The following is a 56,635-nucleotide window of genomic DNA, read 5'->3' as shown; positions in this document are numbered from 1 at the left end:
ATCTCCGCCATCATGATGCTGTTGGAAATTCCCAGCAGCGCATAACGCGACTCACCCTCCAGATGATCCACCAACTGGTGGACCATCACATCGACCGAGGCTAGCGTCTCGACGAGATACACCGCCAATGTTTCGGCCGTGGCTTCCGGGTCTACGGAGAACAGGGTGCTGCGGGTTCGTGGGGTGGCTTTGATGTCGGCGTTCGATGGGAAGTGGAAGTCGAGGGCGCGCTCGGCGGCTTCGTTGAGTTTTTTTGAATCGGGTTCGTACGGCGAGGCTGGATCGGTGCCTGGTGGATTAGGTGTGACTTTGAACATAGATGCTTCCCTTTTGTAGTAGGGGCCGCAACCATCTCGCGACTAAACGAGGGGGTGGCAGCCGTGCGCAAGTTAGTCGACCGGTAAGGAAAAGCAAAAATCCGGCGCGTCCGAAGACGCCTTGCGCACAGCTGCCATAAGTACAGGCGAATACCTGCTGACGATGCTCGTGCGACCGCTTTAACTTAGCCGGGCGACTAAACCCGATCACTGATGGGCAGTGACAGGAATCAAGTTACCGAGCGGCCGTTAGGCGCACAAGCCGGCGGATTCTGGCGCAGCCGTAGGCAACGGCGCAAGGATTTGTAGCTTTCAGGAAGTATCTTTGAGGGTGTTTAAACAAGCGCTGTTTCGCGCTTAAACAGATGAGTGGGATAAGGGCCGCATCAGCAGACTCTGTGGCGAGGGAGCTTGCTCTCGCTGGGTCGCGCAGCGGCCCCAACACCTGCAACCACGTACTGTCAGGATGACCGCGTCGGATGGTCTGGCGCCTGCTACGCAGCCGAACAGGAGCAAGCTCCCTCGCCACAGGGTTTTTGTGAACTTCACACTTTAAGGTGTCACCACCACAGGGTTGGATCGTTCCCCACGCGGGGAACGATCAATGCGGGCCCGGCTCCGTCAGCACCTTCCTGAACGTCTCCACCAACGGCCGCAGATTGATCCGGTGCCACGCCGCCCACAGCGGTCTGGTGTAGCCAATCCACGGCACTTCCCGCAGCACCACGCCCGGCGGTGCGTTGCGGCTCAAGCCTTTCTGAATCATCGCGATGCCCAGTCCCGAGGACACCAGCGCCAATGCAGTGAAGGGGCCGGTGGCTTCCATGCGGATGTCCGGGGTGAAGCCTGCGCGGATGCAGGCACTGACAAAGTCTGCACGGCTAGTGAGGTGCTGCACGCCGATCCACTCCTGATCGGCGAGGTCGGCCGGGGTCAGTGTGGCTTGGTGGGCGAGGGGATGGTCCTCCGGCAGGGCCAGCAGCATCGGGTCGTCCAGCACTTGAAAACCCAGCAGGTCCGGATCGTCGGCGACGGGCGGTTCGCTGACCAGCGCGATATCGAGACTACGCTGTCGCAGGCCTTCGAGTTGTTCGGCGGAGCTCTGGTTGTACAGCGCAACGTGCACGTTCGGCCGATCGACGCGCAGCACCCGCAGGGCATTGGGCAGCACGCCGGCGTGCATGGCGTTTTCAATGTAGCCGATGCACAAGCCGCCTTCTTCGCCGCGACCGAGGCGTTTGCCCAAAGATTCGAGGCGGCTGGCGTGGGTTAGCAGGGCGCGGGTTTCGGCGAGGAAGGTCTGGCCGTCGCGGGTCAGGCGGATGCGTTGCTGGCTGCGCTCGAACAGGGTCAGGCCCAGGCGTTCTTCGAGCTGGGCGATCTGCCGGCTCAGGGGCGACTGGGAAATGTGCAAACGTTCGGCGGCGCGACCGACGTGTTCTTCTTCGGCGACGGCGACAAAGTAGCGCAATTGACGGATGTCGATCATGTCAGACCTCTTGGGACTCAAGTGCTGCGCATTATGTCTTGGACGGTCCGATCGTCGCAATCTAGGATCTGCTCAACGGTGTAGGAGCCGGCTGCTGGCGATGCGGTTCGTCAAGCTGTCGACTGTTTCGCCGCCATCGCCAGCAAGCCGGCTCCTACAGGGTTTATCAGACATTTGAGAGGTATTTTCCATGAGCTTGAAAGACAAACTGCCCGGCGCGCTGGGTTTCGGTACTGCCCCATTGGGCAACATGTTCCGCGCCATCCCTGAGGACGAGGCGCAGGCCACCGTCCACGCTGCCTGGGATGCCGGCGTACGTTACTTCGACACCGCGCCGTTTTACGGTTCGGGCCTGTCGGAGATTCGCCTGGGCGCCGCGTTGGCTAAATACAACCGCGATGACTACGTGCTGAGCAGCAAAGTCGGCCGGGTCATCCTGGATGAAGTCGAAGACGTCGCCGCCCGCGACCTGGGTGAAAAAAGCGGGGTGTTCGAACACGGTCGCCCGAACAAGATCGTCAACGATTACAGCGCCGACGCGACGATGCGTTCGATCGAAGACAGCCTCAAGCGTCTGCAAACCGATCGCCTGGACATCGTCTGGGTGCATGACATCGCGCAGGATTTCTACGGCGACCAGTGGCTGGAATACTTCAATCAGGCCCGCACCGGTGCGTTCAAAGTGCTGACCCGTTTGCGCGAAGAAGGCGTGATCAAGGGCTGGGGCCTGGGCGTGAACAAGGTCGAGCCTTGCGAACTGACCCTTGATCTGACCGAAGCCCAGCCGGACGGTTTTCTGCTGGCGGGTCGCTACACGCTTCTCGACCACGACCGTGCCTTGCAGCGTTTGATGGGCGCAGCCCTGGCGCAGAACGTCGAGATCGTGGTCGGCGGTCCTTACAGCTCGGGCATTCTGGCCGGTGGCACGCACTTCGAGTACCAGAAGGCCAGCCCGGCGATCGTCAACAAAGTCGAGCAGATCAAACGCATCGCTGCCGCCCACGGTGTCGACATCAAGGCCGCTGCGTTGCAGTTCTCGCTCGCCAACCCGGCCGTGGCCGCGGTGATTCCTGGCTCCAGCCGTCCGGACCGTATTGCTGAAGATGTGGCCGCACTGTCGGCCGTCATTCCTGCTGGTTTCTGGCAAGCGATGCGCGACGCGAAACTGGTGAGCGAACGCGCTCCATTGCCAATCTGAGGAGTTTGAGCATGAAGATCGATCTGACTGGAAAATTGGCGATTGTCAGCGGCAGCACCGCCGGCATTGGCCTGGGCATCAGCAAGGCGCTGGCCGAATCCGGCGCCACGGTGGTGGTGATCGGCCGCGAAACAGCCAAGGTCGAACAGGCGCTGGCGAGCATTCGCCAGAGCGTGCCGGGCGCGCAACTGCGCGGCCTGACCGCCGACCTCGGCACGGCCGAAGGTGCCGAGCAGCTGTTCGTCGCTGAACCGCGCGCCGACATCCTGGTGAACAACCTCGGGATCTTCAACGACGTGGATTTCTTCGACACGCCGGACAGCGAGTGGACGCGCTTCTATGAGGTCAATGTGATCTCCGGCGTGCGCCTGTCCCGGCATTACGTGCCGGACATGGTCAAGCAGGGCTGGGGCCGGGTGATTTTCCTGTCCTCGGAATCCGGCATCGCCATCCCGGCGGACATGCTCAATTACGGCGTGACCAAAAGTGCCAACCTTGCGGTGTCCCACGGTCTGGCCAAACGGCTGGCGGGCACGGGCGTGACGGTCAACGCAATCCTGCCGGGCCCGACATTGACCGATGGCCTGGAACAGATGCTCAAGGACGCCACCGCCGCATCGGGGCGCAGTGTCAAGGAGGAGGCCGATGCGTTCGTGCGCAAGGCGCGGCCGACGTCGATCATCCAGCGGGTGGCGGATGTCGAGGAAGTCGCCAACCTGGTGGCCTACATCGCCTCACCGCTGTCCTCGGCCACGACGGGCGCGGCCTTGCGGGTCGACGGCGGCGTTGTCGACAGCATGGCGATCTGAATTTCATTGATTGAGCGAGAACATTACATGGCAACTGCATCAGCGTTTATCGACATTCCGGCTTCGGCCGAAGAGGTTTGGCAATTGATTGGCGGCTTCGACACGCTGCCGGACTGGCTGCCGTTTATCCCGAAAAGCGAACTGAGTGAAGGCGGGCGGGTACGTAGCCTGCAAACGGCGGATGGGGCGGTGGTGGTTGAGCGGTTGGAGGCGTTTGATAACGCCGGGAAGACTTACAGTTACTCGATTTTGCAGGCACCGTTTCCGGCGACCGAGTATCTGGCGACGATCAAGGTTGAGGCCCAGGGGCAGGGAGCTCGGGTGACGTGGTCGGGTCGGTTTCTACCGGTCGGGGTGAGTGATCAAGAGGTTGAGGAGTTGTTTACCGGGATTTATCAGGGCGGCCTCGAGGCCCTGCGGGCGAACTACCCAACCTAGAAGTACAACGCAACCTTTGTAGCAGCTGCCGAGCCTGCGAGGCTGCGTTCGGCGACGCAGTCGTCGTAAACCCTGCGAACGCGATTTTCCTGATACACCGCAGTGGTTGATTTCACGACGACTGCGTCGCCGAACGCAGCCTCGCAGGCTCGGCAGCTGCTACACAATGGTGTGGGGTTTCAGGTCTGGGGTATAAGATCCTGCCCGCAATCAAGCACCAACCGCGCCCCGCCGAGTTCACTGGTGCCCACTTCAAGCGCAAACCCATGCAGGCTGACAATCGCCGCAACGATCGACAACCCCAAGCCGAACCCGCTTTTCTGACTCCCGCCCTCAGCACGGTAAAAGCGCTGGATTAGCGGCCCTGCGGGCGAACTACCCAACCTAGAAGTACAACGCAACCTTTGTAGCAGCTGCCGAGCCTGCGAGGCTGCGTTCGGCGACGCAGTCGTCGTAAACCCTGCGAACGCGGTTTTCCTGGCACACCGCAGGGGGGATTTCACGACGACTGCGTCGCCGAACGCAGCCTCGCAGGCTCGGCAGCTGCTACACAATGGTGTGGGGCTTCAGGTTTGGGGTATCAAGTCTTGGCCGCAATCGAGTACCAACCGCGCGCCCCCCAGTTCACTGGTGCCCACGTCAAGCGCAAACCCATGCAGGCTGACAATCGCCGCGACGATCGACAACCCCAACCCGAACCCGCTTTTCTGATTCCCACCCTCGGCACGGTAAAAACGCTGGAACACCGCTTCGCGTTCGCTTTCTGGAATACCGGGCCCAGAGTCGAGCACTTCGATTCGCGTGCGCCCACCGTCATTACTCCCCCGCAAAATCACCTCGCCACCTGGCGGTGTAAATTTGATCGAGTTGCTCAGCAGGTTCGCCACGGCTTCAAACAGCAGCGCCCGATCACCGTTCAACATTGGCAACGACGTCGGCAATTGCAGCGTGAACACCAGTTCACCTTCCTCCGCCAGCGGCAGGTAAAAATCATGCAGCTCTTGCAGCAACGGCACCGGATCCAGCTGCACAAAACCGGAACGTCGTTGGCGATCCTCCAGTTCGGAAATCCGCAGTAACCCGCGAAACCGCGCCATCAAGGTATCCGCTTCACCGAGTACGGAGTCCAACTGCACGGCCAGCGTCGAACCGTCGTCCGCCTGCTGCTGGATCCGGTACAGCTGCGCCCGCAAGCGGGTCAGCGGTGTGCGCAGGTCATGGGCGATGTTGTCGCACACACCCTTGACCTCGTTCATCAGGCGTTCGATGCGTTCAAGCATGGCGTTGACGATGGCCGCGAGCATGTCCAGCTCATCGCGGCGGTTTGACAGCGGCAAACGCCGGGTCAGGTCACCGGCAACGATGGCTTCGGCGCTGGCCTGAATCGCACGAATCCGCCGTAACGGACGCCGCCGCAACAGATGCCAACCGGCGATGCCCGGCAGGATGGTCAGCGTCACGCCCCAGAACAACGCGTGCAGAATGATTCGGGTCACGGCAAACAACGAACCGTTATCGCGCACCAGCACCAGCCAACGGCCGTCTTTTGTCTGGGTCGCGACCGCGTCGCAACTGTCGGTGGGCAGGCTGGGGTCGTCAGACTCGGCGCAGTCGCCGAGCATGTGGATCTTGCCATCCAGCGGCAGGCCTTTGGGCATGTGCCGCAGTGCTCCGCTGAGGTAGCGGTGCTGCGAATCGAACAGGCCATAAGCGTCGATGCCGCGAATGTCGAAGGTCATGCTGACGGCGAGGGCGTCGGCCAACTGTTCACCTTGAAAGTGCGAAAACAGATGCTGACGTTGCATCAGCGAATGCTTGGCCAGGTTGTCCAGATAAGCTGAAACCTCGTAGTACATGACCCCCATCAGGATCCCGCTCCAGATCACAAACAGCGAACTGTAGAGCGCGAGCAAGCGGCTGCTGGAAGAGCGCCAGCCGTTAGAGGGGTTCAGCAATGACATAACCCGAGCCTCGCACGGTGCGAATCAGTGGGACTTTGCCAGGCGGGTCGATCTTTTTGCGCAGCCGGCCGATGTGCACGTCGATGAGGTTGGTGCCGGGGTCGAAGTGATAACCCCAGACCTCTTCGAAAATCATCATCCGCGACAGGATCTGCCCGGTGTTGCGCATCAGGAATTCCAGCAATTTGTATTCGGTGGGCAATAGCGTCAGCAACTGATCGTCGCGGCTGGCTTCGTGGCTGATCAGGTTCAGCTCAAGATCAGCGACCCGCAACGTGGTCGCCTGGGCGGTCACGGTGTTCTGACGGCGCAACAGCACCTCGACCCGAGCGGCCATTTCATCGGTGGCAAACGGCTTGGTCAGGTAATCATCGCCGCCAGCCCGCAAGCCGCGCACTCGCTCATCGACGTCGGAGAGGGCGCTGATCATCAGGATCGGCGTGGCCACGCCCATGGTGCGCAGGGTGGTGACGATCGCCAAGCCATCAAGCTCCGGCAGCATGCGGTCGAGGGTGATCAGGTCGTAATTGCCGCTGACTGCACGCTCCAGGCCTTCACGGCCATTGTTGACCCAATCGACGTCGAGGCCGTGGCTACTGAGTTCGGCGACGATTTCCCGGGCGGTCACGGCGTCGTCTTCGATGGTCAAGATGCGGGGCATAGGGCGTGCCTGATAGTCAGTTCATGGCGGAGTGTGGGGGCATATTGCCAAGAATTACTGGCGGCTTAATAAATTAACTTTCATGTTGCTTGGAGAACGTGTGTAGAGCATTGATATCATACGGCCACAATTCAGACAGGAAGCTGCTCAGTGCGCACTTTGATCCGCCACGGCGGGATGCCGATTGTTCTCTTATTGCTGTGCATTGCCAGCGCATCCGCTTGGGCCGGCAATACACCGTGTTCGGGAAAAAAGGGTGGGATTGATCGCTGCGATGGCGATCTGTTCCTGTGTAATGACGGCTCGATCAGCGCCTCGAAGAAAAGCTGTTCGGCGATGTACGGCGGTCAGGGCACGGCCCGATCGCAAACGCTGTTGCAGGGCGCCGAGGGTTGCACCTGCGGCACCGGATCATTCTGCACGGGCCCCCGAGGCGGGGTGTATTGCCTTACGCCAAGTGGCAACAAGAGTTACAAGCGCAAGTAGTTCGTACGCAATGCATAAAACCCGCTGCAATGGCCGGTTCCTTGCAAATTGCATGGACAGAGGAAGTTCAAAATTTATAAGTGATTGAAATCAAATGATTTATTAAAAGTTGGCGACTGGCACGGTGACTGCACTCACTCCTTTGAAAAGTTGTAACACCATCTTTCCTGCCTGGAGCGATACAACAATGAATAGATCCTCTGATGGTTTCTATCCTGCCGCAGAAGAATCAAGCACGCTCTCGGGTGTGTCCTGGGGGGCGATCTTCGCCGGTGCCGCTGCGGCGGCGGCCTTGTCGCTGATTCTGGTGCTGCTGGGTTTTGGTTTGGGTTTCTCGGCTGTTTCACCATGGGCCAATGAAGGCGTGAGTGCCAAGGGCCTGGGGATTTCAACGATTGTCTGGCTGGCCGTTACGCAAATCTTGGCGTCCGGACTCGGGGGCTACATCGCCGGTCGCCTGCGGGTGAAGTGGGCCAACATGCACGGTGATGAAGTCTATTTCCGTGACACGGCCCATGGCTTCCTGGCCTGGTGCGTGGCAACGCTGGTGACTGCGACGCTGGTCGTCGGTTCGGTCAGCAGCATTGTCAGCGGCGGTGTGCAGGCCGGGGCGAGTGTTGTCGGTGGCGCTGCGAGTGCTGCGACTCAAGCCGCTGGCACGGCTGCTGGTAATGCCAACAGCGACCAATATGGCTACTTCGTCGACACTCTGTTCCGCGATGATCGCCCGGCGGCCGTCAGTGATGACGCTGCCCGCAGCACTGTGACTCGCATCTTCGTTCGCTCCCTGAGCAACGACGGTCAACTGGCTGCCGAGGACCGGACTTACCTGGCGCAAATGGTTGCTCAACGTACCAACCTGACCCAGGCGGATGCGGAGCGCCGTGTCGATGAAGTCTACGCCCGTACCCAAAAAGCCGTGGCCGACGCCAAACTGGCTGCGCAACAAGCCGCTGACACTGCCGCCAAAGTCGCCGCCTGGACGTCGCTGTGGATGTTCATTGCGCTGCTGATCGGTGCGTTTTTCGCCAGTCTCGCCGCAACCTTCGGCGGTCGTCGTCGGGATGCCGTGGTGTATGTGGAGTCCGACGATTATGTGACCACCACTTCGCTGCCTGTTCGCTAACCCAGGAGAATTACCATGCGCTCATTACTGCTGTTCTTTCTTGGCGTGCCAATCCCGATCATCATCCTGATCGCCCTGTTCATGAATTGATTAGCTGAGGCACATGCCTCTGCCGCTTCCGCCTCTGGTGGAAGCGGCGTTTTGCTTTCTGGCATCCAAAGAAGCGAAGATGAACCCTTGTGGGAGCGGGCCTGTGGTGAGGGGATTTATCCCCGTTGGGCTGCGAAGCGGCCCCGAATTCAAAACCGCGATGTATCAGATACACCGCAAGCAATGATTTACGACTGCTTCGCAGCCGAACGGGGATAAATCCCCTCACCACAGGCTCGCTCCCACACTTATTCCGCATTTGGCTTAAGAAGGGGAGAAGTACGTTGGACAAAAAGGAAATCAAACGGCAACTGGTGGCGATGCTCGACGCCGGGCGCTCCAAAACCGAGACGTTCAAGGCGTTTTCCGGTAGGGCGGTCAAGGATCGGGTGCTGGCCTACTGGATCGGTGCCCGGCCGGATCCGGCACTGCGGGAAAAACACTCACTCAAGGTCAACATTCTGATCGCGCTGACCTGCGTCCAGGCATTGCTGGGTGCGGTCACAGGGTTTTTTCTGGGCTCGATGATCGGCCCCGGTGCCGTGGTGTTCTTCACACTGTTTGCGGCGTTGGTACCGCTGGCCTTTGCCTGGGGTTTCTACAAGACCGCGGCACAGGCTTACACCCTCTACGTGATTCTGACCGTCAGCCAGATCTCGCGGATGTTCCAGGGCTATGAAGAAGACCCGGTGATGACCGTGTTCGGCGTTGCAATCACCTTGGGCATGGTGTTTTTTGCCGCCTGGGTAAAAACCCTGTTGTTCCCTGACCTGGGCTTCATTGGCTCGAAAAAGGTCAAGGGCGCGTACGTGTTCTCCAACTGATCGACGGGTTGGGGTTCGGTGTCTTTCACTGGCCTGGATCAATATTCGCTTACGCAATATCCCCTACCGTAAAAGATCCAAGCCCCTTCTTTGGCTTCGACTACATTGCTTTGACGCGCACTTGTTGCGCTGTCGAAGTACCGGTGCAGGCCGTCTCGTTTTTTGCGTATCAGTTGGCCTGCAAGGTGTAGTGCAGCAAGGAGCTGTGGAACCTCACCTGAACTCATCATGGATGAACATCGCAATGCCTCGTTTAGACAGAACGTTTGATATCCAGCCACTGCGGTGCGCGGATATGACTGTGCACATCAACGGCCAAGCGGTCAGTGCCGCCATCGGCGAAACCGTGCTCTCGGTCATTCAATCCCTTGGCCTGCGCCAAGTGGCCCGTAACGATCACGACCAAATCAGCGGCGCCTATTGCGGCATGGGCGTGTGCCAATGCTGCCTGGTGAAAATCAACGGCCGGCACAAACGTCGTGCCTGCCAGACTGTGGTACGTGACGGCATGAAGGTCGAAACCCAAGTCAACCGCGTCGTTGAGCAGGAGGGCGTATGAGCCTGCTTCCTGTGATTGTCGGCGGTGGGCCGGCGGGGATGGCTGCGGCCATTGAACTGGCCCGACACGGCGTACGTTGCACGTTGCTTGAAGAGGCTTCGCGACTGGGTGGCGTGGTCTATCGCGGACCACTGCGTGACGGTGTGCAACTCGACTATCTGGGGCCGCGATATTCGGAAGTGCTGGCCAAGTTGCATGGCGAGTTTGACGAACACTCGGCGCTGATCGACGTGCGCCTGAACCACCGCGTGATCGGTGCTGAAGGCACGCGCGCGTTGGTGGTGCTGGACGCCGACGAACATTTGCAGGAAATCGAGTATCCGCAACTGGTGCTCGCGGCCGGTTGCCATGAACGTAGCGTGCCGTTTCCCGGCTGGACCTTGCCCGGCGTGATCCTGCTGGGTGGCCTGCAATTGCAGATCAAGAGCGGAGTGGTCAAGCCTCAGGGCCCCGTGATGATTGCTGGCACCGGGCCTTTATTGCCGCTGGTGGCCTGTCAGCTGCACGCGTCCGGCGTGACCGTCGCGGGTGTTTATGAGGCGTGTGCGTTCGGCAAAATCGCTCGGGAAAGCCTGTCACTGCTGAACAAGCCGCAGCTGTTCCTCGATGGCTTGAGCATGCTCGCGTTCCTCAAACTGCATGGCATCCCGATGCATTACGGCTGGGGCGTGGTGGCGGCGCAGGGCGAGGGTGAACTGAGTTCCGTGACCGTGGCGCCGTACTCCAGCACCTGGGTGCCGGACCTGAGCCGTGCCGAGCAGATATCAGCGCAAACCCTGGCGGTCGGCTACGGTTTCATCCCGCGCTCCCAACTCAGCCAGCAAATGGGCCTGAATCATGGGTACAGCGACGACGGTTACCTGCGGGCCAGCGCCAATATCTGGCAGCAAAGCAGCGAGCCTCATGTGCACGTGGCTGGCGACATAGGCGGGATTCGCGGTGGCGAAGCGGCGATGCTTGCGGGCCGGATCGCGGCCACGTCGATCCTGTTGCAACGGGACGTGCTGGACGCGGAACTGGCCCTGGTACGGCGCAACCGCTATCTGTCGAAACTCAAAGCCATCGTGCGCTTTCGCGCGGCGGTCGACCGCTACACCGAACGCGGTGCCGGGCAAACCGCGCTGCCGGCCGCCGACACGGTGATCTGCCGCTGCGAGCACGCGACCCGTGCCGACATCGACCGGGCGCTGGAGCAGGGCGTGCAAGACCTGGCCAGCCTGAAAATGCGCACCCGCGTGAGCATGGGCGATTGTCAGGGGCGCATGTGCGTCGGCTATTGCACCGACCGCTTGCGACAAGTCACGGGGCGGCAGGACGTGGGCTGGTTGCGGCCGCGCTTCCCGATCGATCCGATTCCCTTTTCTGCGTTCCACCCCGTCGGCATGGAGGCCACAAATCATGAGTAAGTTCTATGACGTGGTCATCGCCGGTGGCGGTGTGATCGGCGCGTCCTGTGCCTATCAGCTGTCCAAACGCAAAAACCTCAAGGTCGCGTTGATTGACTGCAAGCGTCCGGGCAACGCAACCCGTGCTTCAGCCGGTGGCCTGTGGGCGATCGGCGAGTCGGTTGGGCTGGGCTGCGGGGTGATTTTCTTTCGCATGATGTCGGCCAACCGCAAGCGCGAGGCCCAGGGTTCGGCGGTGGTGGTGGATTCCAGCACGCCGCACATCCTGCCGCAGTCGTTCTTCGATTTTGCCTTGCAGTCCAACGCCCTTTACCCGGCGCTGCACCAGGAGTTGAAAGACAACCACGGGATGGATTTCAAGTTCGAAAAGACCGGTCTGAAATTCGTGATCTACGACGAAGAAGACCACCTCTACGCTGAGCACATTGTCGCCTGCATTCCGCACTTGGCGGATCAGGTGCGCTGGCTCGACCAGGCGGCGCTGCGCGAGGCCGAGCCGAGTGTCAGCCATGAAGCGAGCGGGGCGCTGGAGTTTCTCTGCGACCATCAGGTCAGCCCGTTTCGACTGGCCGACGCCTACACCGAAGGCGCGCGGCAGAACGGTGTCGACATGTACTTCAACACCAACGTCACAGGGGTTTTGCACCATGGATCCCGCGTCAGCGGCGTGCAGACGGCCGAGGCCGGGGTGTTTCACTGCAACACGCTGATCAACGCGGCGGGTGCCTGGGCGGCGGATTTGAGTGAGCAGGCCACCGGGATCCGGATTCCGGTGAAACCTGTCAAAGGTCAGATTCTGCTGACCGAGCGCCTGCCGAAAATCCTCAACGGTTGCCTGACCACCAGCGATTGTTATGTGGCGCAGAAGGACAATGGCGAGATCCTGATTGGTAGCACGACGGAGGACAAAGGCTTCGACGTGACCACCACCTACCCGGAAATTGCCGGGTTGGTGCAGGGTGCGGTGCGCTGTATTCCTGAGTTGGCGGATGTGAACCTGAAACGGACCTGGGCCGGGCTGCGGCCGGGGTCGCCGGATGAGTTGCCGATTCTCGGGCCAATGAGCGGGGTGGAGGGTTACCTCAATGCTTGTGGGCATTTCCGCACGGGGATTTTGACGTCGGCGATTACCGGGGTGTTGCTGGATAAGCTGGTGAATGGGGAGGCGTTGCCGCTGGATATCACACCGTTTTTGGCTGATCGGTTTGCGGTGGAGGAGGTTGGGTTGAAAAAAATGGCCTGACATCACACCGGGTTATCGTTCTTCGCGGGCAAGCCTCGCTCCTACAGGGCACTGGACCTGTAGGAGCGAGGCTTGCCCGCGAAGGCGTCATAACTGACACCACAAGCCTCAAACCTTACCGGCCTCCTGCTCCTCCATCTGATCCGCTTCAAACAACCGCGCCAATTCCCCCCGGGCTTCCTGGGCGGTCTGCAAGACCTTCGCCGCATCGTCATAAACCGCATGCTGAGCCTCCAGCACCTGTTCATCGTGATGCTTGAAGCGCTTGATCCGCGCATCGGCCTGCGCCTGGGTAAGCCCCAGCCCGACCAGGGTGCGGCGGCTCATTTCCAGGCTCGAATAATAGGTCTCGCGAATCGCCTCGGCGCCGAGGTCCACCAACCGGTGCACATGCTGACGGTTACGTGCCCGGGCGATGATTTTGATGTGCGGATAGAGCTTGTGCACCACCTCGGCGGTCTTGATGTTGGTGTCCGGGTCATCGGTGGCGATGACAAAGTATTCCGCCTGCTCGACCTTGGCCGCGCTGAGGATCTCCGGGCGCATCGGGTCGCCGTAGAACACCGGCACGCCGCCGAAGCTGCGGGACAGCTCGATGGTTTCCACGGAGGTGTCCAGCGCCACGAACTTGATGTTCTGCGCCCGCAGAATCCGCGCAACGATCTGTCCCATTCGGCCCATGCCGGCAATCACCACCCGCGGCGCGTCGGTATCGATTTCGCGGAATTTCTCCGGCACTACCACAGGCTGCACCTTCGGCGAATACAGGCGTGCGCACAGCAGCAGCAACAGCGGCGTGACGGCCATGGACAAGGTGATGGTCAGCACCAGCAAGTCGTACAGACGCGGCTCGAACAAACCCTGGTCACGACCAATCTTGAACACCACAAACGCGAACTCACCGCCGGCCGCCAGCACGATGCCGAGGCGAATGGCGCTGACTTTGCCCAACCCGCCGGCCAATCGGCCGACCACAAACAGCAGCGGCAGTTTGATTGCGATCAGCAGCAGGGTCAGCCCCAACACCGCGATCGGCGCGCTGACCAGCAGGCTCAGGTTAGCGCCCATGCCGACACTGATGAAAAACAGCCCCAGCAACAGGCCCTTGAACGGTTCGATCTGCGCTTCCAGTTCATGACGATACTCAGAGTCCGCCAGCAGCAGCCCGGCGAGGAACGCACCGAGCGCCATCGACACACCGACCAGGTCCATCAGCCACGCCGTGCCGATCACCACCAGCAACGCGGTGGCGGTGGACACCTCGCGCAAACCGGTCTTGGCCACCACGCGAAACACCGGACGCAGCAGATACCGTCCGCCGATCACCACGACCGCGATGCTGCCCAATACCCGCAAGCCGTGATTCAAATCATCGGCCGCCGTGGTGGTGTGATCGCCGCCCGCCAGCAACGGCACCATGGCGATCAACGGGATCGCGGCGATGTCCTGGAACAGCAGAATCGCAAACGCCAAGCGTCCATGGGGGCTGGTGAGTTCCTTGCGCTCCGCCAGGCTTTGCAGGCCAAACGCGGTGGACGACAGCGCCAGGCCTAGGCCGAGCACGATGGCGCTGTTCAGCGACTGGCCGAAGACAAACAGCGCCAGCACGCCGATCACCGAGCCGGTCAGCAGCACCTGCGCCAGACCGACGCCAAACACCGATTTGCGCATCACCCACAAACGACGCGGCGACAATTCCAGGCCAATGATGAACAGCAGCAACACCACGCCGAGTTCGGAGATATGGCTGACGCTTTGCGGATTGCCGATCAAGCCCAGCACAGACGGGCCGATGATCACGCCGGCAAACAGGTAACCCAACACCGCCCCTAATTGCAGACGTTTGGCCAAGGGCACGGTGAGCACCGCCGCGAACAGAAAAACGACAGCGGCTTGCAACAGGTTGCCTTCATGGGGCATGGCTTACTCCAGAACTCGGTACGGCGGAGTGCCAAGGATAAAGGGTGAGGCTTCAGGCGTCAGCCTTGAACATGAATTGATGTTGGCTGTTATGCCCCCTTCGCGAGCAAGCCCGCTCCTACAGGGGGGTGATCGACACTAATCCAATGTGGGAGTGAGCCTGCTCGCGATGGCGTCCGAATGGGCAACCCGTCACTCAGATAAACGCCTCGATATGCGCCATCCCCCGAGCCACATATTCGTCCTTCTCACCCACCGGCGCGAAATTGTGCAACACCTCCCGCGCCGCTTCAGTGCTCTTGAGCCGAGCCAGCAACCACACCGCCAAATACTGCGCCGCCAGACACCCCCCCGCCGTAGCGATATTGCCATTGGCATAGAACGCCTGATTCACGACATTGACGCCAGCCGCCTGCACCCAAGGCTTGCTGATGTTGTCGGTACACGCCGGTGCATCACCGAGCAGCCCGAGCCTGGCCAGCAGAAAGGTGCCAGAACATTGCGCCGCCAGTAACTGCCGGGCTGGGTCGAAGCGCAGCTGATCCATGATCGCCGGGTCGGCGGCCACTTCACGGGTCTTCCTGCCACTGCCCACCAACACTGCGTCAGCCTGACAGGCTTGCGCCAGATCGATGTGCGAGTCGATGGTCAAACCGTTCATCGACGTGACGCGTGGTGTCGGTGAGGCGATGCGCACGTGCCAATCCTTGTCACCCAGCAGGGAAATCCGGCTGAGCATGCCGAACGCAATCAGGGAATCGAGTTCGTTGAAGCCGTCGAAGGTCAGAATGGCGATGTGCATGGCTAATCCTGCTGGTTTTTGCCAAGCGTACGCCCAGCGAATGCCCGGTTCCCCGTACAGTCCGCGGCAGAATCATCGCAACAGTAAGGAATGATTCCATACGGGCGCAGTCGGAGTTCAGGTGCCATGAATTTACTGGAGGTTCATCGATGAACAACAAGACCCTTATCGCCAGCCTTGCCCTTGTCGCAGGCCTCGCCGGTATCAGCCCCATCGTTCAGGCGGATGATCCACCTGCAAAAACCGTCCAGCCCGGAGTCACCAACGCCCGCCAACTGGTGGTCGGCGACCGCGCCCCGGACATTTACCAGCGCAGCGAAAAAGCGATCGGCAACTGGAAAACGAAAGGCCTGAAAGCGCCGAAGGAACAGGCGCAGTGGGTGCAGATAAATGACAAGTACATGATGGTGATGGTGACCAACGGGACGATTGTGGACATCACGCCGATAGAGCGTTGAGCCGCCAGGGCGCTATTCACTGTGAACGCGCACCGGGCTTTCAGTGCCCAACCGATACTGATTATTCCCGCTGCGTTTCGCCTCATACATCGCCAGGTCCGCAATGTGAATCAACCGGTCCATGCTCGGCGCATGGTCCGGGAACACCGCCACGCCCAGGCTGGTGCCGATGTGGCGCTGGTCGTTGCCGATGGTGATTGGCGGTGACAGCTCGACGAAGATTTTCTGGCAGATGGTGCGCGCCTCGTCTTGCAGGCTGACGCCTTGGGGCAGCCCCTGAAGAATCACCACGAATTCGTCGCCGCCGATCCGGGCGACGGTGTCGGTTGAGCGCAGGATTTTCTTCAACCGCGTCGCAGTAGTGATCAGCACCCGGTCGCCGGCCGCGTGACCGTAGTGGTCGTTGATCGCCTTGAACCCGTTGAGGTCGACAAACACCAACGCCACCCGCGTGGCGCTGACGCGCGCCTGTTCCAGCGCTTCGCACAGGCGCTCTTCAAGCACCAGGCGATTGGGCAGGCCGGTCAGCGGGTCGTAATGGGCCAGGTGTTGCAGGTAACTGGCCGAGGCTTTTTCTTCGGTGATGTCACGCACGACGCCCATCATCTTGACGGTGGCGTCATGGTCGTTCTTGACCACGTTGCCGGTTTCCCGCAGCCAGCGAATACTGCCGTCGGGCCAGACCACGCGGTATTCCTCGTCATGGTTTTCACCGGTTTCCAGACAGCGCAGTTCCCCGGCCCGGACTTTGACCCGATCGTCCGGGTGCACGCAGGCGCAAAATAGCGCGTAGGAGGGCGTCACCTCGCCGATCTTGAAGCCGAACATTCCATAGATCGCGTCCGACCAGTAGAGCTTGTCGGTGTCGACATCCCAGTCCCAGGTGCCGATGCGGGCAAAGTACTGGCTGCGTTTGAAACGCTCGGCGTCGCCGTCCTGGCGGATGTGCAGACCTTCGGACAGACTGGCGATCAATGCGCGATGCACGGTCAGCTGCTTTTGCAGCGAGCGCTCGCGGCAAATCAGCACGACGATCAGGACAAGCATCACTGAGCCGATGGCTGCGCTGGTCCAGACGTCATTCATTGAAAAATTGCCATCGTGTCGTTTTGATCCGTGAGCCTTGGTGTTGGTTATCTTAGTTGAGGTTAATGCTGAAAACCGTTCCGAATGGGTTGCCAATGGTGCACATTTCTGGGAAAACGGCGCCCATTACGCCCTGTTGGGTGAGTGAACAATAGAGTGAACGTGATGAATGATGAATTGCAGGTAATCGATCTTGAAGTGGGCGACGGCAAAGCCGCCGTCAAAGGCGCGCTGATCACCACCCAATATCGCGGCTGGCTCGAGGATGGCACCGAATTCGATTCTTCCTACAGCCGTGGCAAACCTTTCCAGTGCGTGATTGGCACGGGGAGGGTGATCAAGGGTTGGGATCAGGGGATTATCGGCATGCAGGTTGGCGGCAAGCGCAAGTTGTTGGTGCCGGCGCATTTGGCCTACGGCGAGCGGACCATGGGTGCGATCACGCCAAATTCGAACCTGATTTTTGAGATTGAGTTGCTGGAAGTGCTGACGCGGGATGATTGATAAACGCGTGGGCTGAAATGGCAGGTGTAGCGAGGGGGCAAGCCCCTCGCCGCGGTTAAACAGTTTTCCCCACTACTCCCGCATCCCTATGAAGAGGTCCAGGTCAGTCGGTAACTGCACATTAAGCGCTTTAGCGGTTTGTTGTATTTGCTCGGCGGTCAGTAAACAGTCCCCGTACGCGCTTTCCTCAAGGTTTTTCCAGCCGAGTACACGCAATATTGCGTCTTCAAATTCGGGTAGAACGGTCAATTCGTACTTTAAGAAGTCACCCTCAAGATCACCTTTTGAAAATCCACTGATCCAAAAAACATAATGGGCCTCCTGATTTGTTCCCGGATAGTCCTGCGGCGTGTTGCGGGCGGGGTGCCCGTCGCCTGACGATGGGTTTTGAATCGGAGGTATGTTTGTTTTGCTAGCCATGAGCGTCCTTGTTTCAACTTTTGAAAGCGATGCGGACGCTATCTCAACGGGCATTAAATGGATGTAGGCATTTTCTGAATGTTGAGTTGTTGTTGCAAATGGTGCTGCTCGCTACGTCCGTGGCGCTGAAACGGGCAGGCCAGAGGCTTTCCGGATTTTTGTGGTGAGGGAGGAGCCTCCCTCACCACTGATACCCGCTAGCCTTTCGGGTCGATGTTATCTAGCGCCCGGTCTACTGCGAGCTCACCCAGCATGACGACTTGCGCAATCCCAAACGCCTTGTTGCGATGCGGACCTTCCAGAAGGTTGGCGAAGTCACTGAGCATGACGCTCGCGGAGGCCATGGATTCGCAGGCATTGGCCAGCAGGCTGTGCTTAATCATTTGCTTAGGTACCTAAGTCGATGCTGATACCACCTCGCGACTAAACAAAGGGGGTGGCAGCTGTAGGCAGGTTAGTCGACCGGGACACCAAAGCTTTAACCGGCGCACCCGAAGGTGCCCTGCGCACAGCTGCCATTGAGCGCAGATATGGGAATACCTGGCTGAACGGAGCGCATGCTGCTTTGGAAATCACCGGGCGACTAAACCCGATCACTGATAGGCAGTGACGAGAACCAAGTTACCGACGAGCCCCAAGGCGCACAAGCCGGCGGATTCTGGCGCAGTTGTAGGCAATGGCGCAAGGTGATGTAGCCTCCTGCGACAGTTACAAATGATGCAGTGATTTAACCGCTACCAACCCCCCGCAATGACTGAGGATCAGACCTGAAACGTCTCCCTGTACGCATACAACCCCGGCGTTCCACCCGTCATCACAAACAGCACATTGTCACCGCGCTGGAAGCGTCCTTGCCTGAGATCACTCAGCAACCCGGCAAACGCTTTCCCTGAATACACCGGATCAATCAGCAAGCCTTCAGCGCGAGCCATCAGGCGCACCGCGTCCAGCATGGCGGGCGTCGGCAGGCCGTAACCGTCACCCAGCTGACTGCCATCAATGACAATCTCTGAAGCCTGAACGACCACGCCGCTGCCCAGCAATGCCAGCGCGTCCTGCGTCAATTGCACGGTTCTGTTCGCTGACGTGTCCCGATCAGACAAGACCGAATACGACTTCACGATCGACGTCCCCCGACCCAGCAATTCAAAGCCTGCGGCGAGCCCGGCGTGGGTGCCAGCGCTGCCATTGGGCACGACAACCTGCTTGAAGCTCAGGCCGAGCTCGGTTTCCTGCTGCGCGATCTCCGCTGCACAGCGTGCATAACCGAGACTGCCCAGCGGCGTTGAACCCCCGGTCGGTATCACCAACACTTTGCGCCCGGCATCCCGAAGTTGCGCGGCCCGTTTTTCGGCCTCGGCGAGTAAGTCGCTGCCACCGGCCAGCCCCCGTATTTCCGCGCCGAACAACTGGTCGAGCAGGACGTTTCCGTTAAGTTCGTAATCCACTTCGGATTTGGGCACCGACCGGGTCAGGATCAATTCGCAGGCAATGCCCAGACGGGCACACACGGCGGCCGTCAGACGCGCATGGTTCGACTGAAGGCCGCCGATGGTAATGACCGTGTCGACCCCGGCCGCGAGCGCCGCGCCGAGATGGAATTCGAGTTTGCGCAGTTTGTTGCCGCCACCGCCGATCAACATGTGATCATCGCGCTTGAGGAACAGGCCGATGCCTTGTGCCTTCAAACCCAGCAGCTGTTCCAGGCGTTCGGCCCGCTGAATCGGCGTGGGACCTTGCAGCAGGTCTGCCCGCGCAAAAGAACTCAGTGACGTGTCCAGTAGGGTTTGCATCAATGGCGCCTCGTTATGCAGTTTATTAAAGTGACTCTAGGGGCAAAGTTCCGGGTGATAAACGCATCGCCGGTTATTACTCCTTTAACCTGATGTATCGAATGCAAGGCAGGGTGATGAGCAAACTCAGGCAAATGGAAGTCTTCGTCGCGGTCGTCGAGGCGGGCAGCTTCGCCGATGCGGCCAATGAAGTCGGCATGTCGGCGGTCATGGTGGGGCGGCATATCCAGGGCCTGGAGAAAACCCTCAATACCCAGCTGATTCAGCGCACCACCCGGCGGCAATCCATCACGGGCGAGGGGCGATTGTTTTACGAAGAAGCCAAACTGGCGCTGGAGCAAGTGAAGTACGCGTTCAGCCGGGTGGAAGCGTCCAGCCCGGAGCCCAGCGGCCTGCTGCGAATCACCGCGCCGATGAGTCTCGGCGTTTCTCTGGTCGGGCCTCTGGTGGCCGAGTTCATGCAGCGTTATCCGCAGATTCAGGTCGAGCTGATTCTGAGCAATGAAGTGGTGGACTTGTACGAAACTTCCTTCGATCTGGCGTTCAGGATTTCCGAACTGATCGGCGTCAATCTGCTGGCCACGCCGTTGCCGCCGTATCGAATGGTGATCTGCGCCTCACCGCTGTATCTGGAAAAATGGCAGGAGCCCCAATGTCCCGAAGACCTGCACCGTCACAGAATTCTCACCCACACGTCCTGGAACAACCGGTTTGCCTGGCCGCTCAGAAACGGCGCCAGCGAAGTGCCCTGGCCTGAAAACGCGGTGTTGAAGAGCAATGACGGCCAAGTGCTGTTGCAGGCGGCCGTGGCCGGAGAGGGGATTTTGATGCAGCCTGACTTTCTGGTGTCGACGGCGTTGGCCAAAGGTGAACTGGTCCAGATTATGGACGCCTATGTGCCGCCGCCCAAACCGGTGCAGATGGTGTATCCGCGCTCCAGGAAGTCGCTGCCCAAGTTGCAAGCCTTTGTCGACTTTGTAGCGGGTCGATTGGGGGTGACAGGGTAGTGGTGCGTTGTTTGTTATGCCGCTATCGTCGGAACGCCGCCCGGAGCCGGCTCACTCCCACATTTGTCCGCATTTCTCCTGTAGGAACGCGGTTGAATGTGGGGGCGGGCTTGCTCGCGAAGAACGATGACGCGGTTTTATGGCGAATCGCTAAAGACCGGAATACGCCCGTTGAGTGAAGGCCGGTACTTCCAGGCCAATTGATCCAGCGCAGGTTGATGCAGCAGAATTTCGCTCAACGTGGCACTGGCAATCCTCACCGCCAGCATCTGCCCCGGACATTGATGCCGCCCCGCACCAAACGTAAAACTGCGCCGATGCGGGCGATCCAGAATAAAGGCCTCGGGACTGTCATTGAGTTGTGGGTCCCGATTGGCTGAAGCCAGCAGCACCAGGATCACATCGCCTGAATTCAGGTTTACACCCTCGATTTCGCAGGGTGTCGCGACAAACCGGCGGGTGTTCTGCACAGACGGGTCGAAGCGCTGAATTTCAGCGATCAAGTGGTCAACGCGCGTCGAATCACGCAGTAATGACGGGTTTCGAATCAACGTCACTATCGCGTTTCCGATCATCCCGGCGGTGGCTTCATACGTCTGGGAGAACAGCCCGATCAGATTGGCAATCAGCGTTTCAGTGTCGCCGGCGAAGCGTGAGCGAATCCCGGCGAGCAGCGCGCTTCTGTTGTCCGGATCCTCCAGTACTTCAACGAAGTAACCCCTCAACTGTTCCGCCGCAGCATGGGCAACCTTCAGTTGTGCCTGATCACTCAGCGGCGACAGGCACGCGATGAAATCCGCCGTCAGCTCGCTGATCGCCCGACGCTGAGCCGGCGAGAACCCCAGCAACGCCGCCACCACACAAACCGGCCCGCGAAACATGGCGTTGTACAACCCATCGGCATCCGGCGTGATCAACCGCGCGGCCACCAGCGCATGGACCTCGTGCGCATCAATCAGCGCCAGACCCGGCTGAATCGCCGATCTCGGGCAACGCTGACGGTCGCCTTCATTCATCCGCATCAATTGCCCAAATACCTGGCCGGCCAACCCACCGGCAATCGCTTTGGGCACCGGCTCAGCGGCGGGCCGAACATGGCAATCCGGATGCGCCAGTACCGCCGCAACCGCTTGGGCGCTGCTCGCCACCCACAGTTTCAGCCCTTGGTGAAACACCAGCCCACCCTCGGCGCGCAGCCGGGCGTAATAGGGATAAGGATCGGCATGAGTCGCAGCGATGATCGGGTCCATGGGTCACAGCCTTGTTCGTGGTGGGAAAAGTGTTGCTACTATCTCCAGTTCGAAAGGGCCTTGATTCGTCCGGGAGCGAAATATGAACGTTGAACAACACGACATCGGCGTCTCTCAAGTGGCCGCGGCCATTGCGGAACCGGCCCGGACGAAAATCCTCTGTTCGCTGATGGATGGCCACGCCCGCACCAGCACCGAGCTCGCGGCGATTGCCGAAGTCAGCGCCTCCACCGCCAGCGCGCACTTGGCCAAACTCAAGGACCTGGCGCTGCTGCGTTTGCACGTGCAGGGCCGCCATCGCTATTACAGCCTCGCGGACAAGCGCGTGGCCCAGGCGCTGGAAGCGCTGATGGTGATTGGCCAGAACAGCGCGCCGACCTTCAGTTCGCGTACACCGGATCGCCTGCAATTCGCCCGTACCTGTTACGACCACATGGCCGGGACGCTGGCAGTGCTGCTGCATGACCGGATGCTGGAAAAAGGCTGGTTGCTGGAAACCGATGAACAGGTTTATCGCCTGAGCGGCAGCGGCGAGGTGTTGATGGAAGGATTGGGCATCGAAGTCACCGACCTGAGCACCTTGCGCCGCCGTTTTGCTTGCCCGTGCCTGGACTGGAGCATGCGTCGGCCGCACTTGGGTGGTTCGCTGGGGGCGGCATTGCTGCAAGCGGCGATCAAGCGTAAATGGGTGACGCAGGATCTGGACAGCCGGGCGCTGGCGTTGACGGCGCTGGGACGCAGGGAGCTTGGCGCGCGGTTCGACCTGACGCTGCCAGACGTACATCCCGTCCGGAAACAGCGCCAACCTCTACCAGTGCATGATGTGATTTGACCCGACCAAGGGTTCGTTGATGGCTTGTGCCTTGAGGGTCGACCCTATACTGTATATCCACACAGTAAAAGGCGTGCCCCATGGAACTCATCGACAAGCTCAGCATTCTCGCCGACGCCGCCAAGTACGACGCGTCCTGCGCCAGCAGTGGTGCGCCGAAGCGTAGTTCCGAGGGCAAAAGCGGCCTGGGCTCGACCGACGGCATGGGCATTTGCCACAGCTACACGCCGGACGGGCGCTGCGTTTCGTTGCTGAAGGTGCTGCTGACCAATTTCTGTCTGTATGACTGCCAGTATTGCGTCAATCGACGCTCCAGCGACGTACCACGCGCACGCTTCACGCCGGAAGAAGTGGTGACGCTGACCATGGATTTCTACCGGCGCAATTGCGTCAGTGGGCTGTTTCTCAGTTCCGGGATCATTCGGTCGGCGGACTACACCATGGAGCAACTGATCCGCGTGGCCAAATTGCTGCGCGAAGACCACGAGTTCCGCGGTTACATCCACCTCAAGACTATTCCCGAAGCCGATCCGGCGCTGATCGAGGAAGCGGGGCGCTATGCCGATCGCTTGAGCGTGAATATTGAACTGCCCACCGACGCCAGCCTGCAAACCCTGGCCCCGGAGAAACAGCTGGGCTCGATCAAGCAAGCAATGCAAACCATCTACACCGGCGTACAAACCGTACTCAACGAACCCCGCGCGCCGAAATTTGCCCCGGCCGGGCAGAGCACGCAGATGATCGTGGGCGCCGATGACACCGATGACAGCACCATTCTCCACAGTGCCCAGGCGCTGTATGGCAACTACAGTTTGCGCCGGGTCTATTACTCGGCGTTCAGCCCGATCCCCAACAGCCCGAAAAGCGTGCCTTTGGCCGCGCCACCGCTGATGCGTGAGCACCGCTTGTATCAAGCGGACTTCCTGTTGCGCAGTTACGGCTTTACCGCTGGCGAGCTGTTCAAAGGGCCCGGGCACCTGGCGCTCGACATCGACCCGAAGCTGGCGTGGGCACTGGAGAATCGCGAGGTGTTCCCGCTGGACCTCAATTGTGCCGATGCCTCGTTGATCGCGCGCATTCCAGGGATCGGCCTACGCACCACCGAGCGGCTGGTGGAGCTGCGCCGTCAGCGACGCATTCGCTACGAAGACCTGGCGCGAATGCGCTGTGTGCTGGCCAAGGCCAAGCCGTTCTTCATCACCAGCGATTACCACCCGCAGCAGGCCGAGGTCACCAGTCATTTGCTGTATCAGCAACTGCGCGACCGGCCGCAGCCGCAGCAAATGGGGTTATGGGGATGATCAGTCTGGATTGCGACGACCTGTTCGACACCTGGCGCCAGCAGGCTCGCTGGTTGCTCAGTCACGAGGTGGACCCGAGCCGCGTGAGTTGGGCCAGTGAAGGCGTGCCCGATCTGTTCGCCAGTGACGATGCACCACCCCAAACCCAAGGGCCGTTTCAGGCACGGATACCGCGAACGTTGCTGGACACCCTTGAGCGCGCCGCCCGTTACCGGGGTGATCAACGCTGGAGCCTGTTGTACGAAGTGCTGTGGCGGGTCAGTCATGGTGACCACACCGCGATGCTTGCGGGTGACAAGCTAGGCAGTGAATTTCATAGACGAATCAAACAGGTACAGCGTGAAGCTCATCACTTACATGCATTTGTACGCTTTGTCGCGATGCCTGAAGGCGAGGGGCCGCAGTACGTCGCCTGGCACGAACCGGCCCACGACATCCTGCACAGTGCCAGTGAACATTTTGTCGGGCGCATGGGCCGGCATCGCTGGTTGATCGCGACGCCGAGGGATGGGGTTTACTACGACGGCGAGCAGTTGATCCACCAACGCCAGTGCCCGGTTGAATGGCAGCAACTGGCACAAAACGTCGACGACCCGCACAGCGACATGTGGTTGACCTACTACAGCCACATTTTCAATCCGGCACGACTGAACCCGAAAGTCATGCAGGGGCATCTACCGGCCCGGTTCTGGAAAAACCTGCCTGAAGGCGCGCTGATTCCTGGACTGATCACCCAGGCTCGCACGGGTAAGCAACAGGATGGCCAGGCGAGCGGAATCAAGGGCAGGGGCGGTAAACGCATTGCGCTGGGAGACGCCGGGCATCGCTCATAAAAAAGCCCCCCATCGCCAATGCGATGGAGGGCTTCGATGCCGCCGGGGTCAGATCAAACCTTAACGATCCAGCCCGCGGGTGCTTCGATGTCGCCCGTCTGTACACCGGTCAGCTCTTTGTAGAGCTTCTGGGTGACCGGGCCGACTTCGGTTTCGCTGTGGAACACGTGCAGGTGGTCGTTGTAGCTGATGCCGCCGATCGGAGTGATCACGGCAGCAGTACCGCAAGCGCCGGCTTCCTTGAAGTCGGACAGCTTGTCGATGAACACGTCACCTTCAACCACTTCCAGGCCCAGACGCGATTTGGCCAGCTCGATCAACGACAGACGGGTGATGCCCGGCAGTACCGACGGCGAGTTCGGCGTGACGAACTTGTTGTCGTGGGTGATCCCGAAGAAGTTGGCCGAGCCGACTTCTTCGATTTTGGTGTGGGTCATCGGGTCCAGGTAGATGCAGTCGGCGTAATGCGCCTTCTTGGCCTGGGAACCTGGCATCAGGCTGGCCGCGTAGTTGCCACCGACTTTGGCTGCACCGGTGCCTTGTGGGGCCGCGCGATCGTAGCTGGAGATCAGGAAGTTGTGCGGGGTCAGGCCACCCTTGAAGTAGGCGCCGACCGGAATGGCGAAGATCGAGAAGATGAACTCGGGCGCGGTACGCACGCCGATGTTGTCACCCACGCCGATCACGAACGGACGCAGGTACAGCGCGCCGCCGGTGCCGTAAGGCGGGATGAAACGCTCGTTGGCACGAACCACTTCTTTGCAGGCTTCGATGAACTGCTCGGTTTCCACGAACGGCATCAGCAGGCGTGCGCAGCTGCGTTGCATGCGCAGGGCGTTCTGATCCGGACGGAACAGGTTGATCGAACCGTCCTTGCAACGATAGGCCTTCATGCCTTCGAAGCATTGCTGGCCATAGTGAAGGGCAGTGGAGCCTTCGCTGATGTGCAGCACGTTGTCTTCGGTCAGGGTGCCTTTGTCCCACTCGCCATTACGCCAGTACGAGAGAAAGCGCTTGTCTGTCTTGATGTAGTCAAAACCCAACTTGTCCCAATTGATGCTTTCGTTACCCATGACACCCTCTATCACTTAACAACCGCCGAAACGGTTCAAGGCTTCTGACGTTTTTCTGGATGGGGACAACAATACTTCATTCCGGGCCCAATTCGCAGCCCGCAATTCGATCTCTGCGACCATCGACGCAACCCGATGTAGCAGCTGTCGAGCACCGCGAGGCAGCGTTCGGCGGCGTAGCCGTCGTATTCCGGCTGTCTCGGTATGCCTGTAAGCATGCGCTGGCAGGTTTTGCGACGACTTCGTCGCCGGACGCTGCCTCGCGGTGCTCGTCAGCTGCTACAGGGTTTTGCGTGTGGTTTTAGAGGTGCAGCGCGTGGCCCAACGCACGCAAAGCCGCTTCCTGCACCGCCTCGCCGAGCGTCGGATGCGCATGGATGGTGCCGGCAATGTCTTCCAGCCGCGCACCCATTTCCAGGCTCTGGCCGAACGCGGTCGACAACTCCGACACGCCAACGCCCACCGCTTGCCAGCCGACAATCACATGATTGTCACGCCGTGCCACGACACGCACGAAGCCGCTTTTGGATTCCAGTGTCATCGCCCGACCATTGGCCGCGAACGGGAAGCTGGAAACGATGCAGTCCAGACCCGCCGCCTTGACGTCGTCCGGGGTCTTGCCGACGACCACCAGTTCCGGGTCGGTAAAGCACACAGCAGCGATGGCGGTGGGGTTGAACTCGCGGGACTTGCCGCTGATCAGTTCGGCAACCATCTCGCCCTGAGCCATGGCCCGGTGCGCGAGCATCGGTTCGCCGCTCAGGTCGCCGATGGCATACACGTTGCGCATGCTGGTCTGGCAGCGGTTGTCGATCTTGATCGCCGAACCGTTCATGTCCAGATTCAGTGCTTCAAGGTTCCAACCCTGGGTGTTCGGCTTGCGACCGACAGCTACCAGCACCTGATCCGTTTCCAGGTTCAGGGTATCGCCACCCGGCTCAAGAACTTGCAGTGTATTACTAGCAGAATCAAAGCCTTGCACGCTGTGCTTCACGTAAAGCTTCACGCCAAGTTTTTTCAGTTCGTCGTGTACCGGCTGGGTCAGTTCGGCATCGTAGGCCGGCAAAATGCGCTCCTGCGCCTCGACCACGCTCACGTCAGCGCCCAGTTTGCGATAGGCAATCCCCAGCTCCAGACCGATGTAACCGCCACCGACCACGACCAGCCGTTTCGGCACGGACGTCGGCGCCAGGGCTTCGGTGGAAGAGATGATCGGCCCGCCAATCGGCAGCATCGGCAGGTTCACGCTTTTCGAACCGGTCGCCAGCACCAGGTGCTCGCACTGGATTCGCGTATCGCCCACATCAACGGTTTTGCCGTCGATCACTTTGGCCCAGCCTTGAATGACCTGGACTTTGTTCTTTTTCAACAGGGCCGCGACGCCGGTGGTCAGGCGATCGACGATGCCATCCTTCCATTCGACGCTCTTGCTGATGTCGAGGGTTGGTGCCGAAACGCTGATGCCCAGCGCCGAATGCTGGCTGTGATGCTGCGTCTGGTGGAACTGTTCAGCGACGTGAATCAACGCCTTCGACGGAATGCAGCCGATGTTCAGGCACGTACCGCCCAGTGATTCGCCTTCCACCAGAATGGTCGAGATGCCCAGCTGGCCGGCACGAATCGCCGTCACATAACCGCCAGGGCCGCCGCCGATGATCAGCAGCGTGGTGTTCAAGGTTTGCATGCATGCTCCTCTAAAATCAGTCGACGAACAGGGTGGCGGGTTGTTCGAGCAGACCACGAACGGCCTGGATGAATTGCGCCGCGTCCATGCCATCGACCACACGGTGATCGAAGGAGCTGGAGAGGTTCATCATCTTGCGAATCACGATCTGGCCTTTGACGACCATTGGGCGTTCAACGATTTTGTTGACGCCGACGATCGCCACTTCCGGCAGGTTCAGCACCGGGGTGCTGACGATACCGCCCAGCGCGCCAAGGCTGGTCAGGGTGATGCTAGAGCCGGACAGTTCATCGCGGGCAGCCTTGCCATTACGCGCGGCAGTGGCCAAACGGGAGATTTCCTGAGCGTTGTCCCACAGGCTGCGGGCTTCGGCGTGGCGCACCACCGGCACCATCAAGCCGATGTCGGCTTGCGTGGCGATGCCCACATGGACGGCGCCAAGGCGGGTGATGACCTGGGCTTCGTCGTCGTAACGGGCATTGATCTGCGGGAAGTCGCGCAGGGCGACGACCAGCGCGCGGACCAAAAATGGCAGCAAAGTCAGCTTGCCACGGGTCGCACCGTGTTTTTCGTTCAAGTGCGCGCGCAGCTCTTCCACGGCGGTCACGTCGATTTCTTCGACATAACTGAAGTGAGCGGCGCGTTGCGTGGCGTCCTGCATGCGCTGGGCAATCTTGCGGCGCATACCGATAACCGGGATCTGTTCTTCGTCGTTACGCTGGGTGTACGCACTGCCGACGCTCGATGCATTCGACTGACCCTGGGCCAGATAAGCGTCGAGGTCTTCGTGCAGCACGCGACCGGCAGGGCCGGTGCCACGGACCAGGCGCAACTGGATGCCGAGGTCCAGCGCATGTTTGCGCACGGCCGGGGAGGCCAGCGGACGTTCGTCGGCTTCGCGAGCGACCATCGGGCCTTGGCAAACGGCGGCTTTTGGCGCTGCAGCAGCGACCGGCTTGCTAGCCACCACGGCTTCAGCTTTCGGCGCCGCAACCGGTGCTTCTTTAACAGGTACAGGCTGAGCCGACTCTTTAACGTTGCCCGCGCCTTCGACTTCAATGCTGATCAGGATGCTGCCAACCGCCATGACTTCGCCCGGCTGTCCACCCAGCGCAATCACCTTGCCATGCACCGGCGAAGGGATGTCGACCATCGCCTTGTCGGTCATCACATCGGCCAGCACCTGATCTTCGACGACCATGTCGCCGACCTTGACGTGCCACACCGACAATTCAACTTCTGCAATGCCTTCACCAATGTCTGGCATTTTAATAACGTGCGTGCCCATTCAGACCTCCATAACCCGTTTCAAAGCCGCGCCCACACGGGACGGACCAGGGAAATACGCCCACTCTTGCGCGTGCGGGTAGGGAGTGTCCCAACCGGTGACGCGTTCGATCGGCGCTTCCAGGTGGTGGAAGCAATGCTCTTGCACCAGGGCGACCAGTTCGGCGCCGAAGCCACAAGTACGGGTCGCTTCGTGAACGATCACGCAGCGGCCGGTTTTCTTCACCGACTTGACGATGGTGTCCAGGTCCAGCGGCCACAGGCTGCGCAGGTCGATGACTTCTGCGTCGATCCCGGTTTCTTCTGCGGCAACTAGCGAGACGTAAACGGTGGTGCCGTAGGTCAGGATGGTCACTTCTTTGCCCGGACGGGCAATGGCGGCAACGTCCAGCGGCACGGTGTAGTAACCGTCCGGCACTTGTGCAGCCGGGTGTTTCGACCACGGGGTTACCGGGCGGTCGTGATGGCCGTCGAACGGACCGTTGTACAGGCGTTTTGGCTCGAGGAAGATCACCGGGTCATCGTTTTCGATGGATGCGATCAGCAAGCCTTTGGCATCGTAAGGGTTGGACGGCATGACCGTGCGCAAGCCGCAAACCTGAGTGAACATCGCCTCGATGCTCTGGCTATGGGTCTGGCCGCCGTAGATGCCGCCGCCGCAAGGCATGCGCAGGGTCATCGGCGCGGTGAACTCGCCGGCCGAGCGATAACGCAGGCGCGCGGCTTCGGAAATGATCTGGTCCGACGCCGGGTACACGTAATCGGCGAACTGAATCTCGGCCACCGGGCGCAGACCGTAGGCACCCATGCCCACGGCGACGCCGACGATGCCGCTTTCGGAGATCGGCGCATCGAACACCCGGGAGGTGCCGTATTTGTTCTGCAGGCCTTCGGTGCAGCGGAACACGCCGCCGAAGTAGCCAACGTCCTGGCCGAAGACCACGACGTTGTCGTCACGCTCAAGCATCACATCCATGGCCGAGCGCAGGGCCTGGATCATGGTCATGGTGGTGGTGGTCATGGCGGTTTCCGACTGAATATTGTTGTTGTGATCGTTCATGTCAGATCCCCAACTCTTGACGCTGGCGCTTCAAGTGCTCCGGCATCTCTTTATAGACGTCTTCGAACATGGTCGCGGCGCTTGGAATCTGGCCACCGGCGAGGGTGCCGTACTGCTCGGCTTCTTTTTGCGCGGCAATCACTTCGGCCTCCAGTTCGGCGCTGACGGCGACGTGTTCTTCTTCAGACCACTGACCGATTTTGATCAGGTGCTGCTTCAATCGGGCAATCGGGTCGCCCAACGGGAAGTAGCTCCAATCGTCGGCAGGACGGTACTTGGACGGATCATCGGACGTGGAGTGCGGGCCAGCGCGGTAGGTGACCCATTCGATCATGGTCGGACCGAGGTTGCGGCGGGCGCGTTCGGCGGCCCAGGCTGAAGCCGCGTAGACCGCGACGAAATCGTTGCCATCGACCCGAAGGGAGGCAATGCCACAACCGACGCCACGACCGGCGAACGTGGTGGCTTCACCACCGGCAATCGCCTGGAACGTCGAAATCGCCCACTGGTTGTTGACCACGTTGAGGATCACGGGCGCACGGTAAACGTGGGCGAAGGTGAGGGCAGTGTGGAAGTCGGATTCAGCGGTGGCGCCGTCGCCGATCCACGCCGAGGCGATTTTGGTGTCGCCCTTGATCGCCGACGCCATGCCCCAGCCCACACCCTGTACGAACTGGGTGGCGAGGTTGCCGGAAATAGTGAAGAAGCCGAAGTCTTTGACCGAGTACATGATTGGCAGCTGACGGCCCTTGAGCGGATCGCGCTCGTTGGACAGCAGTTGGCAGATCAGGTCCACCAGCGGCACGTCTCGCGCCATCAGGATGCTTTGCTGGCGGTACGTCGGGAAGCACATGTCATCGACGTTCAGCGCCAGGGCCTGGCCGCTGCCGATGGCTTCTTCGCCAAGGCTCTGCATGTAGAACGACATTTTTTTCTGACGCTGGGCGACCACCATGCGGTTGTCATAGATCCGCGTCTTGAGCATGGCGCGCATGCCTTTACGCAGGATCTCGGCGGGTACGCCTTCAGCCCATGGACCGAGGGCATTGCCCTGGTCGTCGAGCACGCGAATCAGGCCCTTGGCCAGATCAGCGGTGTCGGCCGGTTCAACGTCGATTGGGGGTTTGCGCACCGTACCAGCGTCGGTCAGACGCAGGTAGGAAAAGTCGGTTTTGCAGCCAGGACGGCCCGATGGTTCGGGAACGTGCAGTTGCAGCGGTTCGTACGCTTGGTTCATGGCTTCTACGCTCGATCTTGTGAATTTCTTGTAGTGAGCTGACCGTCATTCCACGTGTTATGGAAATCTTGTCCTACAAACATCATAGGCCCGGCGCAGAAGAATATTTATCTCTGTTTCGTTGCGTTGGAGATCATTTGAGGATAAAAAATCTGCATAAACATAAAAAACAGGTGGTTTTGTCTCATGCGCAAACTGGACCGTACCGATATCGGCATTTTGAACAGCCTTCAGGAGAACGCCCGCATCACCAACGCTGACCTCGCACGCTCGGTCAACCTGTCGCCGACGCCGTGCTTCAATCGGGTCAAGGCGATGGAGGAACTGGGGCTGATTCGCGAGCAAGTGACGCTGCTGGATGCTGACCTGCTGGGGCTGCACGTGAATGTGTTCATTCATGTGAGCCTGGAGAAACAGGTGGAGGAGGCGTTGCAGCATTTCGAGGAAGCGATTTCGGATCGCCCGGAAGTGATGGAGTGCTACTTGATGGCGGGCGACCCGGACTATCTGATCCGAGTGCTGGTGCCGACCATTCAGTCGCTGGAGCGCTTCATGATGGACTTCCTTACCAAGGTCCCCGGCGTGGCCAACATCCGCTCAAGCTTTGCGCTTAAGCAAGTGCGCTACAAGACGGCGCTGCCGTTGCCCGCGAATGGCTTAACACTAGGCAGCTAGTCCGTTCATCTGACTGCACTTTGCCATAATGCTGGCTTAGTGCTTTATTCATAAGACGCAAAAGAGAGTCAGTCGTCCTCCTCTGCAAACGCCGAATCACAGGCAAGTGTCGGTCACCGGCACGGAGGGCGGGCATATGGCTGGCTGCGTAAGCAATAGAAGTGTTCGCCCCGCGTCAGCGCAATGCTGGCGGCTTTTGCCCCGCTGGGTTGCGAGTTGTGTTCTGGGGAGTTTTCTCATTCTGGGTTTTAGTGGGCCGCCGCTGCTTGCTGCAGACGAACACCGGGTTCAGATAGATGTCGCCATCCCCAAAGATGAGTTTTTTGATCAGGCGACACCTCGCCTCAATGATGCACTTCAAGGTTCGGCTCAAATCAACACCCTGGATGTCGCCTCTGCCAGCGAAGCTATTCAGCGAGTTCAGAAGGGCGAAATCGATGTGGCCATTGTGCCGGTCGCTGTTTTGGCGGATTTCATCCCGGGATTTGGTATTTACGATTTACCATTTTCTTTCACCGATAAAAAACCCAACGCATTTTTTACCGGTTGGCAACTTAAACCAGAGCTGTCCAGCCAACTCAACGCGAAAGGATTAAGTGCGCTGGGGGGGGTTTGGTATGGCGGAACACGGGTGATCGCCAGCCAACTTCCTAGACGCTCACCTAACGATTTTGAAGGGAGCACCGTCGCTTATTCAACGAATAGTTATAAGTCGATAGATCTTTCGAACGTAGGCGCCAAAACGGTAAAGATGGCGGATGGTGAGATTGATTCGAAGTTGAAACTAGGCCAAATCGACGCGGCTGAGGTCACGTGGGACGAGGCATCGAAACTTAAACCGCCCTTTGTAACGCAAAGCAATCATCGCTTCGACGGATTGGTCGCGATTTACAAGGATGACAAGTTCACAGCGTTGACACCGCAGGAGCAAACAAATATTTCTCAGGCCATCAGTGACACGGAAAGTTATGTCACTGCCAATGTCACCGCACGGGAAACCAGAGCGAAAAACGTCATACGGTATTCTCGCGATACCGCTTCGTTGAACATCGATGAGGCCATGCGTGCGCAATGGCGTATTGCACTGAATAAGGGGCAGGAAAAGACCATCTCTAGCATCGGTCCGCAACTTGTCAGAGAAGCCAAAGCCAAAGCGCAATCATCTGAGGACTTGAAACGTGCCTCTTTGAGTTGGAATGCCTGGTTTGAATCAGATGGCGATGTGGCCTCTACGCTGGCGCTTGAAACGCCATACGATTTCGTTCTGGACTTGGGACGGGGCGATTACCCCTCTGCGCTAGCCGACGCCATCAGTAAGCAACTTCAAGAAAAAATCGATGACAGCAAAGGTGACATTCAGTTGCTGATCAAACCGGTTTTGATGGGAGGGCTACTCGAACCGTTGGAAGGTTCAGATTTTACCGCCGCCCGGATGATCATCAGTCGCAAACGCCTGGTACCCGATGCCGGCGATACGGATTACCGCCAGCAGGTTCAGAATAAACAGATCACCCTCAGTGCGATGGCGGAAAAACTCTCAGTGAGTAAACCTCTTCGATGGTCCTTGATGGCACGCAGCACTGGGTGTGCTCGAGTTGTGGTTTCGATCTGGGATGTAGCCGGTGTCAAGCCGCTGGACTATCTGGTTGTCAGTGTTCCTGTTACCGCGAAAGGTGAGGCAAGTTCGGAAAGCTGTGGCGCAGGCGTTTTCGGAGGACAACTAGTCGCCGGGTTGTCTGGGTTGCTTGAATTAGGGGATGCGCATGCGGGGAACGCGCCAGCGGATTCGGCGCTTCATTTGTTTGAGGCTGATTCGAGTGTCGGGAACCCAAGGACGGTGGCTGTTTATGTAGATCGGAAGGAGTTTGAGGCCGCTGAAAAAAACGGAAGTAACCCGCCAGTCTATGCATGGGAGCTTAAAGGCAATCTTTCGCTGTTCCTGGGGCAGCAAAGCATGCTGCCGGGCTCAATCATCGAGGCACGTGACAGGATAGGTGAGCCTCAACCTTATGCGGATGTTGTCACGCGCATGACCAATGCGCTGTTTATCGGGCGCTCTGATCGGGACAAAGAAGAGGCTGGTAAGGCGAAAAAGGCGATGCAGCAGCTATCCGCCCAGGCGTCATCACCCATCGTGCTGGTTCGCTATTTTGATAAGGTTGGGAGGATTCAATACCTGCCGCTGGCGATGCTGGGAGCCAATGCCCCAAATGCGTTGTTCAGTCACCGTGTCACTGTCGTTCAACCACTTCAGGATGCTCAAAAAGCAGCACCTGATGCATGCGTGAACAGTTGGGATTTCGCGATTCCAACCGATCTCGATGGTGCTAGCCCGGAAATGCTCAAGCTGTTGAGCCAGGAGGATTGGCGCATTCAGGGATCAAATCTCAACTGGTATCAGGACAACACCGCTCTGGTGAAATACATCAGCCCTCCTGGCGGCGCCGCGCAAACGACCAGTAACGCACTGGTGCTGCTTGCTCATCACGGAGAGGGCGATATCACCTTTTCTTCCAAAGGCCTTCCCAGCCGGGTTCTGGATACGGATGTCAACCGTCGATTCATGCCAGGAAGCGTGGCCGTTTTAGCAGCTTGTTCCACCGTAGGGGCCTCTACGGCAAGTCGTCAGTTTGTGAAACTACTGGTGGATAACGGAATGAGCGCCATCGTGGCTTCTCCCTTCCAGGTTAATACGGATTTTGGGGTTCGTCTTGCGGTTAGTTTTGTCACGGTCGCTCAAGACCTAAGAACCACTGGTGAACCGGCACGCTTCGTTGATGTGTTCAATCGCGCGCTACAGAAAACTATTGATGCTTACGGTGAGGAGTCGGGCTACGCCGACATGGCGCTGGAGTTTCAAATTATTGGCAACCATGAACTGCGCATGTGCGCCGGCCCGTCCTATTCGCAACAAGGAGTGCAATGATGAGCTATCTACGCGGAGCTGCCATTCTGGCCTTTTCCAGTTTTTTGCTGTTGACGGTCACCGACGCTCAGGCGCGATATAGTGTTTTTATCAGCGACTTACATTTCGGGTTGGGGAAGAATGCCGATCAGAAGTGGCACCCTTATGAGGATTTCAGGTGGACGCATGCACTTGAGGGGTTTCTGAAAGCTATATCCAGAGAAGGGAATGACGAAGTGGATTTGGTTATCGTCGGCGACTTCCTGGAGCTTTGGCAGTTGCCTGATGATATTCACTGTGACGGTAGTGGTGCGGGTGCCGGTTGTTCGGTCCCCGAACTGGTTGACTTGACGCGACGCATAACATTGGCACATGCCGCCGACCTCGAAGCGTTGAAGGCGTTTTCGAAACTAGGCAGCAATAAAATTCATGTTGTGCCCGGCAATCATGACGCAGCCCTTTTGGTGCCGGAAGTCTGGGCGCCGCTGGCCACAAGTCTGGATGCTCCGAGCGGTCGCGTCATTTTGGTAACCGAAGGGATCTGGAGATCCGATGACAAGCGTATTGTCGCGGAACACGGGCAACAGATCGGCAAGGATGTGAACGCATTTGACCAATGGCCCAAAGTCACCACTGTGGGTGGCAATGGCAAAGAACTGATGATCCGCCCCTGGGGAGAACGTTTCGTTCAGAAACTGTTTAATGAGCAGGAAAAACAATATCCGGTGATTGACAACCTCAATCCTGAAACCGCCGGTGCCCGGTATCGCATGGGTGATCGGGGATTGTGGGGAAGTGCGGCCGATGTGGGGCGTTTCATAGCTTTTAATATTTTCGAAACGACCCCAGCACAAAAAATGTCGCTTCTGGCAACGGATGAAAAACCAGAAAAACCCTTCAGTATCAAAGCCGCTAAAAAATCAGGGTATCGCCTATTTACCAATGGGCTTCCAGAGACAGATGAGTTCAGGGAGTTAATTGAGGCAAACGATGCGTCGGGACAGGCACTGCGAAAAGAATTGGATGAAATGGTACAAAAGATGCCAGACGAAGAGCTGGAGATGCTTTGCAAGAATACGATGCTGGTTAACAAAGTAAATCTCTGTCACGGCGAACTGAATGCGTTGGTTGCAGGATTATTGGTCCCCAAGAAAACTATTTTCAAGAATCACCTAAACCAGCGTCGTCAACAGTTAGGGGACTTCAGGCTGTTTGTCTATGGGCACACCCATCGCGGGGAAAAGAATTGGGATGTCGCCGTGCAGAATGACAAAACCATCACCGTGGTAAACACGGGCGCATTCCAGCGTCTGGTCGATGACAGAGCCTTCCAGGCAATAGCAGACGCTAAACACATCACAACTGTTCAGGCTCTGCGTCAATTGAATCCAGAGGATTTGAAGCCGTGTTACTCCGCTGTAGTTGTGCCACCGGGTGATCCGCGTAAAACCGCCAAACTACAACTTTGGCAGATGTCGGAGTCAGGCAGTGGCGGTTTCACTATTCCTGGCGTCAAAGAATGTTTATGACAAGCGATGTCCCGGTAACGGTCTTAGCTCGCGGAGCTACAACTTGTTGATCGGGATTTTCAGGTAGGTCACGCCATTATCTTCCGCCGGCGGCAAATTCCCCGCCCGCACATTCACCTGAATCGCCGGCAGCAACAGCGTCGGCATACCCAACCCGGCATCACGCTGGGTGCGCATGGCGACGAATGCTGCTTCATCGATACCGTCATGGATATGGATATTGCTTTTACGCTGCTCGCCCACCGTGGTCATGCATCGGGATTCGCGGCCTTCGGGTGGGTAGTCGTGGCAGACGTAGAGCCGAACGCTGGCGGGGAAGGCCAGCAGTTTGTGAATCGAGGCGAACATCTGGTTGGCGTTGCCGCCGGGGAAGTCGCAACGGGCAGTGCCCACGTCCGGCATGAACAAGGTATCGCCCGCCAGGATCACATCACCGTCGATCAAGTAAGCCATGTCCGCCGGGGTGTGGCCGGGCACATGCAGGGCCGTGGCCTTGAGGTTGCCGATCTTGAACGACTCGTCCGGCGCGAACAGATGGCCGAATTGCGAACCGTCGCTGCGAAACTCCGGCTCAAGGTTGAACAGGGTCTTGAACACGCCCTGAACCTTGCTGATCGACTGGCCGATGGCGATTTTGCCCCCCAGCTCCCGACGCAGATACGGTGCGGCGGACAGGTGATCGGCATGGGCGTGGGTTTCCAGCAGCCATTGCACGTGCAGCTGTCGGTCGCGAACGAAGGCGATGATTTTATCCGCCTGGGTGGTGGCGGTGCGTCCGGCGGCGGGGTCGTAGTCGAGCACCGGGTCGACGATGGCGCATTGACCGCCATTGCCTTCGTAGATCACGTAGCTGTAGGTCGACGAGGCAGGGTCTAGAAAAGCTTCAATCAAGGCAGGCATGGTGGCCGTTTTCTTTCAGGACAAGCCATGAGGGTAGTTTCATTTTCCCTGCGCTGACCAGCCCTGCGTTAATTCATGAAGGAAAAAATCCTCACGGGCTCTATCCTGTCACTCATCGATACCGGGCGTTCCCGGCTTTTTTTCGCGGATCACGAGCGTTTTATGTTGTTGGCGAGTTTTTTTGGTGTGGTGATGGGCCTGGTCCTTGGATTGACCGGGGCCGGTGGCGGCATTCTTGCGGTGCCGGCCCTGGTGCTGGGGCTGGGTTTGACCATGACCCAGGCCGCGCCGGTGGCATTGTTCGCGGTGGGCAGTGCGGCGGCGGTCGGGGTCATTGATGGTTTGCGCCATGGCCTGGTGCGCTATCGCGCGGCGTTGCTGATCGCACTGCTGGGGGCGATTTTTTCACCGGTCGGGATCTACTTCGCCCATCAGTTGCCGGAAAAAATCCTGATGATCCTGTTCAGTCTGCTGATGGTCATGGTGGCCTGGCGGATGTTGCGTCGTGAACGCCAGGAAGAAGGGCCGAGCGACCACGGCCATGCCAACTGGGGCCAGAAAAACTGCATGCTCGATCAGCAGACCGGACGTTTTTCCTGGACCGCCAAGTGCACTGCGACCCTCGCGGCACTCGGCGCGGTGACCGGCGTGGTGTCGGGTTTGCTCGGCGTCGGCGGCGGCTTTCTGATCGTGCCTGCGTTCAAGCAACTGACCGATGTGCAGATGCGCGGCATCGTCGCCACATCGTTGATGGTGATCAGCCTGATCTCGGCCATCGGGGTGATCGGCGCGTTTCATGCCGGGGTCAGGATTGACGCATTGGGCGTTGCGTTCATTGTCGCCAGCATCGTCGGCATGATCGTTGGCCGACACCTGTGCGCACGCGTTCCGGCCCGTGCCCTGCAAGTCGGCTTCGCCAGCGTCTGTGTGATGGTCGCCGCTTACATGCTGTTCAGGGCGGGCGTCTAGGAAGTACCGGTTCCTGTGGCCGCCAGTCTGCCGGGCAGGCGTACATCCTAAGTTCCGGGTCTTGGCGCGACCCGGTCTTACACCGAATTTGCCGCGCATCACCCGCCAACCCAAAGCACTTCAAAACCGCCCCCAAGGCAGCGTATGCCGCCGCCGGTCACCTTTCGATAATCGCCTCCGACATCCAGTCCCCCGCTGCGGAGCGCGTCATGCACAACAATAAGAATTTCAAGCATCGTTACTTGCCTGCCTTCATCGCCAGCCTGTCGACCCTCGGTTTGAGCTCAATGGCCGAGGCCGAGATCGTGCTGTACGACAAGGACCAGACCACGTTCTCAACCGACGGCTACATCAACGCCTTCTACGTGAACAGCGATGTCGACCGTGCCGGCGATCAATACGACCGGCGTCAGGCGCGGGTGAAAATGGGCTATCTGCCCAACTACCTGGGTTTCAACATGGGCAAACAGATCGATGACCTCAAGCTCGGTGCCAGGGCCTCCTTCTGGGTGACCATCAACGACAGCCAGACCAACGGCACCGACACCGCCATCGACGTGCGACAGTTCTACGGCACCGTGGCCAATCCGGAATGGGGCGAAGTGCTGATCGGCAAGGACTTCGGCCTGTTCGCTCGCTCCAACATTCTGCTCGATGAAATGCTCGCCGGTTACGGCCAGGTCAGCGATACCCTGGGCCTCGTGGACGGTGGCGGGGTGTCGTTCGGCAATATCGGCACGGGTTATCCGTATCCGTTCCCGACCTCGCAGATCACCTATCGCACCCCGGTGATGGAGGGTTTGCGCGTGGCCGTGGGGATTCTCGACCCGGTCGACACCAACGACAGCAGCCCATTGGGCAAGGCCTATCAGGAGAACCCGCGTACCGAGAGCGAAGTCACCTATCAGTTCGATGTGGGTGGGGCGAAGATTTACAGCTGGGTCAACGGCAGCTACCAGACCTCGGACAATACCGACTCCACCGTGCAGTCCGTCACTTCCAAAGGCGTCGGCTACGGTGTGCAGGCGAAGATGGGTGGGCTGTCGCTGACCGGTTCCGGTTTCCAGGCCAAGGGCATCAACCCGTTCTTCACTAACAACGCCGGCGAACCGACCCTGCGCAACGTCGACAGCGACGGTTACTTGCTGCAGGGCTCCTACAAGCTGGGCAAAAACCGTTTGGCCTTGTCGTACGGCAAGACCAATGACGACGGTAACGGTGTAGTCGGCAGCGGTGCGGATTACGAGACGCGCGGCATTGCGCTGTTCCATGACGTCAATGACAACCTCAAGCTTGTGGCCGAGTACAACCAGTTCGAAATCAACGGCCACGACACCAGCGCCCAGAATGAAGATACCGACACGTTTGCGGTGGGGGCGGTGTTGAACTGGTGACAACAGGTTTGGCACAACGCAAATCCTGTAGGAGCGAGGCTTGCCCGCGAAGAGGTCGTCACATTCAACATTAATGTCGACTGACACACCGCTTTCGCGGGCAAGCCTCGCTCCTACAAGGGATTGACGGTGTTTGGCTGATCTCTCATCCCATCGAAGCGCCTGACCGCTACCCAAGTAGCATACGTCGCCGCCCGCAAGCTTCGTACACTCGTGCCTCATACACGCGCACCTGCGGGGGGCGACCATGCAGCAGGTCCAGAGTGAAGGGGTGGTCAGTGGCATGTCACAGGCCACCGATGCCCAACAAGTGGCTCAGGAGCTCGCGCGTCAGCTATTGCACCCGCATTTGGGCTTCGTGCTGTTCTTCTGTTCCGCCGAGTACGACTTGCAGGCGCTGGGCCAGGCCCTGCAACAAAGCTTCGGCGGGATTCGCCTGGTGGGTTGCACCAGCGCCGGGGAAATCACCCCGTTGGGCTACGGTCGCAACTGCGTGACGGCGGTCGGTTTCGATCATCGGCATTTTTCCATCGACGCCGAACTGATCTGCGAGATGGAGCGCTTCAGCCTGATCGACGCCCAGCAAATGGTCGAGCGCCTGGTCAGTGGCTGTCGCAGCAATACCCTGGCGCCGATCAAAGGCAACAGCTTTGCCCTGACCTTGCTCGATGGTCTGTCCAGCCGTGAAGAAATGGTCCTCGCCGCCTTGAGCGCAGCGTTGGGCGACATCCCGCATTTCGGCGGTTCGGCCGGCGACGACAATTACCTGACCCACACCCACGTCTATTTTGGCGGCGAATTTCACAGCGGCGCGGCGGTGGTGGTGCTGGTCAATACCTGGCTGGATTTCGAGGTGTTCACCACTCACCACATCTTGCCGAGGGCCGAGAAACTGGTGGTCACCGGGGCCGACAGCGCCTCGCGCCGGGTCTTTGAACTGAATGCCGAGCCGGCTGCCGAGGAGTACGCCCGACACATCGGCGTACCGGTGGCCGAGCTCGATCACCGGGTCTTCGCCGCGCACCCGTTGGCCGTGCGGATCAACGATCAGTATTACGTGCGGGCAATCCAGCAGGTGCATCCGGACCTGAGCCTGAGTTTTTACTGTGCGGTGGAAAACGGCATCGTCCTCACCGTCATGACCCCCGGCCCGATGCTGCCGAACCTGCAAACCTTGTTTGAAGGCTTGCAGGAGCGTCTTGGCGACCTGTTGCTGACCATCGGCTGCGACTGCTTTCTCAGGCGTCTGGAACTGGAAGACGGCGGCAGCCTGGAGCAGATCGGAACGTTTTTGCGCGACCAACGGGTGATGGGTTTCAACACCTACGGAGAACAGTTCAATGGCATGCACATCAACCAGACCTTCACCGGGGTTGCCATTGCCCGAGGCCGGTCCCCTGGACATCGTTGAACTCCAGGCACAGCTCGCCAGCCTGCGCCACGACAATCAAAAGCTGCAGCGCATCAATGGCGCGCTGATCGAGCGGATCGAATCCGGCATTACTCGCGGCAACGACCCGTACGCGGCTTTCCAGCATTCGGTGGTGCTGGCCGAACAGGTCCGTGAGCGCACCGATGCCTTGAACCAGGCCATGGCCGAACTCAAGTCGGGCAATCACCTGCTCAGCGAAGCGCGTCTGCGGGCGGAAACGGCCCACCAACATTTGATCGATGCCATCGAGAGCATTTCCGACGCCTTTGTGCTGTTCGATGCCGACCAGCGCATCGTCTTGTTCAACAGCCGTTTCAAGGCGTTCTGGAGCAACAGCCGGGTGCGCATCAATGCGGGCATGCGCCTGGCCGAGGTCAAGCGCCTGATGTCCGCCACCGGGCTGTTCACCCAAGAACCCCGTGGGCATGCCGACGAAAACCTGTTCTATCGCCTGCAGAATGGCCGCTGGTTGCAAGTCAGCGAACGGCCCACCCAGGAAGGTGGGCGAGTGATCCTGTTCACCGACATTACCGACGTCAAACTCAGCGAAACCGTGCGCCGCGAGCAAGCGGTGGCGCAGAAATCGCACTTGCTGCAACGGGCGGTCGACAACCTTTCCCAAGGCGTGGCGATGGTCAATGCCGAAGGCATTCTGGAACTGTGGAACCGGCGTTTCCTCGAACTCAGCGGGCTGGCCCCGGTGGCGGCTCATCGGCCGTTTGCCGAAGTGATCGCCGACAGCGAGTTGAACCTGCTGACCCCGGCCAGTCGCGATGCCAACGGGCGGCACGTGCAGGAATCAGAGCAGCGCCTCTACGATGGCCGTGTGCTGGAAATCCGCACCCATCCGTTGCCCACCGGCGGCTTCGTCAACACGTTCACTGACATCACCGAACGTTATCAGCATGCCGAAGCGTTGAGCGAAAGCGAGCGCTGGATTCGCCTGATCACTGACCATGTGCCGGCGCTGATTGCCTACCTCAATGCCGATCTGGTCTACGAGTTCACCAACAAGGTCTACGAAGAATGGTACTGCTGGCCGCGCGGCGTGATGCTCGGGCAGAGCCTGCGCGAAGTTCACAGCCAGCAGCATTACCAACGCCTCGAAGCCTATGTGGCCCGGGCCCTGGCCGGTGAGAGCGTGACGTTCGAGTTCGCCGAAACCAACATCAACAATCAGGAGCGCTACATGCTGCGCTCCTACGTGCCCAATCGCCTGGCCACCGGGGAAGTGGTGGGGATTTTCGTGTTGATTCGCGACATCACCGAGCGCCGGCGCACGGCCGAGGCGCTGCACCAGGCTTATCAGAATCTCGAGTTGCGGGTGCGCGAACGCACGACCGAACTGACCACCCTCAATGACCAACTGCTGCGCGAAATCGACGAGCGTCGGCGCGTCGAATCGCGCTTGCGCGAAGCCAAGCTCGAGGCCGAGCAGGCCAACCTGTCGAAAACCAAGTTCCTCGCCGCCGTGAGTCACGATTTGCTGCAACCGCTGAACGCTGCGCGACTGTTTACCAGTGCTCTGCTGGAACGCCGGGAGCCAGTAGCCAATGCGATTTTGGTACGCAATGTCAGCAATTCACTGGAAGACGTGGAAAACCTGCTGGGTACGCTGGTGGACATTTCCAAGCTGGATGCCGGGGTAATCAAGGCTGACATTGCACCGTTCGCCCTGAGCGAACTGCTGGAAAACCTCGCGGCTGAATACACCCAGGTCGCCCGCAGTGAAGGGCTTGAGCTGCATTTCATCCCGTGTTCGGCGTTGGTGCGCAGCGACATCCAGTTGCTCGCGCGGATCCTGCGCAATCTGCTGAGCAACGCCATTCGCTACACCTACAGCGGTCGTGTGATGCTTGGGTGTCGGCGTCATCATCAGCGATTGACGATCGAGGTCTGGGACAGCGGCATGGGCATTGCCGAAAATCGGCTGGAAGAGATTTTTCAGGAGTTCAAGCGCGGCGATGTGCAGCGTCCGGATCAGGATCGCGGGTTGGGGCTGGGGCTGGCGATTGTCGAGAAAATCGCCGGGATTCTCGGTCACCGGATTCACGTGCGTTCGTGGCCGGGCAAGGGCTCGATGTTTTCCGTCGAAGTGCCGTTGAGCGCCACCGCCCCCAAGGCTCAACCGGCGCTGCTGATGAGTGAGCCGATGCTGGAACGTCTGCGCGGGGCGCGGGTGTGGGTGCTGGATAACGACGCGGCGATTTGCGCCGGTATGCGCACGCTGCTTGAAGGGTGGGGGTGTCGGGTGGTCACGGCGCTGTCGGAGCAGGACCTGGCGCGGCAGGTGGACAACTATCATGAAGAGGCCGACTTGCTGATCGCCGACTATCACCTGGATGACGACCAGAACGGCGTCGATGCCGTGGCCCGGATCAACGCCCGTCGCGGTTCAGCGATCCCGGCGATGATGATTACCGCCAATTACAGCAATGAGCTCAAGCAGCAGATTCGTGAGCTGGGGCATACCCTGATGCACAAACCGGTGCGGCCGATGAAGCTCAAGACGGCGATGAGTCATTTGCTTGGCCCATCCCGGTAGTTACGCCGGAAACCAGTCCCGTGGCGAGTGGGCTTTCTGTGGCGAGGGAGCTTGCTCCCGTTCGGCTGCGAAGCAGTCGTAAATCAGGCAACTCGGTTTATCTGAAGTTTGAAGGGGGCCGCTTCGCGACCCAACGGGAGCAAGCTCCCTCGCCACAGTATCAGGGAAACTCCAGCATTCAGCGCCGCAGATAAGACCCGAAATCGATATCCCCGGCACTCAGAATCGCCTGCACCCGGTTGTGCACGTTGAGTTTGCGCAAAATCGCCGAGACATGCGCCTTGACCGTGGTTTCGGCGATTTCCAGGGTGTAGGCGATCTGTTTGTTCGACTCACCCTTGGTCATGCGTTCGAGCACCAGCAACTGCTTGCGGGTCAAGGCCTGGAGCAGTTCCGGCGGGAAGCTCGGGTTGTCATTCATGCGTCGGTGGGTGCCGCATTTTTGCGTGCGGATGATGTCCGGCGGCAGGTACACATTGCCATTGAGAATTTGCTGGATAGCCTCGGTCATCTGCACCCTTGGCGAGGATTTGGTGATGAAACCCACCGCACCATAAGTGATGGCTTGCAGCACGATCTGTTTGTCCTGCTCAGCCGAGACGATCACCACCGGAATGGTCGGCGCCTCGTTGCGCAGGTTGATCAGGCCGTTGAGGCCGTGCATGCCTGGCATGTTCAGGTCGAGCAGGATCAGGTCCAGGTCGTCATGTTCCTGAGTCAGTAGCAGGGCGCTGTCGAGGTCGGCGGTTTCCATCACCTCGCTGCCCGGGAATCCGTCGCTGATGACGTTATGGATGGCTTCGCGAAACAGCGGGTGATCGTCGGCAATCAGAATTTTGTACATAGCCTTTCACCTCATTATTTTCATTATGGTGTGGCAACAACACATACGCGTAAAGGTCAGGGGAAGGGCTCGGGCCGGGCTGGTTCAACGGGCAGGTTCGCGGCTTGCCAGGCGTCCAGGCCGTCGCGATACCAATACAGTGTTTTATAGCCCATGGCAGCGGCGCGTTTGACGGCGTTCCAGCTCAGCCAGCAGTCGGAGCGGCAGTAGAAGACCAGCGGTTGCGCGAGGTCGCCTGCGGTCAATGTGTTCAGGTTACGCGCAAAATAGCCCTGCCAGTCAGGTGTCAGGTCGCCGTCGCCGGTATTGGCCAGCCAGTGGCTGCCGGGCAGGTTTTCGTGGGGCTGGTCTTCGATGAACCGTCCTTGCAGCCATTGGCGGCGGTAGACGTCGATCAGCACCGGGCGCGGCGTTTGGGTGAGCAGGGTTTGCAGGGCGGCGGTGTCGACGATGGCCGCGCCTTGAAGCTGATTCGGGGTCGGGCTGCGGTAGAGGCCGATGCGGTAGCCGTCGGCGGAGAACAGCGGCGTATCGGCGTGCGCGACGCTCAGCAACAGGCTCAGCGACAGCGCAGCGAGAGAAGGGCGCAACAGACGACGTTGGGCACGCGGCATGGGGTTCAATCCTTATAGTTATGAACCCATTACATGCCAGTCTCGGTGCATTGGGAATGCGACGATAGACAGGGAAACCAGTACTAAAGTAGTAATTTCCCCCCTATTCAACACAAATCCCCTGTAGGAGCGAGCCTGCTCGCGAAAGCGGACTATCAGTCAACATTGATGTTGAATGTTCGATCGCCATCGCGAGCAGGCTCACTCCTACAGAGGGGCTGTGGTGTCAGCCGGTTTTGCGCAGGGCGGCGTGTTGTGGGTTGAAGGTGAGTACGGCGAGCAGTGCGAACACCACCGTCAGCCCCGCGCACACTGTCAGGGCCAGCGGATTGAAGCGTTCATACAAGGCAAACCGCACCAACTCCACCGCATGGGTAAACGGGTTCAACGCACACAGCCAGTACAACCACTCGCTGGACTCGCGCATCTTCCACAGCGGATACAACGCCGACGACAGGAAGAACAGCGGAAAGATCACGAAATTCATCACCCCGGCAAAGTTCTCCAGCTGGCGGATCGCATTGGACAGCAGCAGGCCCAGTGCGCTGAGCATCAACGCCACCAGCAACAACGCCGGCAGGGCGATCAGCAAACCCATGGCCGGCGGCTGCACGCCGTACACCCAGGCGATCGCCAGGAATGCATACACCTGCAACAGCGAAATCAGTGATGTCGCCAACAACTTGCTGCACAGCAGGAAAGTCCGGGGCAGGGGGCTGGTCAGCAGCACGCGCATGCTGCCCATCTCCCGGTCGTAGACCATCGACAGCGAACCTTGCATGCCGTTGAACAGCAGGATCATGCAAGCCAGCCCCGGGATGATGTAGACCTCATACGGAATGTAGGTGTCGTAGGGCTCGATGATCGCGATCCCGAGTGCCGCGCGAAACCCGGCGGCGAACACCAGCAGCCACAGCAACGGCCGCACCAGCGCACTGAGAAACCGCGTGCGTTGCAGCACAAAGCGCAGCCATTCGCGCAGCACGATGCCGCTGAAACATTGCCAATAAGCAGTCATTGGACGGCTCCTGATGTGGTCAGACGGGTGAAGGCTGAACCAAGGTCGCCGCCATGTTCCTGGCTTAATGCATCAGCCCGTCCGCTGGCGACCAGGCGTCCCTGATGGAGAATCAGCAAGTCGTCACTCGGCTGCACTTCATCCAGCAAATGGGTGGTCCAGAGCACGCTGATATGTTGCTCGCGGCACAAACCTCGAATGTGTTGATTGAGCGCCAGACGGCTGGCCGGGTCGAGGCCGACGCTGGCCTCGTCGAGCAGCAACAGCCGTGGCTCATGCAACAAGGCGCGGGCGATTTCCACCCGGCGACGGTGACCGCCATTGAGTTCGCGCACCCGCTCGCGACGGCGTTCGGTCAAGGCCTGGCGCGTCAGTTCGGCATCGACCCGCAGGCTGGTCTGGCGCCAGGACATGCCATGCAGCGCGGCGTGATAGCGCAGGTTCTGCTCGACACTGAGGTCCAGGTCCAGCGTGCTTTGCTGAAACACCACGCCCAATTGCTTGAGCGCCGGGCGCGCCGCGTTGCGCAAGGAGCAGCCGCCCACCCGGATGTCACCGCGCTGCAAATCGTACAGCCGAGTGAGCAAGGCAATCAGCGTCGATTTGCCCGCGCCGTTCGGCCCCAGCAGCGCCGCAAAACGCCCGGGCGCCAGGCTGAAACTTACCTGCCGCAACGCCTCCCGCGCCCCATAGGCGAAGCTCAGCTCACTGACTTCCAGTGCGTTCATGGCGTCACCACCACGCCCCACGGATAGCGCCCGACCTTCACCGATTTAGTGACCTTGAGGCTATCGACATCAATCACCGACACATCACCGCTGACGCCGTTGGTGGCCAGCAACTGCTTCTGATCCGGGGTAAATGACATCTGCCAGACGCGCCGGCCGACCAGCAGGTAATCAAGCACTTCAAAGGTCTTGGCATCGATCACCGCCACATGGTTGGCCGGACCGAGGGCCACGAAACCGTACTTGCCGTCGGCGCTGAGTTTGATGCCCACCGGTTGCACTTTGTCCGGGTGCACGCCCTTGATCTGGAAGGTCAGGGTCTTGAGGATCTGCCGGGTGGCGACATCGAGAATGGTTACCGTGCCGCCGATTTCCGCCGAGGCCCAGAGCTTGGAACCGTCAGGCGCGAACTCGACGAAACGCGGCCGCTGATCGACCAGGGTGCTGTCGGCCAGGGTCTGGGTGCTGGTGTCGATCCAGTGCAGCATGTTCGTGGTTTCGCTGGTGTTCACCGCCCACTTGCCATCGGGGCTGACGGCCATGCCTTCGGGTTCGACGCCGACGTTGATCTGGCTCAGCACCTTGGAGGTTTCGGTGTCGATCACGGTCACCAGCGCATCGTCTTCGTTGGAAACGTATAGCCAGCGATTATTGGGGTGCAGGGCGAACTGCTCGGGGTCTTTGCCCGAGGGCAGTTCCTTGATGATCTTGCGTGTGGCGACGTCCATTACCTGGACCCGGTCCGAGTCACTGGCGCAGATGTACAGCAGCTTGTTGTCGTGGGACAGCAGCAAACCGCGCGGGCGCTGGCCGACGGGCAGGGTGTCGGTGACTTGCAGGGTCTGCAGGTCGATCAAGCTGAGGCTGTTGTCTTTTTCGTTGGAGACCCAGGCGGTGCTGGCCGCGGCGTGCCCGGCGGCGAGTAGCAGGGCGCATGAGAGCAGGGTGCGGCGCATGGCGGATTCCTTTTTTTGTTGTCGTTGTCTGGAGGCGGTATCAGGGAAAGCGGCAGCTGACCTCGGGCTTGTCGTAGCCGAGGCTGTCCATCTCGTTGAAGGGGTGCAGGAAACCGTCCTGCGGCGAGGTGCTGACCAGCGCCCGGGGCTGGACGATGGGAATCGGCTGACGCAACTGGCCGTTCCACGGCCGATAACTGAGCTTGCGACCCTTGAAGCCATCCAGTGGCAATTGATCGCTGATTTCCATCGCGCGAATCGCCATCGGATCGACTTGACGCAGTTTGCTCACCGCGCTGGCAATGCTGCGCACGGCGATCCAGGCAGCGAAATCACGGTCATTCATCCAGCGCCCGGCCAGGGCTTCGAAGCGTTTCTGCAATTGGGCGGCGCCGTAGGTTTCCACGGTTTTGTGCCAGCCCACCGGGGTCAGGCCCTGAGTGCCGGCGACCGGCCGTGGGTACCAGGTCTGGTAGGGCACGTATTCGCCAAAGTCGCCGCGTTCATCCGCGACCAGCACCACGTCGTACTCGGCGGTTTGAGTGAACAGCGGCATGTCGGCCTGGGCGCTGCGACGCTGATCGTTATCGAAGCTCCAGGCTTTTTCCGCCACCAGTTTCAAACCGAAGCGTTTGGCGGCGCGGCGCAGGGCGGCGGCATAGGCTTGATCGTCCGGCGTCGGGCCTACGATCAACAGCGCCCGTTGCCATTTACGCACCACCAGAAATTGCGCCAGCGCATCGGCGAGCATCGCCCGGCTCGGCAAACTGTGCAGCACGTTCGGCAGGCAATCGGTGGTGCGCAGGCTGTCATCCGGGCTGCCCGCGTTGAACAGCAAACTGTCGGGCAGCACGGCGCTGAGCCGGCGCAGACTCTCCACGGGAGCATTCACCACAAACAGGCGCAGGCCTTGTTGGTGCTGGGCCTTGGCCGCGTCGATCAGGGCCTCAGGGCTGTCGGTATTGACGCTGACCAAGCTGTAACTCTGGTTGAGAAAACGCCCGGTGCTGTTGCTGTCGGTGATCGCCAGTTCAGCGCCGCGAAGTCCGGCATCGACCGGTTCGGGAATCACGTTCGACAGCAGCGGGCCGGGGTCAGGTCGATAGCCCAGGTAGCCGATCTGCACCTGCAACGGCGCCTCTGCTGCCTGGCTCTGAGTCGCCAGCCCGGCAGCGCAGGCAATTGCCAGCAGGTAGATCAAGGCGTAGGGGGCAAGCTGGCGCATAAAGGCACTCCATTACAGGTAGCGCCAGCATAGGAAGCCTGCGCGGCAGAATGAAATATGCAGAAAGTACCAGTCAGGCAGTACCAAGGTAGTAGCTCTGACTTGGTGCGCGTCACAAGCCCTACTACCAAGGGACTAGACGGCGGCCACCAAAGCAGCATGGGGATTGTGCGAAGCCGTTCCTAAGATGGGTGCCATAGCCTCTTCAAAGAGGTTTTGCGTGCAATCTCGAGGGCATAACAATGACAACAAAACGCAACGCCTTGCTCGTTGCCGGACTGCTGGCCGGTTTTATCAGCGCAGGTTCGGTCTGGGCCCACGGTGACGTGGTCCCCCATGCTGTCGCCACCCCGGGTCTGACCCCGATCAAGGATGCCGGCGTGCAGGTGGATGCCGATGGTTGGGCGGCGGTGAACCCGTATCGCACCTCTGCGGAACGCGATAAGGCCGTGGAAATCGGCTCGTCGGCGTACAACCAGAACTGCGCGGCCTGTCATGGCCTGGAAGCCAAATCCGGTGGGATCGCTCCTGATTTGCGCATGCTCGATGTCGCCGAGGCGGGTGATGAATGGTTCGTCGAGCGCGTGCGCCACGGTGCCGTGCGCGACGGTCGGGTTTATATGCCGAAGATGGCCGATTACCTGAGTCAGGAAGCCCTGTGGGCCGTGCGCACTTACCTGGACAGCGTTCACGTCGAGGAGTAATCCATGCGCCTGCTTGCTGTGTTGATCAGCGCTGTGTTGCTGTGCTGCCAGGCAGTGCAGGCGCAGGTCCGTACCTATGACGAAATGATCGCCGCCGGGGAGCTGAAAGTGGCAGTCTACAAAGACTTCGCCCCCTACAGTTTTGAAGACGCCGGCCAGCCCCGAGGGGTTGATGTCGAGCTCGCCGCAGCGTTGGCCAAAGCGCTGGGTGTGCGCCTGACGCTGATCTGGGCACCCGCCGGCGAGAAGCTTGATGACGACCTGCGCGATTACATCTGGCGGGCCAGTCAGCTGCACGATCTGCGATTGGCCGACCTGATGATGCGCGTACCCTACGACCGCGATTACGCGCAAAAACGCAATGAACTGGGTGAGCTGGAAAACGGCCATGTGGTGATGTTCGGGCCGTACCAGAACGAACAATGGCAGGTCGCTTATGATCGCCGCCGTCTGGAATCGGTGGGCAGCGTCGCGGTGTTCGAACACCACCCGATCGGCGTCGAAGTCGACAGCGTGCCGTCGTTCTACCTGACCTCGGTATTCAGCGGCATGCTCGCTGGCAACACCCATCACTATCCCGGTGTGCCTCAAGCCTTCGCGGCGATGAAGGCCGGTGAAGTCGACGCGGTGATGGCCATGCGCGGCGAGATCGACTGGCAAGTTCACGAAGCCCACGACCCACAAGTGGCGCTGGCGGAAAACGCCTACCCGAACATGGGCAAGCAACTCTGGGAGATCGGCATGGCGGTGCATGAAAGCAACCGTCAACTGGCCTATGCCGTGGAAGAGGCGCTGGAGGCCTTGATTCGCGAGGGGGCGGTCAAAACCATTTATGGTCATTACGGTCTGCGCTATGACGTGCCCGAGATGTATCAATAGTGAACTGGCGAGCGAGTTGTCTGCTGCTCTGCTGGTTACCCTTGGTGGCGCACGCTGCCGGCATCGAGCCGGGCAAAGACCCAGTGCCCTCGGTGATGTGGGCCTTCTACCACAAGCAGATGCTCGGCGATGCGCCGTTCGTGTTCGACGACCGGGTCAAGCTGCTGGCACCGCCGTTCGCCGAAGACGCCCGGCAAGTGCCGCTGGAAATCGACGCCCGGGCGTTCAAGGGTGACGTGGTAAAAATCCTTGCCTGGGCTGAACTCAATCCCTTACCGAAAATCGTCGATTTTCAACCACTGGATCGCGTATTGCCGTGGCTGTCGATCCGTATCCGCGTCGAGCAGGCGACGCCGTTGCGTGCGGCGGTGCTGACCCGGGATGGACTGTGGCATGTCGGTTCGACGCTGATCGATGCGGCGGGCGGCGGCTGCACGGCGCCAAGTGTGGTGCGTACGCAGCCGGGCTGGGAAGACCACATCGGTGAAGTGCTGGGCGGTCGTTATCCCCGAGGCGAGTTCAGCCGTGTGCGCTTGCAAGTGGCGCATCCGATGGACAATGGCATGGTCAGTGGCATCCCGGAATTCTTCATCAACCATGCCGAACTGCGAGATCAGAACGATCAACTGCTGGCCCGGCTGGAGCTGTTTCCCGCTGTCAGCGAAAACCCCAACCTGGCCTTCGACATCGAAGGGGCAGGGCAGACGCGCCTGATGCTGCGCGACAACAGCGGCAATCAATTCGATGCGGCCATACCCTGACCCCAAGGAGCGCGTGATGCGCTGGATGCTGCTGTTGTTTTTGAGCCTGAGCCTGCCGGCCCTGGCGGACCTCGACTACTCACTCAAACCCAGGCAAATCGCCGAAGACACCTGGCTGCTGGAAGGCAGTACCGACAATTTCGCCAAGACTAACGGCGGCAACATCGTCAATACCGCGTTCATCGTCACCGAACAGGGTGTGGTGGTGATCGACACCGGGCCGTCGAAACGCTACGGCGAAGCGATGCGCAAGGCCATCGCCACGATCACTGACAAACCGGTGATTCAGGTGCTGCTGACCCATCACCATCCCGACCATGTGTTGGGCAACCAGGCTTTCAGCGACGTGCCGATCGGCGCGCTGGCCGGCACCGCCGAGCTGTTGCAGCAGCAGGGTGACGCCATGGCCGAGAACATGTATCGGCTGGTGGGCGACTGGATGCGTGGCACCGAAGTGGTGCTGCCATCCCAGACGCTGACGCCCGGCGTACACAGTTTTGGGAATCACGATCTGCGTCTGCTGAGCCTGGGTGGGCACACCGGCGCGGATCTGGCTGTTCTCGACCAGAAAACCGGTGTGCTGTTCGCCGGGGATCTGGTGTTTTACCAACGGGCGCTGACCACGCCCAACAGTCCGGGGCTGTCGGTGTGGCTGGCGGACATCGCCACGCTTCAAGGTTTGCCGTGGACGCTGATCGTACCTGGTCATGGGCCGGTCGCCACGGACGCCAAACCGTTGGAGCAAATGCGCGACTACCTTGGCTGGCTCGATCAGCTGATGCGTGAGGGTGCGGCCAATGGCAGCGACATGGGTGAGATGATCCGCAGTCCCATTCCTGAGCGGTTTGCTGGCATCAGCCTGAGTCGTTATGAGCTGATTCGCAGCGTTAGCCATCTGTACCCGCGTTATGAGCGCGCACAAATGCCCCGTGTCGATTCCGCCGCAAACAAATGACCCAGCGGCGCCGCAACCCTTTGTAGCAGCTGGCGAAGCCTGCGTTCGGCTGCGCAGCAGTCGTGAAATCAGAGTCCCGGGTGAATCAGGCAAACCGTGCAAGTAGGGTTTACGACTGCTGCGCAGCCGAACGCAGGCTTCACCAGCTGCTACAGGTCGAGGTGAGCCCTGACGGGTTGGCATCATCCGACCCGCTACTAAGGAACTAGCAATCTCAGCACTGCGGGCAATTGTTCCAAGGGCGGCGGCGCCGAAGAATCTGCACCAGACCGGGAAAATTTCCCGGGTATAACAAAAACCGCAGAGGTAGCTGTCATGACCCACCCCGCACGTCGCCAACCCTTCGTCCTAAGCGTGCTGCTCAGTGCCATGCTGTTGTCCGGCTCCGCGCTGGCCGGCGTCACCGATCAAGACATTCTCCAGGACCCCAAGAACCCGGAGCAGATCGTCACCAACGGTCTGGGCGTCCAGGGTCAGCGCTACAGTCCGCTGGACACCCTCAACGTCAACAACGTGAAGGACCTGCGTCCGGTCTGGGCGTTTTCCTTCGGCGGGGAAAAACAGCGCGGTCAGCAAGCACAGCCGATGATCAAGGACGGCGTGATGTACATGACCGGTTCCTATTCGCGGGTGTTTGCGGTGGATGCGCGCACCGGCAAGAAGCTCTGGCAATACGATGCGCGCCTGCCCGATGACATCCGTCCTTGCTGCGACGTGATCAACCGTGGTGTCGCGCTGTACGGCGACCTGGTGATTTTCGGCACCCTCGACGCCAAGCTCGTGGCCCTGAACAAGGACACCGGCAAAGTCGTCTGGAGCAAGAAAGTCGCTGACCACAAGGAAGGCTATTCCATCAGCGCCGCGCCGTTGGTAATCAACGGCAAACTGATCACCGGCGTGGCCGGTGGCGAGTTCGGCGTGGTCGGCAAGATCGAAGCCTACGACCCGAAAAACGGCGACCTGCTGTGGACCCGGCCCACCGTTGAAGGCCACATGGGGTACACCTACAAGGACGGCAAAGCGGTCGAAAACGGTATCTCCGGCGGTGAAGCGGGCAAGACCTGGCCTGGCGATCTGTGGAAAACCGGCGGCGCAGCGCCTTGGCTCGGCGGGTATTACGACCCGGAAACCAATCTGCTGCTGTTCGGCACTGGCAACCCGGCGCCGTGGAACTCGCACCTGCGTCCTGGCGACAACCTCTACTCGTCGTCGCGCCTGGCCCTGAACCCGGACGACGGCACTATCAAGTGGCACTTCCAGAGCACGCCGCACGACGGCTGGGACTATGACGGCGTGAACGAGCTGGTCTCGTTCAACTACACCGAAGGCGGCAAAGAGATCAAAGCCGCCGCGACCGCTGACCGCAACGGTTTCTTCTACGTGCTGGACCGTACCAACGGCAAATTCATTCGCGGCTTCCCGTTCGTGGACAAGATCACTTGGGCCACCGGCCTCGATAAAGAAGGCCGGCCGATCTACAACGAAGCCAGCCGACCTGGGGCTCCAGGTTCCGAAGCCAAAGGCAGTTCAGTGTTCGTAGCCCCGGCGTTCCTCGGCGCGAAAAACTGGATGCCGATGGCCTACAACAAGGACACCGGGCTGTTCTACGTGCCGTCCAACGAGTGGGGCATGGACATCTGGAACGAAGGCATCGCCTACAAAAAAGGCGCTGCGTTCCTCGGTGCCGGCTTCACCATCAAGCCGTTGAACGAAGACTACATCGGCGTGCTGCGCGCCATCGACCCGAAAACCGGCAAGGAAGTCTGGCGTCACAAGAACTTCGCGCCGCTGTGGGGCGGGGTGCTGACCACCAAGGGCAACCTGGTGTTCACCGGTACGCCGGAAGGTTTCCTGCAAGCGTTCAATGCCAAGACCGGTGAGAAAGTCTGGGAATTCCAGACCGGCTCCGGCGTACTCGGTTCGCCCGTGACCTGGGAAATGGACGGCGAGCAGTACGTCTCGGTGCTGTCCGGTTGGGGCGGTGCCGTACCGCTGTGGGGCGGCGAAGTGGCCAAGCGCATCAAGGACTTCAACCAGGGCGGGATGCTTTGGACCTTCAAACTGCCGAAAGACCTCGTCGCCAAGCATTGATCAGAGCACACGTGTATCCCTGTAGGAGCGAAGCTTGCTCGCGAAGAATGCGCCGCGGTCTGACTGGATGACTGCAGTGCCCCGATCGCGGGCAAGCCTCGCTCCTACTACCAAATAACGAGAGTCCCCCTGCCAACGGCGCATTCGTCTGGCGTGCGGGGCTCTCTACTATCGGTTCATCGCCTGTTTGCCCGACAGGCATCGACCCAGACAGAGGCCCACCATGATCTACGCACAACCCGGAACACCCGGCGCCGTCGTCTCCTTCAAGGCGCGCTACGGCAATTTCATCGGCGGCGAGTTCGTTGCGCCGGTCAATGGCGAGTACTTCACCAACACCTCGCCGGTCACCGGTGAAGTGATCGCCGAATTCCCGCGCTCCAGCGCCGCCGACATCGAGAAAGCCCTCGACGCTGCCCATGCCGCAGCGGATGCCTGGGGCAAGACCTCGGCTCAGGATCGCTCGTTGGTGCTGCTGAAAATCGCCGACCGCATCGAACAGAATCTGGAAATCCTCGCCGTCACCGAAACCTGGGACAACGGCAAAGCCGTGCGCGAAACCCTGAACGCCGACGTGCCGCTGGCCGCCGATCATTTCCGTTATTTCGCCGGCTGCATCCGCGCCCAAGAGGGCGGCGCCGCCGAGATCAACGAGCTGACCACTGCCTATCACTTCCACGAGCCGCTAGGCGTGGTCGGGCAGATCATTCCGTGGAACTTTCCGCTGCTGATGGCCGCCTGGAAACTCGCCCCGGCCCTGGCCGCCGGTAACTGCGTGGTACTCAAACCCGCCGAGCAGACGCCGCTGTCGATCATGGTCTTCGCCGAGCTGATCGCCGACTTGCTGCCACCCGGCGTGCTGAACATCGTCCAGGGTTTCGGTCGCGAAGCGGGTGAAGCGCTGGCCACCAGCAAACGCATCGCCAAGATTGCCTTCACCGGTTCCACCCCGATTGGCGCGCACATCATGAAATGCGCGGCCGAGAACATCATTCCGAGCACCGTCGAGTTGGGCGGCAAGTCGCCGAACATCTTCTTCGAAGACATCATGCAAGCTGAGCCGCAGTTCATCGAGAAAGCCGCCGAAGGCCTGGTGCTGGCGTTTTTCAACCAGGGTGAAGTCTGCACCTGTCCGTCGCGAGCCCTCGTGCAGGAATCGATCTACGACGACTTCATGAAAGTGGTGATGCAGAAGATCGTCAAGATCAAGCGCGGCAACCCGCTGGACACCGAAACCATGGTCGGCGCCCAGGCGTCCGAGCAGCAATACGACAAGATCCTCTCGTACCTGAAAATCGCCCAGGAGGAGGGCGCCGAGCTGCTCACCGGCGGCGCGGCCGAGCGTCTTGAAGGCGACTTGTCGACGGGTTATTACATCCAGCCGACCCTGCTCAAGGGTCACAACAAAATGCGCGTGTTCCAGGAAGAAATCTTCGGCCCGGTGGTGGGCGTCACCACGTTCAAGGACGAAGCCGAAGCCTTGGCGATTGCCAACGACAGCGAGTTCGGCCTCGGCGCCGGTCTGTGGACCCGCGACATCAACCGCGCCTACCGCATGGGCCGGGCGATCAAGGCTGGACGCGTCTGGACCAACTGCTACCACCTGTACCCGGCGCACGCTGCGTTTGGTGGCTACAAGAAGTCCGGTGTCGGCCGTGAAAACCACAAAATGATGCTCGACCATTATCAGCAGACCAAAAACCTGCTGGTGAGCTACGACATCAACCCGATGGGGTTTTTCTGATTCGACACATAACCGTGTGATGGCCTTCGCGGGCAAGCCTCGCTCCTACAGATTACCTGAACCTGTAGGAGCGAGCGGTGCGGCGATCCGACTTGCCCGCGAATGGCCGTGTCTGACACCACGCGATACCCCCTACCAACGCACGCCGTCACCTCGTTCGAAAGTAGCATTCGGTCGTCTCGCGCCCCGTGCATTAATGGCTTTACCGGAATAACCCGGCACAAGAAGAGGATTGACCCATGTGGAATAAACCCGCGTTCACCGATCTGCGCATTGGTTTTGAAGTGACGATGTATTTCGCCAACCGTTGATTGTTCACCCGGCCAGCCGTCACGTTGGCCGGGCCTGCCTTCTGGAGGCTCCCATGCACATCCGCGTTCTCGGTTCCGCCGCTGGTGGCGGTTTTCCGCAATGGAACTGCAACTGCCGCCAATGCGCCGGTATGCGCAATGGCAGCCTGCGGGCGCAACGTCGCACGCAGTCGTCGATTGCCCTGAGCGACAACGGTGTGGAGTGGGTGCTGTGCAATGCTTCACCGGACATTCGCGCGCAGCTTGAAGGTTTCCCGGCGATGCAACCGGCCCGTCGCTTGCGCGATACGGCAATCGCCGCG

Annotated in this window: 52 protein-coding genes and 2 pseudogenes (2 of these 54 running past the window's edge); 30 read left to right on the top strand and 24 right to left on the bottom strand. The window is 59.9% G+C overall.

The window, feature by feature from the left end; all coding sequences use genetic code 11:
• Positions 1-317, bottom strand: the 5' portion of a protein-coding gene (locus tag ACYZTY_RS15665; RefSeq protein ID WP_461954462.1) for a DUF6124 family protein. It extends 43 nt beyond the left edge of the window; 317 of the gene's 360 nt are visible here — the first part of the coding sequence; the start codon lies at positions 315-317; its stop codon lies off the left edge, out of view.
• A 601-nt stretch (positions 318-918) separates the two neighbouring features.
• The gene (locus tag ACYZTY_RS15660) at positions 919-1,806 is read right to left on the bottom strand and encodes a LysR substrate-binding domain-containing protein (RefSeq protein ID WP_461954461.1); all 888 of its coding nucleotides are present in this window, start codon (positions 1,804-1,806) and stop codon (positions 919-921) included.
• A gap of 190 nt (positions 1,807-1,996) precedes the next feature.
• Between ACYZTY_RS15660 and ACYZTY_RS15655 the strand changes: the two genes are divergently transcribed.
• The 3 genes from ACYZTY_RS15655 to ACYZTY_RS15645 are packed head-to-tail and all read left to right on the top strand — an operon-like array spanning position 1,997 to position 4,251.
• Complete coding sequence (locus ACYZTY_RS15655; protein WP_461954460.1) at positions 1,997-3,004, top strand: aldo/keto reductase; 1,008 nt, start codon at positions 1,997-1,999, stop codon at positions 3,002-3,004.
• A gap of 11 nt (positions 3,005-3,015) precedes the next feature.
• A complete protein-coding gene (locus ACYZTY_RS15650) occupies positions 3,016-3,813 on the top strand; it encodes an SDR family NAD(P)-dependent oxidoreductase (protein ID WP_438658756.1) in 798 nt (265 codons plus the stop codon).
• 27 nt (positions 3,814-3,840) lie between these two features.
• Positions 3,841-4,251, top strand: a complete 411-nt coding sequence (locus ACYZTY_RS15645; RefSeq protein ID WP_461954459.1) for an SRPBCC family protein — start codon at positions 3,841-3,843, stop codon at positions 4,249-4,251.
• 179 nt (positions 4,252-4,430) lie between these two features.
• Here ACYZTY_RS15645 and ACYZTY_RS15640 read toward each other — a convergent pair.
• The 3 genes and pseudogenes from ACYZTY_RS15640 to ACYZTY_RS15630 all read right to left on the bottom strand — a co-directional run.
• Positions 4,431-4,610: pseudogene (locus ACYZTY_RS15640) on the bottom strand (ATP-binding protein); the annotation flags it as partial.
• Between the two features lie 207 nt (positions 4,611-4,817).
• Positions 4,818-6,212 (bottom strand): sensor histidine kinase, encoded by a 1,395-nt coding sequence (locus ACYZTY_RS15635; protein WP_461954458.1) that lies wholly within the window; start codon positions 6,210-6,212, stop codon positions 4,818-4,820.
• Positions 6,190-6,873, bottom strand: a complete 684-nt coding sequence (locus tag ACYZTY_RS15630) for a response regulator transcription factor (RefSeq protein WP_461954457.1) — start codon at positions 6,871-6,873, stop codon at positions 6,190-6,192. The genes ACYZTY_RS15635 and ACYZTY_RS15630 overlap by 23 nt, the downstream gene beginning before the upstream one ends.
• Before the next feature lie 177 nt (positions 6,874-7,050).
• Between ACYZTY_RS15630 and ACYZTY_RS15625 the strand changes: the two genes are divergently transcribed.
• The 6 genes from ACYZTY_RS15625 to hcnC all read left to right on the top strand — a co-directional run bounded on the left by ACYZTY_RS15625 (position 7,051) and on the right by hcnC (position 12,607).
• Entirely contained in the window at positions 7,051-7,359 is a 309-nt protein-coding gene (locus ACYZTY_RS15625; protein ID WP_461959330.1) for a YdcA family protein, read from the top strand.
• A 187-nt stretch (positions 7,360-7,546) separates the two neighbouring features.
• Entirely contained in the window at positions 7,547-8,485 is a 939-nt protein-coding gene (locus ACYZTY_RS15620; RefSeq protein ID WP_461954456.1) for a hypothetical protein, read from the top strand.
• A gap of 374 nt (positions 8,486-8,859) precedes the next feature.
• A complete protein-coding gene (locus ACYZTY_RS15615; RefSeq protein ID WP_461954455.1) occupies positions 8,860-9,399 on the top strand; it encodes a hypothetical protein in 540 nt (179 codons plus the stop codon).
• Between the two features lie 244 nt (positions 9,400-9,643).
• Positions 9,644-9,958: a cyanide-forming glycine dehydrogenase subunit HcnA gene (gene hcnA / locus ACYZTY_RS15610; RefSeq protein ID WP_461954454.1), complete on the top strand. Its 315-nt coding sequence runs from the start codon at positions 9,644-9,646 to the stop codon at positions 9,956-9,958.
• A complete protein-coding gene (gene hcnB / locus ACYZTY_RS15605) occupies positions 9,955-11,364 on the top strand; it encodes a cyanide-forming glycine dehydrogenase subunit HcnB (protein WP_461954453.1) in 1,410 nt (469 codons plus the stop codon). Before hcnA ends, hcnB begins: the two co-directional genes overlap by 4 nt.
• Positions 11,357-12,607: a cyanide-forming glycine dehydrogenase subunit HcnC gene (gene hcnC / locus ACYZTY_RS15600; protein WP_461954452.1), complete on the top strand. Its 1,251-nt coding sequence runs from the start codon at positions 11,357-11,359 to the stop codon at positions 12,605-12,607. The genes hcnB and hcnC overlap by 8 nt, the downstream gene beginning before the upstream one ends.
• 108 nt (positions 12,608-12,715) lie before the next feature.
• Here the strand turns inward: hcnC and ACYZTY_RS15595 are convergent, their stop codons facing one another.
• Together ACYZTY_RS15595 and ACYZTY_RS15590 are read right to left on the bottom strand one after the other, a co-directional pair.
• Positions 12,716-14,527: a monovalent cation:proton antiporter-2 (CPA2) family protein gene (locus ACYZTY_RS15595; protein ID WP_461954451.1), complete on the bottom strand. Its 1,812-nt coding sequence runs from the start codon at positions 14,525-14,527 to the stop codon at positions 12,716-12,718.
• Positions 14,528-14,723: 196 nt separating this feature from the next.
• Positions 14,724-15,329 (bottom strand): DJ-1/PfpI family protein, encoded by a 606-nt coding sequence (locus tag ACYZTY_RS15590; protein WP_461954450.1) that lies wholly within the window; start codon positions 15,327-15,329, stop codon positions 14,724-14,726.
• 149 nt (positions 15,330-15,478) lie between these two features.
• On the opposite strand from ACYZTY_RS15590, the gene ACYZTY_RS15585 reads away from it, so the two are divergent.
• Entirely contained in the window at positions 15,479-15,787 is a 309-nt protein-coding gene (locus ACYZTY_RS15585; RefSeq protein ID WP_461954449.1) for an RcnB family protein, read from the top strand.
• 12 nt (positions 15,788-15,799) lie between these two features.
• Here ACYZTY_RS15585 and ACYZTY_RS15580 read toward each other — a convergent pair whose 3' ends face one another.
• On the bottom strand, positions 15,800-16,873 hold the full coding sequence (locus tag ACYZTY_RS15580) for a diguanylate cyclase domain-containing protein (protein ID WP_461954448.1): 1,074 nt from the start codon (positions 16,871-16,873) through the stop codon (positions 15,800-15,802).
• A 165-nt stretch (positions 16,874-17,038) separates the two neighbouring features.
• On the opposite strand from ACYZTY_RS15580, the gene ACYZTY_RS15575 reads away from it, so the two are divergent.
• Positions 17,039-17,377, top strand: coding sequence for an FKBP-type peptidyl-prolyl cis-trans isomerase (locus tag ACYZTY_RS15575; RefSeq protein WP_461954447.1), 339 nt, complete (start codon positions 17,039-17,041; stop codon positions 17,375-17,377).
• A gap of 72 nt (positions 17,378-17,449) precedes the next feature.
• Here ACYZTY_RS15575 and ACYZTY_RS15570 read toward each other — a convergent pair whose 3' ends face one another.
• The 3 genes and pseudogenes from ACYZTY_RS15570 to ACYZTY_RS15560 form a co-directional block, all read right to left on the bottom strand.
• On the bottom strand, positions 17,450-17,797 hold the full coding sequence (locus ACYZTY_RS15570) for a pyocin S6 family toxin immunity protein (RefSeq protein WP_461954446.1): 348 nt from the start codon (positions 17,795-17,797) through the stop codon (positions 17,450-17,452).
• A gap of 197 nt (positions 17,798-17,994) precedes the next feature.
• Positions 17,995-18,174 (bottom strand): annotated as a pseudogene (locus ACYZTY_RS15565) (DUF6124 family protein); the annotation flags it as partial.
• A gap of 384 nt (positions 18,175-18,558) precedes the next feature.
• Positions 18,559-19,590 (bottom strand): D-cysteine desulfhydrase family protein, encoded by a 1,032-nt coding sequence (locus ACYZTY_RS15560; RefSeq protein ID WP_461954445.1) that lies wholly within the window; start codon positions 19,588-19,590, stop codon positions 18,559-18,561.
• 116 nt (positions 19,591-19,706) lie between these two features.
• On the opposite strand from ACYZTY_RS15560, the gene ACYZTY_RS15555 reads away from it, so the two are divergent.
• Entirely contained in the window at positions 19,707-20,597 is an 891-nt protein-coding gene (locus ACYZTY_RS15555; RefSeq protein ID WP_461954444.1) for a LysR substrate-binding domain-containing protein, read from the top strand.
• Positions 20,598-20,734: 137 nt separating this feature from the next.
• On the opposite strand, the gene ACYZTY_RS15550 is transcribed toward ACYZTY_RS15555, so the two are convergent.
• Positions 20,735-21,847, bottom strand: a complete 1,113-nt coding sequence (locus ACYZTY_RS15550) for a cytochrome P450 (RefSeq protein ID WP_461954443.1) — start codon at positions 21,845-21,847, stop codon at positions 20,735-20,737.
• An 82-nt stretch (positions 21,848-21,929) separates the two neighbouring features.
• Between ACYZTY_RS15550 and ACYZTY_RS15545 the strand changes: the two genes are divergently transcribed.
• The 3 genes from ACYZTY_RS15545 (at position 21,930) to ACYZTY_RS15535 (ending at position 24,813) form a co-directional block, all read left to right on the top strand.
• The gene (locus ACYZTY_RS15545) at positions 21,930-22,679 is read left to right on the top strand and encodes an ArsR/SmtB family transcription factor (RefSeq protein ID WP_461954442.1); all 750 of its coding nucleotides are present in this window, start codon (positions 21,930-21,932) and stop codon (positions 22,677-22,679) included.
• 80 nt (positions 22,680-22,759) lie between these two features.
• Positions 22,760-23,980, top strand: a complete 1,221-nt coding sequence (locus ACYZTY_RS15540; protein ID WP_461954441.1) for a putative DNA modification/repair radical SAM protein — start codon at positions 22,760-22,762, stop codon at positions 23,978-23,980.
• Complete coding sequence (locus ACYZTY_RS15535; RefSeq protein WP_461954440.1) at positions 23,977-24,813, top strand: TIGR03915 family putative DNA repair protein; 837 nt, start codon at positions 23,977-23,979, stop codon at positions 24,811-24,813. Before ACYZTY_RS15540 ends, ACYZTY_RS15535 begins: the two co-directional genes overlap by 4 nt.
• Positions 24,814-24,866: 53 nt before the next feature.
• On the opposite strand, the gene ACYZTY_RS15530 is transcribed toward ACYZTY_RS15535, so the two are convergent.
• From ACYZTY_RS15530 to ACYZTY_RS15510, 5 genes are all read right to left on the bottom strand, one after another.
• Complete coding sequence (locus ACYZTY_RS15530) at positions 24,867-25,886, bottom strand: branched-chain amino acid aminotransferase (protein ID WP_461954439.1); 1,020 nt, start codon at positions 25,884-25,886, stop codon at positions 24,867-24,869.
• A 301-nt stretch (positions 25,887-26,187) separates the two neighbouring features.
• The gene (lpdA, locus tag ACYZTY_RS15525; RefSeq protein WP_461954438.1) at positions 26,188-27,570 is read right to left on the bottom strand and encodes a dihydrolipoyl dehydrogenase; all 1,383 of its coding nucleotides are present in this window, start codon (positions 27,568-27,570) and stop codon (positions 26,188-26,190) included.
• A gap of 16 nt (positions 27,571-27,586) precedes the next feature.
• A complete protein-coding gene (locus tag ACYZTY_RS15520; protein ID WP_461954437.1) occupies positions 27,587-28,858 on the bottom strand; it encodes a dihydrolipoamide acetyltransferase family protein in 1,272 nt (423 codons plus the stop codon).
• Positions 28,859-29,917, bottom strand: a complete 1,059-nt coding sequence (locus ACYZTY_RS15515) for an alpha-ketoacid dehydrogenase subunit beta (RefSeq protein WP_461954436.1) — start codon at positions 29,915-29,917, stop codon at positions 28,859-28,861.
• Position 29,918: 1 nt separating this feature from the next.
• Positions 29,919-31,154, bottom strand: coding sequence for a thiamine pyrophosphate-dependent enzyme (locus ACYZTY_RS15510; protein ID WP_461954435.1), 1,236 nt, complete (start codon positions 31,152-31,154; stop codon positions 29,919-29,921).
• Positions 31,155-31,340: 186 nt separating this feature from the next.
• Between ACYZTY_RS15510 and bkdR the strand changes: the two genes are divergently transcribed.
• From bkdR to ACYZTY_RS15495, 3 genes are all read left to right on the top strand, one after another.
• Complete coding sequence (bkdR, locus tag ACYZTY_RS15505; RefSeq protein ID WP_016985245.1) at positions 31,341-31,829, top strand: Bkd operon transcriptional regulator BkdR; 489 nt, start codon at positions 31,341-31,343, stop codon at positions 31,827-31,829.
• Between the two features lie 136 nt (positions 31,830-31,965).
• On the top strand, positions 31,966-34,755 hold the full coding sequence (locus ACYZTY_RS15500) for a TRAP transporter substrate-binding protein (protein ID WP_461954434.1): 2,790 nt from the start codon (positions 31,966-31,968) through the stop codon (positions 34,753-34,755).
• On the top strand, positions 34,755-36,263 hold the full coding sequence (locus ACYZTY_RS15495) for a metallophosphoesterase (protein WP_461954433.1): 1,509 nt from the start codon (positions 34,755-34,757) through the stop codon (positions 36,261-36,263). Before ACYZTY_RS15500 ends, ACYZTY_RS15495 begins: the two co-directional genes overlap by 1 nt.
• Before the next feature lie 36 nt (positions 36,264-36,299).
• On the opposite strand, the gene ACYZTY_RS15490 is transcribed toward ACYZTY_RS15495, so the two are convergent.
• Positions 36,300-37,163, bottom strand: a complete 864-nt coding sequence (locus tag ACYZTY_RS15490) for an MBL fold metallo-hydrolase (protein WP_461954432.1) — start codon at positions 37,161-37,163, stop codon at positions 36,300-36,302.
• Positions 37,164-37,325: 162 nt separating this feature from the next.
• Here ACYZTY_RS15490 and ACYZTY_RS15485 point away from each other — a divergent pair, with 162 nt between their 5' ends.
• From ACYZTY_RS15485 to nahK, 4 genes are all read left to right on the top strand, one after another.
• A complete protein-coding gene (locus tag ACYZTY_RS15485) occupies positions 37,326-38,132 on the top strand; it encodes a sulfite exporter TauE/SafE family protein (protein WP_461954431.1) in 807 nt (268 codons plus the stop codon).
• Positions 38,133-38,341: 209 nt separating this feature from the next.
• A complete protein-coding gene (locus ACYZTY_RS15480; protein WP_461954430.1) occupies positions 38,342-39,526 on the top strand; it encodes a porin in 1,185 nt (394 codons plus the stop codon).
• 247 nt (positions 39,527-39,773) lie between these two features.
• A complete protein-coding gene (gene nosP, locus ACYZTY_RS15475; protein WP_461954429.1) occupies positions 39,774-40,937 on the top strand; it encodes a nitric oxide-sensing protein NosP in 1,164 nt (387 codons plus the stop codon).
• Positions 40,906-43,503, top strand: coding sequence for a hybrid sensor histidine kinase/response regulator NahK/ErcS' (gene nahK, locus ACYZTY_RS15470; protein ID WP_461959329.1), 2,598 nt, complete (start codon positions 40,906-40,908; stop codon positions 43,501-43,503). Before nosP ends, nahK begins: the two co-directional genes overlap by 32 nt.
• 178 nt (positions 43,504-43,681) lie before the next feature.
• Here the strand turns inward: nahK and ACYZTY_RS15465 are convergent, their stop codons facing one another.
• The 6 genes from ACYZTY_RS15465 to ACYZTY_RS15440 all read right to left on the bottom strand — a co-directional run bounded on the left by ACYZTY_RS15465 (position 43,682) and on the right by ACYZTY_RS15440 (position 48,888).
• On the bottom strand, positions 43,682-44,347 hold the full coding sequence (locus tag ACYZTY_RS15465) for a response regulator transcription factor (protein WP_094471953.1): 666 nt from the start codon (positions 44,345-44,347) through the stop codon (positions 43,682-43,684).
• A gap of 56 nt (positions 44,348-44,403) precedes the next feature.
• Positions 44,404-44,961, bottom strand: a complete 558-nt coding sequence (locus ACYZTY_RS15460) for a PQQ-dependent catabolism-associated CXXCW motif protein (protein WP_461954428.1) — start codon at positions 44,959-44,961, stop codon at positions 44,404-44,406.
• 226 nt (positions 44,962-45,187) lie between these two features.
• Positions 45,188-45,979 carry an ABC transporter permease gene (locus ACYZTY_RS15455; RefSeq protein ID WP_461954427.1) on the bottom strand — a complete coding sequence of 264 codons (792 nt, stop codon included), beginning with the start codon at positions 45,977-45,979 and terminating at the stop codon, positions 45,188-45,190.
• Entirely contained in the window at positions 45,976-46,707 is a 732-nt protein-coding gene (locus ACYZTY_RS15450; protein ID WP_461954426.1) for an ABC transporter ATP-binding protein, read from the bottom strand. Before ACYZTY_RS15450 ends, ACYZTY_RS15455 begins: the two co-directional genes overlap by 4 nt.
• Entirely contained in the window at positions 46,704-47,663 is a 960-nt protein-coding gene (locus ACYZTY_RS15445; RefSeq protein WP_461954425.1) for a YVTN family beta-propeller repeat protein, read from the bottom strand. Before ACYZTY_RS15445 ends, ACYZTY_RS15450 begins: the two co-directional genes overlap by 4 nt.
• A 40-nt stretch (positions 47,664-47,703) precedes the next feature.
• Positions 47,704-48,888, bottom strand: coding sequence for an ABC transporter substrate-binding protein (locus ACYZTY_RS15440; protein ID WP_461954424.1), 1,185 nt, complete (start codon positions 48,886-48,888; stop codon positions 47,704-47,706).
• Positions 48,889-49,130: 242 nt separating this feature from the next.
• Between ACYZTY_RS15440 and pedF the strand changes: the two genes are divergently transcribed.
• The 8 genes from pedF to pqqB all read left to right on the top strand — a co-directional run.
• On the top strand, positions 49,131-49,592 hold the full coding sequence (gene pedF, locus ACYZTY_RS15435) for a cytochrome c-550 PedF (RefSeq protein WP_461954423.1): 462 nt from the start codon (positions 49,131-49,133) through the stop codon (positions 49,590-49,592).
• Positions 49,593-49,595: 3 nt separating this feature from the next.
• Positions 49,596-50,471, top strand: coding sequence for a substrate-binding periplasmic protein (locus tag ACYZTY_RS15430; protein ID WP_461954422.1), 876 nt, complete (start codon positions 49,596-49,598; stop codon positions 50,469-50,471).
• Positions 50,471-51,232 (top strand): quinoprotein dehydrogenase-associated SoxYZ-like carrier, encoded by a 762-nt coding sequence (locus ACYZTY_RS15425; RefSeq protein WP_461954421.1) that lies wholly within the window; start codon positions 50,471-50,473, stop codon positions 51,230-51,232. The genes ACYZTY_RS15430 and ACYZTY_RS15425 overlap by 1 nt, the downstream gene beginning before the upstream one ends.
• A 16-nt stretch (positions 51,233-51,248) precedes the next feature.
• Positions 51,249-52,187, top strand: coding sequence for a quinoprotein relay system zinc metallohydrolase 1 (locus ACYZTY_RS15420; RefSeq protein WP_461954420.1), 939 nt, complete (start codon positions 51,249-51,251; stop codon positions 52,185-52,187).
• A gap of 315 nt (positions 52,188-52,502) precedes the next feature.
• On the top strand, positions 52,503-54,278 hold the full coding sequence (locus tag ACYZTY_RS15415) for a PQQ-dependent methanol/ethanol family dehydrogenase (protein ID WP_461954419.1): 1,776 nt from the start codon (positions 52,503-52,505) through the stop codon (positions 54,276-54,278).
• 223 nt (positions 54,279-54,501) lie between these two features.
• Positions 54,502-56,022 carry an acetaldehyde dehydrogenase ExaC gene (gene exaC, locus ACYZTY_RS15410; RefSeq protein ID WP_461954418.1) on the top strand — a complete coding sequence of 507 codons (1,521 nt, stop codon included), beginning with the start codon at positions 54,502-54,504 and terminating at the stop codon, positions 56,020-56,022.
• A 239-nt stretch (positions 56,023-56,261) separates the two neighbouring features.
• The gene (pqqA, locus tag ACYZTY_RS15405; RefSeq protein ID WP_010455123.1) at positions 56,262-56,333 is read left to right on the top strand and encodes a pyrroloquinoline quinone precursor peptide PqqA; all 72 of its coding nucleotides are present in this window, start codon (positions 56,262-56,264) and stop codon (positions 56,331-56,333) included.
• Positions 56,334-56,386: 53 nt separating this feature from the next.
• Positions 56,387-56,635, top strand: partial view of a pyrroloquinoline quinone biosynthesis protein PqqB gene (pqqB, locus tag ACYZTY_RS15400; RefSeq protein WP_461954417.1) — the start only. Its footprint extends 666 nt past the window's final position; the window shows 249 of its 915 coding nt (coding positions 1-249); the start codon lies at positions 56,387-56,389; its stop codon lies off the right edge, out of view.

This window comes from Pseudomonas sp. LB1P83 (assembly GCF_054897885.1).
This window is presented reverse-complemented; position numbering and strand designations above follow the sequence as displayed.

Coding starts and splice junctions, on each gene's coding strand:
- ACYZTY_RS15455 (WP_461954427.1), bottom strand. CDS start 45,979: ATGACTGCTTATTGGCAATGTTTCAGCGGCATCGTGCTGCGCGAATGG.
- ACYZTY_RS15415 (WP_461954419.1), top strand. CDS start 52,503: ATGACCCACCCCGCACGTCGCCAACCCTTCGTCCTAAGCGTGCTGCTC.
- ACYZTY_RS15485 (WP_461954431.1), top strand. CDS start 37,326: ATGTTGTTGGCGAGTTTTTTTGGTGTGGTGATGGGCCTGGTCCTTGGA.
- ACYZTY_RS15535 (WP_461954440.1), top strand. CDS start 23,977: ATGATCAGTCTGGATTGCGACGACCTGTTCGACACCTGGCGCCAGCAG.
- ACYZTY_RS15445 (WP_461954425.1), bottom strand. CDS start 47,663: ATGCGCCGCACCCTGCTCTCATGCGCCCTGCTACTCGCCGCCGGGCAC.
- ACYZTY_RS15530 (WP_461954439.1), bottom strand. CDS start 25,886: ATGGGTAACGAAAGCATCAATTGGGACAAGTTGGGTTTTGACTACATC.
- ACYZTY_RS15495 (WP_461954433.1), top strand. CDS start 34,755: ATGAGCTATCTACGCGGAGCTGCCATTCTGGCCTTTTCCAGTTTTTTG.
- ACYZTY_RS15515 (WP_461954436.1), bottom strand. CDS start 29,917: ATGAACGATCACAACAACAATATTCAGTCGGAAACCGCCATGACCACC.
- ACYZTY_RS15555 (WP_461954444.1), top strand. CDS start 19,707: ATGAGCAAACTCAGGCAAATGGAAGTCTTCGTCGCGGTCGTCGAGGCG.
- ACYZTY_RS15645 (WP_461954459.1), top strand. CDS start 3,841: ATGGCAACTGCATCAGCGTTTATCGACATTCCGGCTTCGGCCGAAGAG.
- ACYZTY_RS15625 (WP_461959330.1), top strand. CDS start 7,051: ATGCCGATTGTTCTCTTATTGCTGTGCATTGCCAGCGCATCCGCTTGG.
- hcnB (WP_461954453.1), top strand. CDS start 9,955: ATGAGCCTGCTTCCTGTGATTGTCGGCGGTGGGCCGGCGGGGATGGCT.
- ACYZTY_RS15490 (WP_461954432.1), bottom strand. CDS start 37,163: ATGCCTGCCTTGATTGAAGCTTTTCTAGACCCTGCCTCGTCGACCTAC.
- ACYZTY_RS15650 (WP_438658756.1), top strand. CDS start 3,016: ATGAAGATCGATCTGACTGGAAAATTGGCGATTGTCAGCGGCAGCACC.
- bkdR (WP_016985245.1), top strand. CDS start 31,341: ATGCGCAAACTGGACCGTACCGATATCGGCATTTTGAACAGCCTTCAG.
- hcnC (WP_461954452.1), top strand. CDS start 11,357: ATGAGTAAGTTCTATGACGTGGTCATCGCCGGTGGCGGTGTGATCGGC.
- ACYZTY_RS15580 (WP_461954448.1), bottom strand. CDS start 16,873: ATGAATGACGTCTGGACCAGCGCAGCCATCGGCTCAGTGATGCTTGTC.
- ACYZTY_RS15450 (WP_461954426.1), bottom strand. CDS start 46,707: ATGAACGCACTGGAAGTCAGTGAGCTGAGCTTCGCCTATGGGGCGCGG.
- ACYZTY_RS15520 (WP_461954437.1), bottom strand. CDS start 28,858: ATGGGCACGCACGTTATTAAAATGCCAGACATTGGTGAAGGCATTGCA.
- ACYZTY_RS15430 (WP_461954422.1), top strand. CDS start 49,596: ATGCGCCTGCTTGCTGTGTTGATCAGCGCTGTGTTGCTGTGCTGCCAG.
- ACYZTY_RS15595 (WP_461954451.1), bottom strand. CDS start 14,527: ATGCCCCATGAAGGCAACCTGTTGCAAGCCGCTGTCGTTTTTCTGTTC.
- pedF (WP_461954423.1), top strand. CDS start 49,131: ATGACAACAAAACGCAACGCCTTGCTCGTTGCCGGACTGCTGGCCGGT.
- ACYZTY_RS15575 (WP_461954447.1), top strand. CDS start 17,039: ATGAATGATGAATTGCAGGTAATCGATCTTGAAGTGGGCGACGGCAAA.
- ACYZTY_RS15585 (WP_461954449.1), top strand. CDS start 15,479: ATGAACAACAAGACCCTTATCGCCAGCCTTGCCCTTGTCGCAGGCCTC.
- exaC (WP_461954418.1), top strand. CDS start 54,502: ATGATCTACGCACAACCCGGAACACCCGGCGCCGTCGTCTCCTTCAAG.
- lpdA (WP_461954438.1), bottom strand. CDS start 27,570: ATGCAAACCTTGAACACCACGCTGCTGATCATCGGCGGCGGCCCTGGC.
- ACYZTY_RS15480 (WP_461954430.1), top strand. CDS start 38,342: ATGCACAACAATAAGAATTTCAAGCATCGTTACTTGCCTGCCTTCATC.
- ACYZTY_RS15590 (WP_461954450.1), bottom strand. CDS start 15,329: ATGCACATCGCCATTCTGACCTTCGACGGCTTCAACGAACTCGATTCC.
- ACYZTY_RS15545 (WP_461954442.1), top strand. CDS start 21,930: ATGAACGTTGAACAACACGACATCGGCGTCTCTCAAGTGGCCGCGGCC.
- hcnA (WP_461954454.1), top strand. CDS start 9,644: ATGCCTCGTTTAGACAGAACGTTTGATATCCAGCCACTGCGGTGCGCG.
- ACYZTY_RS15500 (WP_461954434.1), top strand. CDS start 31,966: ATGGCTGGCTGCGTAAGCAATAGAAGTGTTCGCCCCGCGTCAGCGCAA.
- ACYZTY_RS15420 (WP_461954420.1), top strand. CDS start 51,249: ATGCGCTGGATGCTGCTGTTGTTTTTGAGCCTGAGCCTGCCGGCCCTG.
- ACYZTY_RS15570 (WP_461954446.1), bottom strand. CDS start 17,797: ATGGCTAGCAAAACAAACATACCTCCGATTCAAAACCCATCGTCAGGC.
- ACYZTY_RS15655 (WP_461954460.1), top strand. CDS start 1,997: ATGAGCTTGAAAGACAAACTGCCCGGCGCGCTGGGTTTCGGTACTGCC.
- ACYZTY_RS15630 (WP_461954457.1), bottom strand. CDS start 6,873: ATGCCCCGCATCTTGACCATCGAAGACGACGCCGTGACCGCCCGGGAA.
- ACYZTY_RS15635 (WP_461954458.1), bottom strand. CDS start 6,212: ATGTCATTGCTGAACCCCTCTAACGGCTGGCGCTCTTCCAGCAGCCGC.
- ACYZTY_RS15550 (WP_461954443.1), bottom strand. CDS start 21,847: ATGGACCCGATCATCGCTGCGACTCATGCCGATCCTTATCCCTATTAC.
- ACYZTY_RS15540 (WP_461954441.1), top strand. CDS start 22,760: ATGGAACTCATCGACAAGCTCAGCATTCTCGCCGACGCCGCCAAGTAC.
- ACYZTY_RS15440 (WP_461954424.1), bottom strand. CDS start 48,888: ATGCGCCAGCTTGCCCCCTACGCCTTGATCTACCTGCTGGCAATTGCC.
- ACYZTY_RS15560 (WP_461954445.1), bottom strand. CDS start 19,590: ATGCAAACCCTACTGGACACGTCACTGAGTTCTTTTGCGCGGGCAGAC.
- ACYZTY_RS15460 (WP_461954428.1), bottom strand. CDS start 44,961: ATGCCGCGTGCCCAACGTCGTCTGTTGCGCCCTTCTCTCGCTGCGCTG.
- ACYZTY_RS15620 (WP_461954456.1), top strand. CDS start 7,547: ATGAATAGATCCTCTGATGGTTTCTATCCTGCCGCAGAAGAATCAAGC.
- ACYZTY_RS15465 (WP_094471953.1), bottom strand. CDS start 44,347: ATGTACAAAATTCTGATTGCCGACGATCACCCGCTGTTTCGCGAAGCC.
- ACYZTY_RS15510 (WP_461954435.1), bottom strand. CDS start 31,154: ATGAACCAAGCGTACGAACCGCTGCAACTGCACGTTCCCGAACCATCG.
- nosP (WP_461954429.1), top strand. CDS start 39,774: ATGCAGCAGGTCCAGAGTGAAGGGGTGGTCAGTGGCATGTCACAGGCC.
- ACYZTY_RS15660 (WP_461954461.1), bottom strand. CDS start 1,806: ATGATCGACATCCGTCAATTGCGCTACTTTGTCGCCGTCGCCGAAGAA.